This is a genomic window from Micromonospora salmantinae (assembly GCF_022230905.1).
GTDB lineage: Bacteria > Actinomycetota > Actinomycetes > Mycobacteriales > Micromonosporaceae > Micromonospora > Micromonospora salmantinae.
The window spans coordinates 1-57,671 of the sequence record NZ_JAKKFG010000021.1 but is presented as its reverse complement, the minus strand read 5'-3'; the positions used below and the strand labels follow the sequence as shown (position 1 = coordinate 57,671).

The following is a 57,671-nucleotide window of genomic DNA, read 5'->3' as shown; positions in this document are numbered from 1 at the left end:
CCGCCGCCCACAGCGCACCGGTCGCGTCGGTTTCGAGGCCGCCGCCCTGGCCCGCCTTCTGGCCCGGGAACCACCACGCGTTCACCAGGGAGCAGTCGTCGGGGTCGACCTGCAGCAGGCGGGTGGGCCGGTTCGAGGTGAGGTCGGTGTACCAGATGGTGTCGGACGCCTGGTTGTAGGCCAGGCCCATCACCTCGGGCAGCGGCGGGGCGCAGAAGGACAGCAGCGCACCCGGGTTGTCGTGCGACGTGCCGGCGACGGTGCCGATCATGCCGTTCGCCCGGCCGCCGACGTAGAACACGTCAGCGGTCGGGTTGTAGGCGAGACCGGTCAGTGGCAGCGTGGACCAGTCACCCTTGATCTGCCTCGTCTCCTTGCCGGTGTCCCGGTTGAAGCAGTGGATGTAGCTGGCCGGGCTGTCCTCCATCTGGCACATGTCACCGGTCTTGGTGTCCAGGGCCATGTCGAACGCCCGGTACGCGGGGTTCCACGACGCGTCGAAGACCTTCCCGGTCGGCTTGCCCGTCACCGTCCAGGCGGTGTTGGTCCGCTTGTTGTAGTCGTGGACCCAGACGTCGCCGTCGTACCCGATGCCGGTGGGCTCCTTCTCCGCGATCGTGCCCGGGATGGCGATCCGGGTGATCACGTCTCCGCCGGAGGTCGCGCCGACCTTGCCGGCCGCCTGCGCTTCCGCGGCACGCGCCGTCGCCGCCTTGCCGTCGACGTTCGACGGCTTCATGCCGCTCGCACCGGCCTTCCAGGCGGCGAGGTCGATCGTGCTGGCCGTGCCCTTCCCGGTGCGCGCGGTGACGCCGGCGGCGTCGAGGTCGGGGTGGCGCGCGACCTCGCCCAGGTCGTACGTGAGCGGGGCGGAACCGTTGTTGGTCAGCGTCAGCGTGCCCGCGCCGTTCTGGTCGGCACCCAACAGCGCGTCGAGGCCGTCGGCCTTCAGGCCGGCGACACCAGTGGTCAGCCGCGCGTCGATCTTCGCCTTCGCGTAGAGCTTGTCGAGCGAGAAGGGGTACGCCGCGGTCAGGTAGTTCGGCGCGTCGACGGTCATGGTGTAGTCGCCGACCGGAAGCTGGCGATGCACGATGCCCGTCCCGTTGGTCGTGACGGTCTCGACGAGCCCCAACTTGTTCGTGAACGAGACCTTGGCCCCGGCCACCGGCAGCCCGTCGTTCTGGTCGACGACTGTCGCGTCGAGGTACCCGAAGTCAGGCAGGTCGTAGGTGACGACCATCCCGTCGCGCAGCACCGGGGCGTGGTCGGAGAACCTGATGCCGTCGACGCCCGCCCAGCCCTGAATGCCGGTGACGGCGTGCGCGCCGGCGGTCACCGGGTCGTCGGACCCGACGCCGTCGCCGTACCCGAAGATCACCGTGCCGGAGCGGGTGAGCGTGGCCGAGAAGTTGACCGGCTCCGTGTACTCCGTCCGGTCCGGATAGGCCCAGAGCTTGGCGTTGCGGTACTCGACGACGAACGCGTCCTCACCGTTGACCTTGGTCGCTGCCGTGAAGACGCCTCCACCGGGCGCGAACTCGACGGGGGTCTCGACGTAGAACGGGAAGATGCCCGCCCCGCCATAGCCGGGTCCGGTGGCGCCGTCCGGGGCGATCACACCGCGCAGGCCGACGCCGAGGCTGTCGTGGCTGCCGTTGTAGAGCGCGATCGGGAACGGCAGTTGCACCGTCGCCCACACGCCACTGCCGAACGCGACCGGATCGGTGCCGCGCAGGTACTCGCCGTCGGAGAGGGCGCAGCTGTAGCCGCCCTCGTCGACGACGAGCCCCACGGGGATCTCCCGCGACTCGTTCTGCGCGCCGACGGTCAGCGGCACTGTGGTGGGGGAGAAGCAGGCGTTGGGCTTGACGTTCAGCGTGTACCCGCCCTCGGGGACAGCGCCGATCGTGAACGCGCCGTTGGCGTCCGTGCGTACCGGCTTCAGCGGCGTGCCCGTGACGGAGACGTCGGCGTTCGGGACGGGCCGCTTCTTGTCATCGACGACAGTGCCGCTGATGTCGTGCCGCCCGGCGGCCGTGAGTGGCAGCGTGACGGAGGTGTCCTGGCCGAGGGCGATCGTGACGCTGGCGGTCGCGGTCAGGTAGCCGAAAACCTTGGTGCTGAGCTGGTAGTCGCCGACCGGGAGGTTCGTCGTGAACCGGCCGTCCTTGTCGGTACCGATCGACCGGCTGAACGGCCCGCTGATCGTCACCTCGGCAGCGGGGACCGGGGTGCCGTTGGCGGTGACGACACCGGTGAGGGTGCCGCCCTGTCGGGGCGCGAGCTCGAGCAGGCGGACGAGGTCGAGCCGTCCCTCGCCGTACTTGTTGTTGACCGCGGCGGTGCCGCCGCACTCGGTGTCGTCGACGTCGACGGCCGACTCGCCGAGCAGCCGGCGGGTTTCGTCGACCTGCCCGATGAGGGTCGGGTCGTAACTCCACAGCGCCGCGACGGCGCCGGCGACGTGGGGGGCCGCCATCGAGGTGCCGGACATCTCGACGTAGCTGTTGCCCGGGTAGGACGAACGGACGCCGTCGCCTGGAGCGGAGATCTCGGGCTTGATCCGGCCACCCTGACCCTCACCCTTGCGGGAGAACAACGAGAGCGTGCCGTCCGGCCGGTAGGCGCCGACGGAGTAGGCGCTCTCGGCGGAGCCGGGTGAGGAGACGGTGTCGCAGGCCGCGTACGGCGTGGTGTTGCCCGATGACCAGACGCTGAAGATGCCCGCGGCGCTCCAGGCCTCGTCGATGGCCCGGAAGAAGTCGTCGAAGCTGTGCTCGACGGTCTGGCCCCACGAGTTGTTGACGACGTGGGGGCGCTTGGACGGGTCGGGGTTGTTCCCCTGGACGTCGGTCGGGGCGAGCAGCCACCAGCCGGACCGCAGCAGCGACTCGACGCCGCTGCTGTCGCAGCAGCCGTTCGTCGCGATCCACCGCGCGTCCGGGGCGACGCCGACGTGGTTGGTGCCGTCGTCGCCGACCATGGTGCCCATGGTGTGCGTGCCGTGTCCGTTGTCGTCGCACGGTGCGCCAGTGCACGTGCCCCGGGCGCCCATCCAGTTGTAGTTGTGGTCGACGGTGCCGTCGGGCTTCGTGCCGCGGTACTGGTGCACCAGGGCGGGGTGGTCGAACTGGACGCCCGAGTCGAGGTTGGACACTGTGATACCCGCACCGGTGGCGCCCATGGCCCACGCCTGCGGGGCGTGGATGGCGTCCAGACCCCACGAGACGGTGCCCGCCTCGGCGCCGGCCTTCGGGGCGGTCGGGCGGGCAGCCTGGTCAGTGGGGATCTTCTCGTCCACGGGCTCGACCAGCGCGGCCTGCGGCGTCGCGTGGATCTCGGCGACCTGCACCTTGGAGGCCACGTCGAGGGCGAGCTTCTCGGTGCCCCCCTTGACGAGCACGGCGTTGGCGATCGGGTAGGAGGTGTACTTGACGCCCGCCCGGTCGAGGTCGGTGGAGACGGATGCCAGGGAGTCCTTCGTCGCTGCGGTCAGCGCGTCGTAGACGAACTGACCACGAGCGGTCCAGTCGGTGAGCTTCTTCGCCGGACCGAGGTCGGCAGTGGTCTCGAACCTGATCCAGAAGTCGGAAGCCGGAGACGTGCGGAAGCGATCCTTCAGGTTCGGGGCGATCTTGTTGACGGCGGCGGTGGGATCCGGTTCAGCGGCAGACGCCGGTGGAGCCTGGACCATGCTCAGACCGACCGCTGCGGCAAGCGTTGCCGCGAGGGCTTTGAGTCTCATGAGAATCCTTCGACCTACAGGGGTTGGTAGGGGTCGTGGTTCTTGTGGTCGTCGGCACCGTCGCCACCGTCAACGTCACGGGCGTCGGGAGCGCTGACACGCGGCTCGTGGGGCAGCTCGGGTGGTGGCGGGCGCTCGATGGCGGCGTCGTCACCCACGACAGGTCGCTCAGGCATGCATCGCCCAACGGCTATGAATCATCCAGTCATGCTCGGCGGGACGAGTGACCGTCGCTATCCAGCGGATACGTCAATTTTCACGACGCGTCGTGCAAGGAGTCCTCTTCCGCGAAAACTCCGGCCTCGACTGCCTTGACCGCGAGCGCGGTCCGCGAGCTCACTTTCAACTTGCGCATCGCGGCACGCAGCTGCTGATCCACTGTGGCCGGCGACTTGGCCAGGATCCGGCTGATCTCCCGGTTCGTCTTGCCGGCGACAACCAGTTGGACCACGTCGAGCTCGCGGGGTGAGAGCTGGTCGCCGTACCCGCGTCGGCCGCCGCGCCACAGTCGAGGGACGTCGGCGCCCTGTTCGCGAAGCCGCTGTGCGACCCGGTCCGCATCGCCGCGGGCCCCGAGCCTGAACAGCTGCTCGTACTGTGCCGCCAACAGCTCTCGGCCCTGCTCGATCTGGCCCTGTGCGATGAGCGCCTCGGCTTGACGCTCGCGGGCGAGCATGGCGTCGTACGGGCGCGGCAACGCGCTCCAGGCGCGCGCCGCCCGACCGTGTGCCGTCGCCGCGCGGGCGTGGTCTCCGGCCGCGGTGAGCAGCAGGGCACGGCATACGGTGAGCGCGGCGCGAGGCGCAGGCGCCGTACGGCCACGCAGTCCTCTGGCGAACTGGTCGCCCAGACGGGTCGCGGCCTGCAGATCCCCTGCGGCGAGGTGCGCCTCGATCCGGGCGGGAACGAGGTCCGTCGCCCAGACCCAGATGCCTTTCCTCCGGACAGTGTCCATCGGCTCGTTGGTGATCTGCAGCGCCCGGCCGCTGTTTCCGTCCGTCAGCCACAGTCTGGCCAACGCGGCGGCGGCCTCCATCGTGTCGTCGGCTGCGCCGAGACGGGCAGACTCCTCGAGGACCAGCCGGAACTGCTCCTCCGCCGCGCGCCGCCGCCCGGCTGCCGCGGCCAGCCGGGCAGCGAGGCGAATGCTGCCGAGGTAGTGCGCCGGCCGGTCCCGGTCGGCATAGGCGAGTGCCGCGCTTCGCTCCGCGAGACCCTCCCACCGACCGGTCAGCCACGCCAGGTTGGCCTGTTCGAGTCCGACGTTATGGTGCAACCGGGACGCCTGCTCGGCCTGGGCAAGGCGCATGGCCACGTCGAGGTGTTCCTCCGCGTCGGCGTACCGACCCCAGATCAGCGCGCCGGTCCCGACATTTGCGTGGATCCGGGCGACGTCGAGGCGCTCCGCCGTCGTCGCGCCGTCGACGGGCAGGTCGGCGACGACGTCCCAGGCCTCCTCCTCGCCGAGCATGAGCAACGCCGCGGCGCGGTTGCCGGCCAGGTTCAGCCGCTCCGCGGGAGAATCGAAGCCGGCGGTGAGTTCAGCGGCGCGATCCAACCAACGCCGATGGGTCGACGCCGGCCACGGTCCCGCATAGGCCCAGCCAAGGTAGGTCATCGCCCGAGCCGCCTCGACCGGGTCGTGGTCGAGGTTGGCCACCGCCTGCTCCAGCTCGCTGAGTGCGGCCTGCGCCTCACCCCCGGTGATCAGGAGCCGACCCAGGGGGTTGCGGATCTCGGCCTGCTGGCGGGCGGAGAGACCGGGGGTTTCCAGCACCGAGCGCAAGGTACGGATCACGCGGTGGTGGGCCTCGTCGACCGGTTCACGGCGGCCCAGTGCGGCGACTCCGGCGATGCGCGCGACCCGTGCCCGGTCCACCGGCGCCAGCACGGCCCACGTCAACAGATCGACCAGCAGCTCGACCGCCTTGGTGTGGTCACCCGAGGCCATGGCCAGCTCGGCACTCTGCTCGGCGTACCGCGCCCAGGACTGCGTCTCGCCCGCCTCACGGAAGTGGTGGGCGAGGCGTGCCACCGGCGGCGGATGGATGTGCTCCACGGCCCGGCCGGCCAGCAGGTGGAAGTGCCTGCGGTCGGTCAACGGGATCGCTTCGTAGACAGCCGTGGCGGCCAGCACATGCCGGAATCGCCACCGGCCGCGGTCGTCTCCGTCCAGGACACCGGCGCCGGCCGCCTCCGCGACAGCGCCTCGACACGCACCTGGTGACAGACCGGCGGTCATCGCTATCGTTTCCACCGACGACCGCTCAGCCAACGTCGCCGCGGCCCGCAACACCTGCTGCGCCGTCGGCGACAGACGGCCCACCCGCTCCCGGGTGGAGTCGCGCACCGTTGGCGGCACCTGAAGCTCGCGCAACTTCAGCCGGACCCACTGTCCGTCGCGGAACACGAGGTCGGCGCGGTCGCACATGAGGCGAACCGACTCCTCCACGGCCAGCGGAACGCCGCCGGTCCGCTCGTGCATGAACGTCGTGAACTCCTGGGAAATCGGGTTGCCGTCCAGCATCGAGGACACCAGCGCTGCCGTGTCCGCGGGGCGCATGGGCGCCAGGGCGATCCTCAGCTGGGTCACGCCAGCAGGCAACCGGGACGTCAGCCGCAGCAACAGTGATCCGTCGTCCACCTCCTCCGGCCGATAGGAGATCACGAGACTGGGCCCGTTCGACTGCTGCCGGGAGGTGACGAACAGCAGGAACTCCAGGGTCACCTCGTCGGCCCAGTGAGCGTCCTCGAGCACGAGGACGTCGACACCCAGAGCCCGCAGCAGCTCCTCCAGGGCGCGGAACAGGCGATGCCGTGCCGCCTTCGCATCGCCCAACGGCTGCAACGCGGGCGGCAGGTCCGCGGACCACTCAGGGAACAGGGGCCGTAACGCACCCGCAAGCTCGGTGAGCCGCAATCGCGACACCGGACGGTCGATCCCACGGAACGCGTCGACGATCGGCCCCAACGTCAGCGACTCGCGAAGCGGTGGGCACACCGACACCAAGGCAGTGCGCTGATCCGGCGCGGCCAACCACTCTCGCAGCAGTCGGCTCTTCCCGATCCCCGCCTCGCCCTCGACCAGCACGATCGCCGGTGGTCGGGCCAAGGCGCCCCGAAGGGCCGCCACCTCCCGATCACGACCCACGAAATGCGGAGTGGAGACGGTCGGTGAGGTCCCGTCGTCCTCGGGCGAGGGGTCGAGCATGCGTGATGATCTCGCTTTCCGCTGCTCGGACACAAGTACCACCGTGGGCGACCGTCGGGCGACTGACGCAGGTAGTGGTCAGCGGTTGTTCGCCGATGTTGGCCGCCTGCCACTCGACCGGGTGGCACCCTGAGCACGTGGACTGGGCAGTGAGCCGGGGAGAGCTGGCATCGGGACTACGGTGAACGGCCTCTGATGCGTACCGCGTTGATCGTAGTGGCCGCGCTGGCGACGGCGGTGGTCGTGGACCTGATCTCTGGCCTGGTCGTCCGCCGGGTAGCCCGTGGCCGTTACCGGTGGCTGCTGGAGCCGCTGCGGCATGCCTGCCGCCGCCCGGCGGCGGCGCTGCTGCTGGCCGGGGCGCTGTACTACGCGCTGCCGTTGGGCCCGGCCGGGTGGCAGCCTCATCTGCGGCACGTCGCCTGGGTGACGTTGGTGATATCCGGGGCATGGTTGGTGAACAAGGCGTTGCACGTGGCCGAGGCGGTCGCGTTCAGTCGACTGCCTGGTGACGCGGTCGCCAGCCGGCGGGTCCGGCGGGCCCGGACGCAGATTCGCCCCGTGCGGCGGCTCACCGTCGCCGTGATCACGATCGTCGCGATCGGCCTGATCCTGATCACCTTTCGGCCGGTACGCCTCTTCGGCGTCTCCGTGTTGACGTCGGCGGGGGTGGCCGGCGCGTTGATCGGCCTGTCGGCCCGTACCGCGCTCGGCAACGCGTTCGCCGGTGTCCAGGTCGCGTTCGCCGACGGCCTGCACGTCGGCGACGTGCTGGTGGTGGACGGCGAATGGGGCCGAGTTGAGGAGGTGAAGCTGACCAACGTGGTGATCCGGCTCTGGGACGAGCGGATGCTCGTCCTGCCGACCACGTACTTCACCGAGCGGCCGTTTCAGAACTGGACCCGGAACGAGTCCAGAATCGTCGGCAGAATCCAAATCCATGTCGACCACACCGCCGACCTGGACGACCTACGCCGGGAAGCGCGCCGGCTGGTCGAGTCCTCACCGCTGTGGGATCGCGACCAGTGGGTGCTCCAGATGGTCGACTCCACCCCCCAGACGGCGGTCATCCAGGTGCAGGCCTCGGCCGCCGACCCCGCCAGCGCCTGGGACCTGCGCTGCGACCTGCGCGAGGGACTCGTTCGCTACCTTCGCGACCGCCATCCTCAGTGGCTGCCCCGCACCCGCGGCCAGTATCAGCCTTGAGTCGGGCGGGCCCGACGGCCCGATTACCTCCCGCTGTGCGACTGCCCGCTCTTCTCGTCCCGCCAGCCATCGGGGTGGGGATGATAGCCGTAAGCGGCAGCCCGTACCGTTTCCTCGTTTTCCAGCCCGGAGCCGATCGCGCCGCCGACGGTGGCCAGCGAGCCGGTGATCCAGGCGAGCGTCAGATAGTCGGTGAAGTCGACTGGCCGCTGCAAGGTCTGTTCCAGCACGGAGGTGTCGATCAGCAGCGCCGCGACGAGCACCGTTCCCACGAACAACACCACGTAGGACAGCACCGTGGCCAGAGTGAGGGTGAGGATCGTACCCAGGTTGAACAGCCGTGCCAGCTCGGTCGGCGTCTCGCGGCTCGGTTTCTCCCACAGGTCGTGCGCGATGATCAACCAGGCCACCAACGCTGTCAGCCCGAGCAGCATGATCACGGCGAGCCGGAGTCCGCCGAGCGCATCGCCGATCTGCCAGATGGTGTCCGTGGTGAGCGCGAACGCGGCGGTGCCGAACGCGCCGACCAGCAGCTTCGACAGGCCCAGCAGGGCACGCCCCGGACGGTTGGCTCGAACCATGCCGATCAACAGCCGTAACCGGCCGGTGAGCCGTGAGGCGACGTAGCGCCGCTCACCGGCGTCGGCCTCGCCGACCACCCGGTGTACGGCGGGAACCCGGCTTGCCATCTCGGCCGGTGCCCAGCCGCCCGGCGGCACCCGCTGGTCGGTTGCGTCGGCCAGCAGCCGGCTCACCAGATCCGGAACGGCTGCGCGGGCCGCTCGCAGTTGGTGCATTCCCAGCGCGGGCAGGGACACCACAGCGACTCGACGCCGAGCGGAGGTCTGCGCCACCAGCGGCACCCGCTCGGCATGCAGCGGCAGATCGGTCAGGCAGATGGCGAGGTCCCAGTGGTCCTCGGCACGCCGACGGGCAAGATCATCGAGTAGCGCCTCAACGCCGCCGTCGCGGCGGGGCGCCACCTCGCCCCAGCCTTCCCGGACGATCCACCGCACGTCCGCGTTCACCCGCTCGGCCAGCCCGCTGGCCAGTTCGGTGGTGAGCCGCGCGGCCACCCGGGCCGGGTGGTCCGGCGGGGTTGCCACCAGTCCGACGACGATCTCCGGGCGGTCCTGTTCACTCTGCGTCATCGGTGCTCCTCACCGGTAGCCGGGCCCGGCCGCTGACGGCGAACAAACCGGGCCTCAGGCGCCGTCGCGGCAGCTACCCGTGCCGGCTGAGGTAGCGGTACGGCCAGGCCGCCGAGAGGAGCACCCCCGACCAGCCCGTACAGCGCCACCGCGACGCACTCGTCGAACCGGGCGCCCCGCCCACGCAGCCTAAGAGAACACCCTGATCGGTGCAGCGGATTCAGTGGAAGGTGCCCTTGACCCTTCTGCGCCGGGCCGAGGGCACCGGCCAGGTGCGGCCTGACGTGGTCCTGGACGACCTCGGTCAGAGCGCCATCTGCATGAATACGTTGGCGCGGGCGTACGGCGCCAGTGGAATCTGTTCCGGGCTGACGTGCTTGAAGCCGGCGGACTCGTAGAGCCGTACCGCGTTCGGGAGCTTGGTGCTGCTACCCAGGAACAGGGTGGTCGCGCCGAGCGTGCGGGCCCGATCGATCGCCGCCTGAATCAGCTGCCGGCCGATGCCCTTGCCACGGACCGCCGGGGTCACTGCCATCTTCGACAGTTCGAAGACGTCGTCCGAGCTGCGGACCAAGGCGACACAGCCGACGATCTTCGCTTCGTCACGGACGATCAGCACGTCCCCGCCCGGGTCGACGATGGCCGCGAACGGGTCGCTCAGGGTCTTGCGGTCCGATTCCTCGATGGCGAACAAGTGGGAAATCCACTCCTCGTTGAGCGTCCGGAAGGCCTGGGCCTCCTCCCCGGTGGTGATCGACGTGATGGTCAGCGTGCTCGGGTTCATGGGTGGATTGTCAACCGCCGCCATCGCGGCGGCCAAGGCTTCGAGGCCGGTCACCTTCGCGGCGGCCAGCGGTAGGCGGACAATGGGGTGATGAAGCGAGACGTAAGCCTGATGCGGTTGACCGGAACGCGCGCCAACGGCGCTGTGGCGACGGGCGCGGCGGCTACCGGCGCGCGGGCTGCGGGGGCGGTGTCGCTCGGTGCCCTCGCCGTGGGTGCGCTGGCCGTCGGGGCCGTGGCCGTCGGGGCGTTGGTCATCGGGCGGTTGGCGGTCCGCCGGGCGGTCGTGCGGGAGTTGCGCGTCGGCCGGTTGGAGATCGACGAGTTGGTGGTGCACAGCCGACCCACTGCTGAGGGATGACCGGCGCGTCAGGGGTAGCGGCCGCCCGGGACGGGGTGGACAGACGGTCGGTCTGCCCACCCCTGGCGTCGAGTCAGTAGCGACGCAGGACGCGCTTGTCCGCGTCCAGATGGCGGTCGAGTTTGATCACGATGAACTCGTTGTTGTCCGCCTGGCCGGCCGTCCGGCCCGCCGACGACGGGAAGTTGTTGTCGTTCAGGACGGCGAGCGTGCGGTCGTCGAGGATCACCACGTCCTCGATCGTCTGGAACGGGAACGTGAACGGGTCACCGAACCCGCCGACGTGCCGAGGGTTGGCGACTGCCATCAGGTCGGCGACCAGCGTCTTGTCGAGCAGTCCGTCGCGGTTCCGGTCGCGCTTGTCGGCGAGATAGATCTTCTTGACCTTTGCCGTCTCTCCCTGGCCGTTGTCCCGCTCGATGATCAGGAAGCGGTCGCGATCGACCATGATGGCGTCACCGATCGCGTGAGCAGGAGAGTCGAGCGCGTAGGTCCAGCGCCGACCGGTGTAGGTGTTGGTTCTGGTGTCGAACTCGTTGAGCCGGAGGGTGCCGGCCGGATCGCCAGTGGTCGTGCCCTCGAGCAGCGGGTAGAGCGTGCGACCGTCCGGCGACTGGGCCATGCCCTCGAAGCCCTTACTGCTGGCGAGGTTGGCCGGGGTCGCACCGCGGCCCGGGTTCTCGGGGGCGAACACCCCGGGCAGCGGCACCGGCGCCTGTAGCAAGCGGCCCGCCCGGTCGAAGTGCAGCAGGTACGGACCGAACTCGTCACCGAGCCAGTACGTGCCGTCCGGCGTCCGGGTAATCGACTCGACATCGAAGTCGGCTCCGGTGAGCACGCGGTCGGCACGAGTGAGCGGGAATGGCACCTTGCCATACGGGTCGGTCAGGTTGATGCCACCGAGCACGTCCACGGCGCCGCTGCCGAAGTTAGGCGCGACCCGCTGCACACGCAGCACGAAGTCGGCACTGTTGGCCTTGTTGCCGAAGCCGTTGTCGGACAACACGTCGAAGGTGCCGTCGGTGTTGCGTAGGACGCCGCTGAACCCCTGGATCGGTTGGTCGGCGAACGGCGGGGTGATCCCGTTGATGGGGGCGCTGCCGAGTGACGAGCCGGACGGTTCGCTGCCGGGAACGAAGGTTGCTGCTGGCAGCGCGGCGAACTTCAACAACTCGGCCTGGTCCCACGTGTTCCGCTCGGCCGCGGCTGCGGTCGCGCCACCCGGCAGCGTCAGGGTCAGGGCGACCACCGCAGCAGTCAGGCCCACCCGCTTGCTTACTGCCATCAATCCTCATCTCTCCAGGTACGAGCAGGGCGTTCTCGGTCCGCTGGCACCGTAGAGCGACGCGGTGAATTCGAACTGACCACAGGGGAATGCACGCTCAAACCGTGCTGTCACTTCTCGTCCCTGTTCGTCACCCCGTCAGCGGCCCTGCAGGCGCTTCACGTTGTCGCCGAAGGTCCAGCCCTTCGACCCGTCCCAGTTCGCCGACCAGGTCATCAGGCCCTTCAGGCCGGGCACGGAGTTCCAGGCCTGGGTGACCAACGACGTCGACATGTAGCCGCCGCCCGCCCCGGTCTGCGCCGGCAGGCCCGGGACCTGCTTGTCGTACGGCACCCGGATGGTGGTGCCCTGAATGGTGAGCCCGTTGTTCAGGCACTGCGTCTGCACCGTGAAGCCCTGCACGGTGCCCGCCGGGTACGAGTCGCCGGCGCAGCCGTACATGCTGCCGTTGTAGTACTGCATGTTCAGCCACCAGAGCCGGCCGTTGTCCACGTACTTCTTGATGATCGGCAGGTACGAGCCCCAGATCGAGCCGTAAACCACGCTGCCGCCGGTGACGTAGGCGGTCTCCGGTGCCATGGTCAGGCCGAAGTTCGACGGCATCCGGGCCAGCACGCCGTCGATGATCCGGATCAGGTTGGCCTGCGACGTGGACAGAGTGTTGATGTTGCCGCTGCCGGTCAGGCCGGTCTCGATGTCGATGTCGATGCCGTCGAAGTGGTAGGCAGTCAGGATCGGCACTATCGTCGCGATGAACCGGTCGGCGACCGCCGTGGAGCTCAGGTCGATGCCCGCGGCGGCCCCACCGATCGACATCAGGATCGTGGCGCCGGCCGATTTGGCCTGGCACATCTCGGCCGGGGTGGCCACCTTCACGCCGACGTCCATGCCGTTCTCCCAGAGGACCGTGCCGTCCGAGCGGATCACCGGGAACGCCGCGTTGATCACGTTGTAGCCGTGCTGGTTGAGCCGGCTGTCGGTGATCGGGATCCAGCCGAGGCCGGGGTGTACGCCGTTGGAGGCTCCGTCCCAGTTCTCCCAGTAGCCCTGCAGCACCTTGCCGGCGGGCCGCGACTTCACCGCACAGGTCCCACCGGTTGGCGGCGGTGTGGTGGGGGGAGGTGTGGTCGGTGGTGGCGTGGTGGGCGGCGGGGTCGTGGGTGGTGGCGTGGTGGGCGGTGGCGTCGTCCCCGAGCACGCGCCGAGGTCACGCCAGAGCGACGGAGTGGCGGCGGGGTTCCACCCGGCGCCGGGGTGCGCGGTGTGGGTGACCAGCGCCTGGTAGAGCCGGCCGCCGTAGGTGACCTGGGCGCCCGCCTGGTAGGTGGGGCCCTCGGCCCAGGTGGGGGCGGTGCAGGCGACCATCGGGACGGCGTTGGCCGAGGGCACGGCCGCCATGCTGCTGGGGACGAAGGCGACGGCGGCCGTGACGGTCATCGCCGCCCCGGCTACCACTGCGAATATTCGACGGCTTCTCATGGCTCACTCCCCAGGCTTCGACGACCCGCGACCTCCACATATTGACGTTCGTGAGAGTTAATATCAAGGGTTGTTTACAGATACCGGGAAGTCGGTGGGGGAGCGGCCCGCACCCGATCCGCTCACTCCACGTACCGCACTGTTCGCCTGACCGACGAACAGCCGTGACGTCGCAGCCAGATCCAACAACATGTATATAGCTATGACTGGACATCACCCACACCACTGCCATCACGACCACGGATCCGACGACAACGTGCCGTACGGCCAGGTTGACATCCCCGCCGGCCTCGGCCGACGGGCACTGCTGGCCGGTGCCGGCGGAACGCTGATGCTGGCCGCGCTACCGACCGCCGCCCGGGCGGCCAACACGACGATGGCCGGCGCCCCGACCGCGGCGGTCGGTGCCGGCCGGTCGTCCCTCATCACCCAGGGCACGATGCTGGTCCACACCGACATGCACAACCACACGGTCATGTCGGACGGTGACGGCAGCGCCGAGGCCGCGTTCGCCTCGATGCGCGAGGCCGGTCTGGACGTCGCCGCGCTGACCGATCACGCCACCCTCTTCGCCATTGACGGGCTCAGCTCGTCAGAGTGGCGGACCACCGGTGACCTGGCCAACGCGGCCAACGACCCGGGCCAGTTCACAGCGATCCGCGGGTTCGAGTGGTCGCATCCGTTGCAGGGGCACATCAACGTCTGGAACACCTCCGACTTCGCCGACCTGTTGCGGGCCGGCAGCCCCGGCAGCCTGTACAACTGGCTCACCGGCCGGCCCGGGGGTCTGGCGAGCTTCAACCACCCCGGTCGGGAGGCGGGCCGGTTCAACAACTTCTCCTTCAACGCCTCGGCCCGCGATCAGCTCGTGGGGCTGGAGATGTTCAACCGGACCGACGACTTCCTCTTCGAGGGCTGGTCGTCGGGTGCGACATCACCGCTGGTGGCCTGCCTGAACGCCGGTTGGCGCCCGGCTCTGACCGGTGTCACCGACGAGCACGGCACCACGTGGGGCTTCCACGAGGGCAAGGGCCGAAGCGGCCTGTGGGTCGCCGAGAACACCCGCGCGGCGGTGTTCGAGGCGATGGCCGCCCGCCGTTCCTTCGCCACGCGCGTCTCGGGCCTACGGGTGGACGCCACCGCCAACGGCGTACGCATGGGTGGCGTGCTGAACGTGACCTCCGGCGACGTCCGGTTCCTGCTGGACCTGGACCGCGGCTCGGCCTGGGACGGCAAGCCCCTACGGATCCAGGTCCTCCGTCCCGGCACCTCGGCGCCGACCGTCGTCGACGTCATCGACACCGTCAACGGCCAGGTCACCGACTTCACAGTGCCGCTCGACGTCACCGACGGCGACTGGGTGGTGCTCCGGATCTCCGACCCGTCGCTGCCCAACGGCACCCCCGGCCCCGCCGGCCACCCGTGTAACGACTTCGCGGTGGCCTACACCAGCCCCTGGTGGCTCCGGCCCTGACCGTCGAGGTGCCGGTCCCGGCACTGCCGGCCAGCCGCAGCCTGCTGGGTCGGTCGTTCCGGGACCGGCATTCGATTTCGCGAGGTGGTCGCGTCTCGGCGTGGTCAGCGAGGTAGCGGGGGCAGCGTCGGGCTGTCGAGCCAGGCGGCGAACAGATCGCCCAGCGGCTCGCGGGCGAAGCGCTGGGCGTGCAGCCGGAACTGCGCTGTCGTCACCGTCGCGTGCTGGTGCTCGGCGACCCAGGCTCGCAGGAGCGCGAAGAACGAGTCGTCACCGACCCTCTTCCGCAGGGCGTGCACCGCGAGCGCGCCACGCTTGTAGACCAGCGGGTCGAACATCCGGTCGACACCGGGATCCGCGACGACGACCTCCCGCGGACGATCCGCGACCCACGCGTACCACTGTGCGGCCAGGGCGTCCGTGGGCAGGTCGCCGCAGACGCCGGACCACAACCACTCGGCGTACGTGGCGAAGCCCTCGTTGAGCCAGATGTGCCGCCAGTCCGCTACCGTCAGGCTGTTGCCGAACCACTGGTGGGCCAGTTCATGCACCACAAGCCGCTCGTGTGTGCGCCGCCCGTCGACGTGGTTGCGTCCAAAGACGGCCATGCCCTGCGCCTCGACGGGATCGTCGAGGTCGTCGTCGGCGACCACGACGACGTACTCGCGGAACGGGTACGGCCCGAAGAGCCGCTGCAGCGCCGACATGATCTCGCCGTGCCGGCCGAAGTCGTGGGCGGTGTTCCTGCGCAGCACCGGCGGGATCGCCAAGCGCTGCACCACCGCACCGACAGCCAGGTCCACGATCTCGTAGCGTCCGATCTGCACGCTCATCAGGTACGGCGAGGTGGGCTCGCGTCGCTCGTACACCCAGGTCGTGCTGCCCGCGCCCCGGCGTTGGAGCACCGGATCGCCGGTCACCAACACGGTGTACGCAGCGGAGGTCGTGACCGCCACCCGGAAGGTGGCCTTGGCGCCCGGCTGGTCGTCACACGGAAACCAGGACGGCGATCCGTTCGGCTGGCTGGCCACGAGCGCCCCGTCGGTGAGCTCCTCCCATCCGAGCTCGCCCCAGCGGCCGGAGATGGGCACCGGCTTCCCCGCGTACCGGACCTCCACCCGGAAAGTGTCCCCGGCGCCGATCGGCCGCTCGGGTTTGATCTGCAGCTTGTCCGGCCGGTGCAGGTACTTCGCCGGGCGCCCGTCCACCCGGACGTCCTGGACGCGGAGACGCCCGAGGTCGAGAGTGAACCGCGACAACGACTGCACGGCCACCGCGGTGATGTCCGCCCGGCCGCCGAGGCGGTTCGACGAGACCCGGTAGTCGAGGTCGAGGTCGTAGTGCAGCACCCGGTAGCCGCCGTTGCCGTGCTCGGGCAGGTAGGAGTCGCCGGAGCGGCCGGCGCCGGGCGTTGCGCCGCTCGACGGCGACGCCTTCGGGCTCACGCCGACCGTGCCGCTGGGGCCGGCCAGGTGGTGATCGGGTTGCCCAACCACCGGCTGTCGGACGGCACGGCGTCGCCGCGGGTCACCAGCGAACCGGGCCCGACGGTGGTCCGCGCGCCGATGCTCGCGCCCGGCAGGACGATGCCGTGTGGGCCCAGCGCGGCTCCCGCACCCAGTGTCACCTCGTCCATGCTCATCACACGATCATGGAACAGGTGGGTCTGCACCACACAACCGCGGTTCACCGTCGCGCCGTCGCCCAGCCGCACCAGGTCGTACTCGGGCAGCCAGTAGGTCTCCAGCCAGACACCCCGGCCGATCTTCGCACCGAGCGTGCGCAGCCACGCCGCGAGCAGTGGCGTGCCGGTCGCGAAGCGGACCAACCATGGCGCGGCGAGGACCTCGACGAACGTGTCGGCGAGCTCGTTGCGCCACACGAAGGAGGTCCACAGCGCGCGCTCGGCGACCCGGAAACGCCCGACCAGCAGCCACTTCGCGGCCGTCGCGATGGCGGCGGCGACGATCGCCGCACCCAGCAGCACCGGCCCGGCAGCGAGCGCGGCCGCCCACCACCCGGCAGCGCGCCACACGAGCGCGAGGACGGCCAGGACGCCGATCGCCAGGGCGCCGGCGCACATCACCGGAACGATCCGGCACAGCTCGATAGCAGCCCGGGCCAGCTTCAACCGGACCGGCGGATCGAAGGTGCGGCTGGTGTCGGCCGCTTCCACGGTCCGCCGCAGCGGCATCGGCGGTGCGCCGAGCCACGACGAGCCCTTCTTCGCCTTGAACGGCGCCGACGACAACACGCCGACAAGCCCACGCTTGGGCACCGAACGCCCAGGCGCCGCCATTCCTGAATTGCCGAGGAACGCCTGCTTACCGATGCGGGCCGGGGCCACCCGCAGCCACCCGTGGCTCAGCTCGTAGGTAGCGACCATTGTGTCGTCGGCCAGGAAGGCCCCGTCGGCCACCGTGGTCATCGCCGGCAGCGCGAGCACAGTGGATGCCTCCACCCCGCGCCCCACCTTCGCGCCCAGCAGCCGCAACCACACCGGTGTGAAAAGGCTGGCGTAGAGCGGAAACAGCCCGACCCGGGCCATCCCCATCAGCCGCTCGGTCGTCCAGACCTGCCACGCCACCCGCCCCTGCACCCTGTGATACCCGGCGCGCAGGCCGATGCTGAGCATCCGGACGGCCCCGAGCACCAGCAGCGCGTAGCCCACCACGTAGGCGACGGTCGCCACCGCGACGGCGCCCAGCACGGCGCCGACCGCCGGTCGGACGGCGAGCGTCCAGCCGAGCAGGGCGAGCGCCGGCAGGGCGGCCACGACCGGAACCAGCCCCAGCACCTGGGCGGTCATCCCGTACGCGAGCGGCCAGAGGCGTGCCCCCGTTCGCGATCGAGGGGGACGCCGCCCGGGCCACCCGTTCGAATCCTTGCCAGCTGCCGCGGCCGGTGAGCCGGCCCAATGGTGGTTCGCCGGGACGGCGCCGGCCACCGTCGAGCCCGCGGCGACCCGGGCACCCTTGCCGACCCGCGCGCCCGGCATCAGGGTGCTGCGGGACCCGACCCGTGCGTCGGCACCGACGCGAACCCTGCCGATGCGGACGACATCGCCGTCGACCCAGTGGCCGGACAGGTCGACCTCCGGCTCGATCGCCGCGCCCCGGCCGAGCTTCAGCAGGCCGGTCACCGGCGGCGCGGAGTGCAGGTCGACGTCGGCCCCGATCTGCGCGCCGAGAGCCCTGGCGTAAGTGATCATCCAGGATGCTCCGGCGACGCTGGTGGCGCCGCTCAGCTCGGCGAGCCGTTCGGCGGCCCACAGCCGCAGGTGCACACCGCCGCCGCGTGGATAGCTGCCGGGGCGTACCCGACGAAGCAGCAGTCGCGCTCCCGCGGCGGCCAGGGCTATCCGACCCGGCGGACTGAACAGCACAAGCCAGCCCAGCGCCACCCACCACCAGGAAACGGCCGGCGCCCACGGTGCGGGAGCGAACAGGGCGAGGACGTTGCCGAGGGCGGCCAGAACGGTCAGCCAGCGAAGCCCGACCAGCGCGAGCATCGGCACCAGCATCGCTGCCTGGATCAGCCCGGCGCGCCTCGGCACCGGCCGGACCTCCCGGCGCGTCACCGCCGTGGTGTCGAGCGCGTCGAGCACGGCCGCGAGCCGCGACAGTCTCGGGTGGAGGTAGATGTCGGCCACCGAGACGCGCGGATGCCGGTGCCGGATCCACGCCACCAGTTGCGCCGCGTTCAGGCTGCCGCCGCCGTAGGTGAAGAAGTCCGCGTCCGCCTCGGTGGGGCGTACGCCCAGGATCTCCGCCCAACCGCCAGCGAGCCACTCCTCCGTCGCGGTCAGCTCAGCAACCGTGTCGGCGGGGGTGGCCAGCGGCCAGGGCAGCGCGGCCCGGTCCACCTTGCCGGATGTCCGGGTCGGCAGCGCATCCACCACCGCCAGCAGCGGCACGAGCGCGGCCGGCAGCTGCTCACGGATCCGCAGCGCAGCCGCCGCGGCATCGAAGGTGACGCCGTCGTGCGGAACCACGTACCCCACCAGCAGTTGATTGCCCGCTGCGGTGCGCTGCACCGCCGCGGCCGCACCGGCGACGGTGGGCAGCGCCTGCAGTGCGGCGTCGATCTCACCCAGCTCGATCCGACGTCCGCCGAGCTTCACCTGCTCGTCACCGCGACCGATGAACAGGAGCCCTTCGGGCTCCGCCCGGACGATGTCCCCGCTGCGGTACGCCCGCTGCCAGCCGAGCGCGGGCAGCGTCGCGAACTTCTCGGCGTCCTTGCCCACGTCCAGGTAGCGGGCGAGTCCCACCCCGCCGATCACCAGCTCACCGGTCTCACCCATCTCGACCGGAACACCGAAGCCGTCGACCACGGCGAGCTCCCAGCCGGCCAGCGGCAGCCCGATGCGTACCGGGCCCTCGCCGGTCATCCGCGCGGCGCAGGCAACCACAGTCGCCTCGGTCGGTCCGTAGGTGTTCCAGACCTCGCGACCCTCGACGGCCAGGCGCTGCGCCAGCTCCGGTGGGCAGGCCTCCCCACCGAAGATCAGCAGCCGGACCTCCTCCAGCGCCTCGACCGGCCACAGGGCAGCGAGCGTCGGCACCGTCGACACCACCGAGATGCGCTGCTCGGCCAACCACTGACCAAGGTCGACGCCACTGCGGACGAGTGACCGCGCGGCCGGCACCAGACACGCGCCGTACCGCCACGCCAGCCACATCTCCTCGCAGGACGCGTCGAACGCGACCGACAGCCCGGCCAGGACCCGATCCTGCGGGCCGATCGGCTCACTGGCCTCGTCGGCGAGGAACAACTGCGCCTCGGCGTCCACGAAAGCCGCCGCCGCGCCGTGGCTGACCGCCACACCCTTCGGGGTGCCCGTCGAACCGGAGGTGAAGATGATCCAGGCGTCGTGGTCCGGGCCGGGCCGGCCGGTCCGACCCGCGGGGGTACGGCGCAGCGACACCGCCAGCCCGTCACCGAGGACCGCCACGACTCCCGCCTCGGCGAAGACGAGCTCGGCGCGTTCCTCGGGATCGTCCGCGTCGACCGGCACGTAGGCCGCGCCCGCCGCGAGAACGCCGAGGATCGCCAGGTACAGCTCTGCCGTACCGGAGGAGACCCGGACGCCGACCCGATCGCCGACACCGATTCCGTGCCCGGAGAGCGACCTCCGTACGGCCTCGACCTCATCGGCCAGGTCGCGGTACGTCAGCGCCGTAGCACCGTCGTCGAGCGCAAGGGCCTCGGGATGCGCGCGAACGGTGTCGTCGAGAATGTCGACCAGCGTCCGGCGGGCCGGGGCCGTGGAGGATCGGAACACCGCCGGGGTCACCGGTGCGGCAGCTATCGGCGGTAGCGCGACCACCTGGGGATCACTTGTTACGGGCACCGGGCGTTCACCATCTTCAGCTCGCGGATCAGCGTCAACCAGGCGTGCGGCAACGGACCCGCCCCGGGCAGCCCTCAACGCTACGTCGCTCCGGTCGATGATGACGGCGGAGCATCGGCTTCGTGTCCACCACCACACAGTTCATTCCGGGAACGCCGAACGACTGCGCCACGCGGCCCACACTCCTGACACCGGCGGCCGGAGACAGCCGACAGGGGTAACACCGACGCCTTGGAACCGGCAGGGGTGATGGTCGGACAGCGGCGACGAATTCAGGGATGTCTCAGTCCGCCGGGGAAGGCTTCTCGGGCGGCTGGTGGGCCGCGCGGTGGGCGTCGGCGACAGCGACACCGAGCAGCACGAACGCGGCCACGATGGAGGCGGTCAGCGGCGGGGCGTGATGCAGCGGTACGGCAGCCGTCGCCAGTGCGGCAATGGCGACGACCCGGCGGATCGACAGCCGGTTGAACACGATCCGTTCCAGGCGGATGCGGCCGTAGAGGAACAGGGCCGGACCGCCGAGGATCATCGCGAGCCAGACTGGTTCCGGACGGCCCGCGGGGTGTTCGAGGACAATCTCGTAGCCCACGGCGGTGGTGACGATGCCAACGACCATGACGACATGGGCGATGCCGGTGGCGCGGCCGGCAGCCAGCCGGTCCCGGGCGGCGGCGACCGCTTCGGCGAGGACCTGCCCGGAACGGTAGAAGTAGATCCTCCACAGCAACACTGTCGACAGGTACGCCACCACCAGCGTCGCCCAGGTGGACGTGGTGGCAGGTAGGTCGGTGAAGGTGATACCCACGGCCAGGACGGTCTCCCCGAGGGCGATCATCAGCAGTTGCTGGTAGCGCTCGGGCAGGTGGTGACCGCTGTCCATGGCCCAGGCGCTGACCGGTGGTCGGGCCCGGCCGTAGACCGGCCACCGCAGTTGAGCGGCCACGATGTCCACGGTGACGGCGATTGCCCAGAGGGCGGCTCTGGCGTTGCCACTGACCAGCGCGCCGGCCACCCAGATGCCCGCGCCGGCCGCGCACCACGGCACCGATCTCGCGTAGAGATCGCGGAGGGCGTGCCCGTGCAGGCTGGGCAGCAGGATCAGCGGGCGTACGCAGTGCAGGACCACGTACGGGAGGACGAACGACCAGCCCTTGCCGGTGAACGCGTAGGGCAGGGACGAGGCCATGACCAGTAGGCCAAAGGCGCTGGCCAGCACCACCCATTGGATTTTGCGTCGGCGGGGGTCGAACCAGCTGGTGATGTGCGCAGTGGTGATCCACAACCAGATCAACGGCAGGGCGAGCACCAGCAGGTACGCCAGCGACCGCCACTGCACGACGCGGTCGACTGCCGTGGCGTCCCTTGCCACCCGGGTCACCACTCCGGAGAGGGCGAAGACCAGCACCAGGTCGACGAAGAGCTCCAGGAAGTTCGCCTGCCGCACGTCCTCGCGGCGTTCCAGCAGATCCCGTCCGCCACTTCCCGGAAACCCCATGCCGCCCATGCTGGCTCCCGCGACACCGCCTCGACGTCAGGTCGGCCGTCCATCACACGGTCGAAGCTTCCCCCTACCGCCTCGGAAGTCGGTGCGAGTCGGGCTCGCACGGTTTCGTCGGTCGGAGCCCGCCGAGCGGGCGCTGATGGCGACGACAGCGCCCAGAAGCGCGCCTCCCGGTCGAAGCTGGTTGAGAGCGCACACCCCAGGACAGGGTGACGCTGCTCGACGACGCGTTCCCGGACAGCACCCCGCTCCCCGGCGCGGTGGACCGGGGCACCGGACGGTAGCCCACTGCTCGACCTGTCCGCGTCCGTAACGCCCGACAAACCGCCTGGCAAGTGCCGGCTGAGGCCGTTTGCGACCCCAACCGACGGGAAGGCGATGGTCACCCTTCCGAGGAGGCCGCCTGTTCCGCGTGACGTGCTGTCTGTCGAACCTGCCGGTTCGCCTCGTCCGCCGAGCAGCCGGTTGCCCTGAGCAGGTCGCTGGCGGTCACCCGGATCTGCGTGGCGGTGGTGACACCGAAGTTCTGCAAACCGGTGGCCATGGCCCGGCCGGCTTCGTCCGCGGCCCGCAGGGCATGGCGTCGAGTCCGGTCGTGGGGTTTGTCGGCCCGCGTCTCCCGGTCCAACTGGCGAATGGCCTCGGCCAGGGCAGCGACAGCGTCGGGAAGGTGCCCGGCAGCTTTTCCTGATACTGGATCATCGTGGCTGACCGTCGGGCCAGGGCTCTGCTGTCGTCGATGACCCGAACCAGGTAGTTGACACCTCGGTCGTAGTGTTCGACGTGGCGCCGCCAGTGCCAGCGGGCCGGTGCGACAGTCACCACCTCGTCGGCGCCGCTGAGGGCTTCGCGGAGTCGTTCCACGTCCGGTCCCATGGCGCGGAGTCCGTTCAGTGCGTGTCTCGCCCGGTTCCGGTCGTTGGTCCGCATCGCCGTCTCGATGTCGCGCAGGTACGCGGCGAGCGCGTCGAAGACCGGCGCGGCTGCGCGGTGCAGGACGCGCATGGGGTTCAGGGGCAGCAGCAACGCCACCACGACCAGGCCCACCACGCTGCCGGTGACCGCGTCGACGACCCGGGGTAGTTCCAGATTCCGTTGGCTGGAGGAGAGCGTGGCGATCAGCACCGCCGTACCACCCACCTGACTGACCACGGTGCCGCCTCGGCCCACGAGGCCGAGGGCGATGGCGATGGCGAGGGTGACGATGATGCCCGTCTGCCATGCCCCGGTGCCGATGAGCAGGACCAGTCCGTCGCCGATGGCGATGCCGAGCCCCACTCCGACCAGCAGTTCGACGGTGCGCCTTGTCCGCTGGCCGATCGCCGCCGCGATGGTGCCCACCGCCGCTGTCGGTGCGAAGACGGGGTTCGGGTTTCCCAACAGGTCGTGCGCCAGCCACCAGGCGAGCGCCGCCGCGAGCCCGGCCTGCACCGCGATCAGCCCGATGATCTCCATTTGACGCCGCCGCAGCCGGCCCGCTCGACTTCCCCGACGTCGGGTGCCGGCGGCCAGGCTCCGGATGCGGCTACCCACCGCGACGAGCGGTGCCTGATCACCGGGTTCGGATCGGGAAGCGGCCACGTGGCGGACTACCCGTCACGTCGTCTCCCGAACCAGGCCAGAGGCCGTCGGCAGAACCGTCGGCGATCAGGGGGTGGGCATCCCACCGGTGGCGCCGAGCGTCTCCCCGATGACGTAAATGGCCCTCTGGCTGTCGGCTCACGGCCGCACAGTCCCTCCGAGTCGCTGCAGTCTGTCTACGGTCGGCGACAATACGGTCGGTATTCTGCACCCGTCATCCGACAATCGTCCCCTGCGTGTTCGTTCTCGGTGACCGGAGCGCCCAGGGATGCGGCCATTGAGAGGACCCGGCGATGAGCCTGTCGTTCCCGTTGCACCAGAATCCGAGCCCGGCGAGCGCGCAGCGGCGAGCCGAGATCATGGCGAATCCGGGGTTCGGCACGTACTTCACCGACCACATGGCACGGGCGGTGTGGAGGCCGGACGGCGGCTGGCAGGACTCCGAGATCATCCCCTTCGGTCCGATCCTCATGCACCCGGCGGCAGCCGTACTGCACTACGCCCAAGAGATCTTTGAGGGGATGAAGGCGTACCGGCACCGTGACGGCTCGATCTGGTCGTTCCGGCCGCAGGCAAACGGCGAGCGCTTCGCCCGATCAGCCCGGCGGCTGGCACTGCCCGAACTGCCGGTGCCGGATTTCATGGCCTCGGTCGAGGGACTGGTCCGCGCCGATCAGGTGTGGGTGCCGGACGAGGACGAATACAGCGTCTATCTGCGGCCGTTCATGTTCGCCTCCGAGCCGTTCCTGGGGGTTCGCCCGGCGAAGGAGATCACCTACATGGTGATCGCCTGCCCAGTCGGCGCGTACTTCTCCGGCGGCGTCAAGCCGGTCTCCATCTGGCTCTCCACCGAATACACCCGGGCGGCGCGCGGCGGCACGGGCGAGGCGAAGTGCGGCGGCAACTACGCCTCCAGCCTGGCGCCGATGGTCGAGGCCGCTGAGCACGGCTGTGAGCAGGTCTGTTTCCTGGACGCCGCCGAGGGCCGCTACGTGGAGGAGCTCGGCGGCATGAACCTCTACTTCATCACGGCCGACGGCCGGATCATCACCCCGGAACTCGGCACGATCCTCGAGGGCGTCACCCGGGGGTCGATCCTCATCCTTGCCAAGGATCTGGGCCTGGAGGTCGAGGAGCGCCCGGTGGAGATCCGGGAATGGCAGGAGGGCGTGGCCTCCGGCGCGATCACCGAGGTCTTCGCGTGTGGCACCGGCGCGGTGGTCACGCCCGTCGGACGCCTGGTCTGGGAAGGCGGCGAGGTGACGGCCCCGAAGGCTGGCGCCGAGGACTCGGTGACCATGCGGCTGCGCCGCCACCTGCTCGACATCCAGTACGGCCGGGCCGCCGACCCGTACGGCTGGATGGCCCGCCTCGTCTGACGAGGAACACCCGGGACCGTCCCCACTGCCCGCTCAGGCCAGCCGCTGCCGTCCGCGGTGGCACCACTGGCGGGCGGCAGCGTCACGGTGTGCGGTAATGGCCGGTGAGCCGACCGAGCTTCATGGCCAGGTGCAGGCACAACCGTTCGTTGCCGTCCTTGAGGTCGGTCCCGGCGAGCTGTTCCACCCGTTGCAGCCGGTAGTAGAGCGTCGTCCGGTGCAGGCGGAGCTTCTCGGCGGTGGCGTGCGCGTTGCCCGCCAGGTCAAGGTAGGCCTCCAGGGTCTCCAGCAGCACCTGGTGGGCATCGTCGCGGAGCAGCCGCTCCAGCCCGGGATGGACACCCGCGACGTCGAGCTGCTGGCTGTCCAGTTGAGACAGCACCCGGTAGATGCCCAGGCCGGCCCACGAGACCACCCCGCCGAGCGCGGGCAGTTGCATGCCGACCCGGGCTGCCTGCGCGGCCTCCTGGTAGGACTCCACAGCGCTGGACAGCCCGCCGCGAGGCTGGCCGATCCCGGTCACCGTCCGGCCCACCGAGGCCAGGCCCCGGGTCGCGGTGCCCAGCGCCTCGTTGAGGTGCCCGGCGGAGGCTTCCGGCGAGGGGCGGCCGGCGACCCGGTCGCCGCAGACCAGCAGCACGCCGTGGTCGTGCCAGACCAGGTGCAGCGTCTCCCGCACCCCGATCCACCGGCGGGTGGTGACCAGGGCCTGTTCCAGAGCGATCCGGGCCACCTCGTCGGGCTGTCGCCCGGCGGCCGGCACGAGTTGGGCGACGAGCGCGATCGTCGACCCGTCGGCGACCACCACGCCCTCCTCCAGCAGCGCCCGCGCCGCGTGCTCGCGCGCCTGTCGGCCCTCCACCAGCAGGGTGCGGGTGGCCTCTGTCTCCCGCTGTGAGGCGAGCTCACCGAGCAGGTTCGCCCGGTAGAGGGCCAGTGACAGGTCGGTGAAGGGGCCGGTCGCGGTGGCGATGTCGGCGTCGGTCATCGAACCGTCCGCGTCGATGAACCAGACGAACCCGAGCAGCAGGTCGTCGTGCCGGATCGGCACGCAGACCCTGGCCAGCAGGTCCAGCTCGGCGCACGCTGGGGTGCGGACCGGCGCGTGCGCCGTGAGCACGCCCTTGTCCCGGAACCAGGCGATCACCTCCGGCGTCGTCTGCCGGCGCAGGATCGACGTCCGGCGGACGTCGTCCATCGGGCCGTCGTGCTCGCTGTAGGCGACCACCCGCTGTCGGCGGTCCTCGATGAGGGCGGGTCGCCCCACCCGGGCGGCGACGGCGTCGACGATTCGCTGGAGCTCACCGTGCATATGACTCCCATGGTTGCGCTGCGTGACAGGGATCGCGCGACCGCCAGTCTTTACCCTCCGGTGCCGGTGGGTCATCGCGCAAGGTCCACTGTCGAAGTCACGACAAAAAGACGGGCGGCGTCGCGACGGTTCCGGCATCTGTCCGAAGACCGGGGGCGACAGGCGTTCCTAGGGTTCCGGTACGGACCGCACCAGCACCGGCGTGCACGGTGCGGGTGGGATGACGAGCGGGGGATTGCCGAGTGGGAGCTGGTAGGCCCTGGCGGGGCGTGCTGGTCGCCATCACCACGCCGTTTCGCGCCGACCTGTCGGTCGACTTCGACAAACTCCAGGACCATGTCCGTTGGCTCGCCGCCGAGGGGTGCGACGGGGTCGTGCCGTGCGTGTCGATGGGGGAGAACCGAGCCCTCTCCGACGACGAGCGGGCCGCCGTGGTGAGGGCGACGGTGCAGGCCGCGCCGTCCGGCTGCGCGGTGGTGCCGGGCGTCGGTGGCTACGGCAGCAGGCAGGCCCGCCGTTGGGCCGAGCAGGCCGCCGGGGCCGGCGCCCACGGCGTGCTCGCGCTGCCACCCGACGGACCCGCCGCCCGCACCGCCGACGTGGTCGCCCACTACCGGGAGGTGGCGGCGGTCGGCCTGCCGGTGGTCGCCCACAACGACCCGTACGACACCCGGCTGGACCTCACCCCGGACCTGTTGGCGACCGTCGCCGAGATCGACGGGATCGTCGCGGTCAAGGAGGTCACCGGCGACGTACGCAGATTGCACCGCCTGCGGGACCTCTGCCCGCACGTCGACGTGCTGGTCGGCGCCGACGACGTGGTGCTCGAACTGGTGCTGTGTGGCGCCACCGGATGGGTCGCCACCCTGCCCAACGCGCTGCCCCGCCAGGCCGTGCGCCTGTACGAGCTGTGCGTCGCCCGCGACCTGGGCCGGGCGCTGCCGCTCTACGCCGAGCTGCATCCGCTCCTCGGCTGGGCCTCCCGGCCGGAAGCCGTGCAGGCCGTCAAGCTCGCCATGGAGTGCGCCGGACGGTTCGGGGGGCGGTGCCGTCCACCTCGCGGACCGCTGTCCGGGACTGCCGCCGACCGGGTGCGCCGCGACGTCCTGCGGGCCCTCGCGGCAACGGCCGATCCGGCTTCCGGGGTTGGTCCTGGCTGATCCGCGGGTGGGCCCCGGTCATTCAGGTGTCGGAAGTCGCCGGCCCACCTGCCGACATCTGCACAGTGACCGGCACCGGCCCGTACTCCTAGATTCGCTGCGCGGCCTGCTGACAGGTGTTCCGCCACACCCCCATTGGGACGCCGGCGCCGCGTTCCCTCCGACGAGAGGTGGTTCCGTGCACCGTGCTACCCCCCATCGCACCCGGCTGAGGCGGGCCGTGTTGGCCGCGGCCGTGGTGACCACGCTCGTGGCGACCGGCGCGGCGCAGGCCGCCGCGGCCCCGGCCAACCCGGCCGGCGGCACCGCGCCGTTCCAGGTCCTCGATCCGCAGGCCTGGCAGAACCCGGACACGATGACCTGGAACGACTACAAGGCCGTGCCCGGCAAGAACTGGGCCGACCCGAGCGTGTCCGGCTCGGTCCGCAACTTCAAGATCGCCCTGGTGGCGCTCGACTATCCCGACGAGACGTTCGCGGTCTCCCAGCGGGCCCGCTCGACGGTCTTCGGCAACCCCCAGTCCGTCGCGACAAACATTCCCCGGGCGGACGTGCCGAAGTTCTACCAGGACTTCCTGAACACCCCGAACACGCTCAACAAGGGCCACACCCTGCACGAGTACTGGATGCAGGACTCCAACGGCCGCTACGGCGTCGACCTCACCGGGTTCGGGCCGTACCAGATGCCAGCCAAGTCCTACCAGTACGGGCTGGACAACGGCTTCAACCCGGGCGCCTGCCCGAGCGGGGACGTGTGCGGCAAGAACATCCGTACCGACGGCCTGGGTGCCTGGCGGGCGGCCGTCGGCGAGGAGGTCGCCAACCAGTACGAGTTGGTGTTCATCCTCAGCGCCGGTCAGGACGAGTCGTCGACCTGGCAGGAGTTCGGGCAGATGATCTTCCAGAACAAGGAGGACGTGCCGGACGCCTGGGGCCCGCCGGACCCCAACCTGCCGAACTGGGCGAAGACCCGCTACGTGGACTGGACCTCGTGGAAGGCGGCGGCGACACTGTGGCCGAACGCCGGCGGCGGTTCCTCGACGCAGGGTGAGAGTTCCGGCATGGGCGTCTACGCCCACGAGCTGACCCATCTGCTGGGCATCGGCGACAACTACAACAACCCGTACGGCGAGCCGCTGCGCAGGGCGTACACCGGGATCTGGAGCATGATGTCGCGCGGGTCGTTCAACGGCCCGGGCGGTCCGCACACCCGCTGGCAGATCCCGCCGACCAACGGCGGCTCGATGGGCTCGCTGCACACGGTGCGGGACAAGCTCAAGATCGGCCTGCTCGGTGAGGAGCACGTGCTGCGGCTGTCGCGGGAGTCGCTGGCCTCCTCGGGCCTGGTGGTCGCGCAGGTCACGGCCCGGGCGGTCGACGCCGGCCCGAAGGGTCTGAGCGGCGTGAACATCGCGCTGAACAAGGACCTGTCGCCGGCGTGCGGCGTCACCACCGACCCGTTGTGCGACGGTGGCAACTTCAACAACTACACAGTCGAGGTCGTCGACCGGATGGGCGCGGACTCCTTCACGCCGGACAGTGGCGTGCTGGTCAGCAAGACGAAGAACGCCGACAGCGCGCCGTTTCAGTGGGTGGTGGACGCCAACCCGCAGGACATCGACATGATCGACTTCTACCGGCCCGACGGCACCCCGCAGAAGATCACCATGGGTGACTACCGGCAGCTCTCCGACGCGCTGTTCCACGCCGGCGCGGACACCGGCAGCCAGTACGAGTACGTCGACGAGGCCAACCGGCTGCACTTCTACATCATCGACCTCAAGCGGGACTCGGCCGGCTCGCTCTCCTACACGGTGGCGGTGCGTTCGCTCGACGGCACCGGCGGGCCGAGCAGCCACGACGTGCTGCTGGGCAAGGGCGAGGTGAGCGGCGGCGGCAAGCCGACCAACCGCGGGGTGACCTGCTCGTTCGAGCTGACCAACACCGGTTCCTACTCGGCCGGCGGGCAGCAGCACCCGGAGGACGTCAGCGCGTACCTGAAGTCGGACGTCTACCGCCTGTCGGCGGAGGTGGCCGGCAAGGGCTGGCGGACCTGGCTGCCCAACCAGCTCGCCACCGCGCAGTTCGGCAAGGCCACCACGGTCAAGGTGTCGGTGGGTGCCACCGCCGCCGCAGCGAACACCGGTTTCGTGAAGCTCACCGCGACCTCGGAGAGCGACCCGACGAAGACGGTGACCAAGCAGTGCCGGGTCGAGAAGTCCTGACCGGCGTCCGAGGTTGACCTCGTTCCTGCCGGGTCCGCGGCGGTAGGCCGCCACGGACCCGGCAGGCGGACGGAAGGAGGATGACGTGCGGCGAAGCATCGTGCCCCTGCTGCCCCTGCTGCTGGCCGGCGCCACCGGCTGCGGCACCGTCGGCGCCGCCCAGGAGGCGGTCGATCCGACGACCGTCCGGGTCCTGGTTCGCGACATCAACATCCGGGCCGCGGGAGTGGACTGCGCCGGCACCGGTCCGTACCAGCACTTCCACAACCGGGCGCCGTTCCGCGTGCTCGACCCGGACGGAGCGGCGCTGGCCAGCGGGCAGCTGCCGGCGGGAACCGCGGTGGCCGCCTTCGCCGAGGATCTGGGGGTCGAGCGCCTGCCCACCTACTGCGAGTTCGCCGTTGGAGTGCGCGTGCCGCAGCGGACCTCCTATCGGCTGGAGGTGGACGGCCGCCCTGCCCTCGACCTGACGCCGGACAGCAGCGAGGGCCCGGCGCTGGTGGCGGTGGTCCCGTCATGAGGCGGGCACTCCTGCCGCTGGTGCTGGCGGCGGCGCTGCTGGGCGGATGCAGCACGCCCGAGCCCGCGCCCGCGCCGGCGCCCGCCGGAGGGGCGGCGGCGCTGCCCGGGCCGGTCCCCGCCGACCTGGCGTTGCGCCCGGCGCCCGGCACCGCGCCGGCCGCCCCGGCGTTCACCGGCACGCTGACCGACGGCACACCGTTCGTCGCCGCCGAACTGTGGGCGCAGCGTCCCGTGGTGCTCACCTTCTTCAGCTCCTGGTGCACCACCTGCGCCAGCAGCCAGGCCGCCCTCAGCGAGCTGGCCCGCAGCTATCGGGACCGGGTGGTCTTCGTCGGCGTGGCCGGCGCGGACCAGGCCGACGAGGTCCAGGACTACCTCCGCGCCCACCGGGTGGAGTACCCGGTCGTCCTGGACGACCAGCAGACGACCTGGCGTTCGTACGCGGTGCGGGAGCCGCCGACCGTCGTGCTGGTGGCCAAGGGTGGCGCCCTGCTCCGCGGCTGGCCGGGTGGGCTGGACGCCCCGACACTCGACCGGCGGCTGCGGGAGCTGGTGCTGGCCGACCAGCCGTAGTCCCGTCGCGCGGGCACCTCGGGTGCGGCCCACGTCGAAGCACACCCGGCGAAGTTCCTACACGTGCAGGTGGTGGCACCGGCCACCGGCTCGTAGCGTACGCAGCCTCGGACACATCAAGGAGACTGCATGCCTACAGTGGGAACGCGCTGGCGCACAGGAGTGGCCGTACTGTCCGCGACTGTGCTCGCCGCCCTCGGCGCGGCGCCGCAGGCGCAGGCGGCGGACGGCCCGCCGTCGATCGTCGTCCAGGACGGCGTCACCCAGCCGGTGTTCGGCTACGCCGACGCCATCCGGGAACGCCTGTTCATCGACTCCACCTTCGACAGCGACAACGACGGTCTGCGCGACATCATCGCGTTCGACCTGATGCGGCCGGCGGCCACCGCGCAGGGGCTCAAGGCCCCCGTGGTGATGGACGCCAGCCCCTACTACTCGACGGTCTGCCGGGGCAACGAGTCCGAGTGCAAGGCGGACCTCGACGGCGACGGGCTGCTCGACAAGTGGCCGCTGTTCTACGACAACTACTTCGTGCCGCGAGGCTACGCGGTCATCCTGCTGGACATGGTCGGCACCAACAACTCCACCGGCTGCCCGACCACAAACGCCAACCAGGACAACCTGAGCGCCAAGCAGGCCATCAACTGGCTCAACGGCCGGGCCACCGCCCGCAACGCCGCCGGTGAGGTCGTCAAGGCGGACTGGCACAACGGCAGGACGGGGATGATCGGCAAGTCGTACGACGGCTCGCTGGCCATGGCCACGGCGGTGACCGGCGTGAAGGGCCTGACCACTGTCGTGCCCATCAGCGGACCGACCGAGTACTACGACTACGTGCGGAGCAACGGCGTGGTCACCCGGGGCAACAGCTACGTGTCCTCGCTGGCCAACACCGTCACCAACCCGGAGCGCCGGGAGTACTGCAAGCCGGTGCGCGACGCGATAGGCGCCGCCGACGGCGACGAGCACGGCGACTACACGTCCTTCTGGAACGAGCGCAGCTACGTCAAGAAGGTCCCCAACGTCACCGCCAGCGTCCTGCTCTACCACGGGCTCAACGACGACAACGTGCGACCGGACCACTTCAGCAAGTTCTGGTACGCCCTGGCGGAGAACAACGTGCCGCGCAAGCTGTGGCTGTCGCAGGAGGGCCACGTCGACCCGTTCGACTCGCGCCGCGCGGTGTGGGTGTCGACGCTGCACCGGTGGTTCGACTTCTGGCTGCAGAACGTCGCCAACGGCATCATGGACGAGCCGCGGGTGGACCTGGAGCGTTCTGCCGACGCGTGGGAGACCCACGCCGACTGGCCGATTCCCGGCAAGGCAGACACGGAGGTGTTCCTGCAGCCCGGCACCACGGGCGCGGGCGGTCTCGGGCTGGTGCCCACCGCGAAACCGGTGACCGGGGCGTTCCAGGACAGCCGCACGCAGAGCCAGAACACGATGATCCTCAACCCGGACGCGGTGCAGCCCAACCGGCTGGCCTTCCTCTCCGCGCCACTGTCCGCGCCGCTGCACATCTCCGGCACACCCACAGTGCAACTGCGGGCCTCCGCCGACCAGCCCGACACCAACCTCGGGGCGATCCTGGTCGACTACGGCACCGACGAGCGGGTCGCGCACCGGGCCTCCGGCGAGGGAATCATCACCCTGACCACCGAGGACTGCTGGGGCCAGAGCAGCCCCACCGACGACGGCTGCTACAAGCAGACCACGAAGCGGGTGGCCACCGCCGACTACGAGCTGGTCACCAAGGGCATCATGGACGCTCAGAACCGGCAGTCGATCCGCGTCGCCGTGCCGCTCGTGCAGGGGGAGTCGTACAACTTCAGCTTCCCGCTGCTGCCGGAGGACTACGTCTTCAAGCCCGGCCACCGGATCGGCGTCATCATCGTGGCCAGCTACCCGCAGTACTCCAGCCAGGCCGACACCACCGCCGCGAACCTGCAGGTCGCGCTGAAGAGCAGCAACATCGTCCTACCTGTGGTCGGCGGCACCGCCGCCGCGCACGCCGCCGGCCTCTGACCGGCTGACCGGCGGGCCGCCGCGCACGGCTCGCCACCGGGACGGCCCGGCGATCAACCCTCCGCGGAGGGCCGACGATCGCCGGGCCGTCTCGCTGTCGACACCCGACGAACTTCGCCGGGATGCTGCTCGGGTCTGGCGGCGCTGGTCAGGGGCTCGGCGTGTGGGTCATGGGACACCTGGTGGTCGGACGCCGGGTCGCTCTGGCGTGTCTCACCTGCTCCGGCCGTGGCGCAGCGGCCGATCCAAGGCGTTTGCCAGCGCGTTGTCAAGGCGGTGTGCCTCGCGCAACGTGGCGGCGGCGCGGGGGTCGCCCAGATCGCTGTAGATTTCGGCCAGGTCCACCACTGTGCACACGTGGGTGGTCGACCCACTGAGTCTGGTCTTGACGCAGTATTCCCGCAGAGATTCGAGGTAGTCGCGTGCCTCACGCAGATCACCGGCCGCGCGGCATGCCCGGGCGAGGTTCAACGTGATCTGCGTCCAGCCGTAATCGCCGCGTCGCACCAGCTTGTTCGCCTCATCTAGCAGCTCCCGAGCGGCAGCGGTAGGCGCACCGCTGGTAAACAGGTGTCCCGCGTGGTCGTTGAGAGCCTCGACCAGCAGCCCACGAATGTGGTCCGTCGAACATGTCCCGTACAACGTCCGTAGGATTCCGACCGCCTGCTCGTGAGCCCGGCCGGCGTCCGCAGCGCGTCCTGCCACGGCAAGGATGTTGGCATGCACTGTAAGGCTCTCGGCGTACGTCTCGCAGCCGGTGCCGTACGTCGCGGCGACGTGGTCCAGCGACTCCGTCGAGGTACGGACGGCATCTGCTATCCGGTTGGCGGCCCGGTGTGCCAGTGCCAGATTTCCCAAGCTGTCGCCAGTCAACTCGCGATCCTGCACGGCCAGGGCGATCGCGACGGCGCGCTCCGCGAGCACGGTCGCCGCGTCCGGGTCCTCGACACCCTCGCGCACATACACCGATGCACGGTCGAGTAGGTAGGCAACGTCACTCAACTGCACCTGGTGCCGCTCCGCCTCCCGGCATACGGCCAGCACATGGGGGTACCCGAACTCCCACTCCGTCCATGAGTCGCTGTGGTGGGTGTCGGGCCGCAGCGCATGGGTGAGGAAACGCAGCACGGCAGCGGTCCAGTGGGCATCCTGCTGAGGCGTCACCTGTTCTCTCACGTGGACGGCGATATTCGCCGGCACTGATACGCGATCGCCATCTGTGTCCAGCAGGCCCCGGGTCCGCAGCGCTGTGTACGCCTCTCGTAGCGCGGCTGGGGAAGCGCATGCGACCTCGGCGCGGCCGGGTAAACAGTCACCCGCCTCGCGCAGCAGCGAGTTCGGGAACGGGTTGCCCGGAGCCAGCCGGGCCAGCACCTGGAGTAGGTCACGGCCATCCGGTGCCGCGGTAGCGAGGCGCTTCCACTCGTATCCGAAGGTCGTGGCGTCCATTCGGGGTCCGTCGGGTAGATCCGTAGAGAGCGCGGTGCGTAGTTCGGCGGCGAGTTTCAGGACGCCCGGGAGGGAATCCTTGTCCCCCCGTGCGCCGCCAGCCCACATGAGGCTCTGCACGCGTTGACGTTGGGCAGTAGCCCTCTCTGTGGGTACGTCGTTCAGGATGAGGTGGGGATACGCGCCGTACAGCTCAACAGGGGTCAGGCCCTCGTCGATGTATCGGGCCCAACAGCGGATCGCCCGGTCCGCGGCTGCCTCGGCGACGGCGCGTTCGAGGTCGAGGAGGCAACCTCGGATGCGTCCGACGATCCAACTCGCGCGGTTCGGTGAGGACGGGCCGAGCCCCACGAACGCGGCGCTGTCGGCGACCTTGGCCAGCGCCGCGCGCTCGACCGATCGGGTGCAACCGCGGTTGACCTTGCGAATGACGTCTCGGACGGTCACCAGCCCGGTGGCCATGGTCCGCCACGCCGCCTCATCCGGCATCAGTGACTCCAAACGATCTTCATTCGATCGGTGTTGAATTCATTCTTCTGTGCTGGTCGGCTGCCGCCATGACCGAGACACCGCTGACCATCTTGTTCGTTTGCGACGAGTGGTCGCCTGCAAAAGGTGGCATCTCCGTGCTCAACCGAGCCCTGGCCGTCGCGTTCGCCGGGTGCGGCGACGCTGTGCTGTGCCTTGTCGCGCAGGCCACGGATGCCGAGCGCGCGGACGCCGCCCGACATGGCGTTCGGCTGTTCGTCGCCGACCGCACGCCTGCGGGTCCGGATCTCCACCTGCCAGTTGCTGAGGTCGTCGCACGGCAACCCGACGTCGTTGTAGGGCATGACCGCGTGACCGGGCATATCGGCTGGCTCTATGCCCGTAAGTTCGGTGCCGCCGCGATGGTCCACATAGTGCACACCGCCCCTGCTGAGATCGAACCGTACAAGGGTAGCGGTGAGGCGTCTGCCCGGGTGGAGGCGCGCGAGGCATACACCGTTGATCTTGCGGGACAGTCTGACGTCGTCGTCGGCGTGGGGCCCCGTCTGGCCCGGTACGCCACACACCTCCTCGACGACGGCTACGGGGGTCGCCCTGTGCACCGCCTCGACCCAGGTCTCGACTCGGACCCCTTCGACCGGGCACGCCGGATTCCGGTACGCGCGAATGTGATGGTCCTCGGTCGTACCGGAGACATAGAACTCAAGGGCCTCGACATCGCGGCTGGCGCTGTCGCCAGCCTGCCGCACAGGCCCGACCGCCTGGCTCCGCTGCTGTACGTTCGCGGCGCCCCAGCCGAGCAGTGCGAGCAGGTGCGCGCCACGCTCGTCGGCCTTACCAACCTGGCCCGAGGCCGAGTCGACGTACGCCCGTTTTCGGAGGACGGTGTGGCGGTGCGCCGGGACCTTCGGCGTGCAGCGCTGTGCCTGATGCCTTCCCGGGCTGAAGGCTTCGGTTTGGCGGCGTGGGAGGCGCTCGCGGTGGGCACCCCGATCCTCGTCAGCGCGCAGAGCGGGCTGGCGGAGTTGCTGCGGGAACAACTGGGCGCCTCCGCTGACAGTTTGATCGTTGACATCACCGACGACCGTGACCGCGATATTCGGACGTGGTCAAAGGCGGTGCAGCGAGTATTGGACGACCTGCCCACCGCCTTCGCCGAGATCCACCGCCTGCGCGAGCGGCTGCTCCACCGCTTCTCCTGGTCAGCGACGGTCGCGACGCTCGGATCCGCGATCCGGGCGGCCAGGCTTCAGCGGAGATGAACGTGCGCTGTCTCCTCCTGTCGGATGCAACAGGAAACACGTTCCGGAAAGAGGTTCGGACGGTTGACGCTCATGGCAGTCGGCTGGTCCTCCTACCAGCCCAGAGTGCAGAGGAGAGTGCGCGATGTCAGAAACCAGGGTTGCCTTCCGCCGCCGTCTCGGGCGGATGACCGCGATCGTCGGTGCGGCCGGGGCACTCGTGGCGGCGACGAGTGTGCCGGCATCCGCCGCCGGTCCATACATCAGTTCGAACTCCGGAGGTGCCAACATCCGAAGCTGCGCCAACACCGGGTGCTCGTCCAACGGGTACTACGGCAACGGCACGTCCGTCACGATGGTCTGCTGGACCGATACCCAGTGGGTCTACCCGCCGAGTTCCAACTACGCGTCCAACCGCTGGTTCAGGGTGAGTGCCCCGACGGGCGGCTTCATCCACTCCTCGCTGGTCGCGGCCCAGGTGTCGACGCCCGTGTGCTGATCGTGGCGGTGGTCCGGCGGTCACCTCCGGCCGCCGGACCACCGCCGTACGAAGGTTGACCTTGATACAGTTACGATGTGTCCTGCCAAGGCGACGCTGCGCCATGATGGCCGCGCGCGACGAGGAATTCGAACCGCCTAACGACACCGTAGAACGGTTGGGAGAGTGCCTCCGCCGACGCCGTAAGGCCGCCGGGCTGTCTCTTTCCGGGCTCGCTCGAAAAGTCAACTACAGCCGCGGCTATCTCAGCAAGGTGGAGACAGGCCGCGCACCGGGCAACATCCAGTTGGCGGAGCGTTGCGACGAGGCGCTTGGGACCGGCGGCGCGTTGGCCAAGCTTGCGCGGACGCAGCCGCGTGACCCGCACCCGCCCGAACGGACGGAGCCACGCGATCCCGCGCGGGAGGCGCCGCTCGGGTTGCCTCGCCAGCGTCGCCGCGACGTCGCGACATCTCAGTACCGCACCGACGAGCCATTCGCCGAGGCTGAGCTGCCGGTTTCGTCGGGCACTGCCGTCGCGTTCATGCTCGCTCTCGACGAAGCGCACAATGCCCTGCGCGCCGTCGCCCGTGCCGACCTGCCGCCCTCGGCCCGACGTGACCCAGCCAATGACGTGCTCCATGACGCACGGGTGTACGCGCTCCGTGAGCGGCTCCTCGTGCTGGGCACCGTGCCGTTGGTGAGCGCGGCCGAAGCGGCGTTCCTGCGGCTCATCGCGGTTCGGGACGCGATCCGGACCGGGGCGCGTTTAGAGGAGGCGGCCTACCATCAGGTCTACCACCCGTTCGCCGAGGCGCTGTGGACCTTCCGGATGGCTTTGCGGGCCGACCTGGGGCAGTCGCCGTTGACCCCGGATGCGATCGGCCGGCGAGACTGGTCGGACCGTGAACGGTGCCGCGACTGTGAGCAGCAGGGATTTCCCTCCGCGTAAGACCCGGTGGTGACGGCATTGGGCGACGCGCAGAGAGGCCAGTAAGGCGGGTCTCTGTGTCGTCTGGATACACCGGTAATCCGGCCACGATTCCGGCAACACCCTCCGCCGGTGTTTCCTGACCCCAGTCATACCGGAGACAGGAACACATGGTGGGCCGGACATCGTCGGCGGAGACTGAAGACGTGGAATGGATACCATTCGTCGGTGCGATCTGCGGAGCCGCTATTGCCCTCGCCAGTGCGGTGAGCGTCGAGGTACAGCACAACCGTGCCGAACGTCGACGCGGCCGTGAGGGGGAGCGCATCGGCTATTACCTGGACTTTGCCGTGGCGCTCGACACAGCCCACAGCGCGCTCCGGGAGATCGCCCAAAGCGGCGAGGACCCGTCACACGGTCTCCGTTCCGCCAGCCGCGTTGTCCACGAGGCGAACGTGTTTACCGCGCGAGAACGTCTACTCGTCGCCGGTACCAAAGAGATCGTCAAAGCCGGGGAGATGGCCTACCAGGGGTTGATCGGGGTGCGGAACGCGATCCGATCCGGCGTGACGCTCTCGTCGGGGGAGTACCACCGCGCATACCACGAGTTCGCCGAGGCGATCTGGCAGTTCCGGATGGTGGTGCGCACAGAGTTCGACCAGGCCCGGTTGGAGCCGGCCGACCTGAAGCGACGAAGCTGGTCCGAACGGGAAGATTGTCGTGGGTGTCTTGAGTTGGCAGGACGATGATCTGGCGGCCACGAATTGACTGTGGCCTCGGCATCGCGACGCTTCGATGAACAAACCAGGCGGGCTGCGCAAGGCACCGGGTTCTAGACACTCGGGTCCGCCGGATCCCGAAGACTCAGCGGACTTACCACGAGTGCTGGCCCTTGACCGCGCCGGCAGCAGCGGAGACCGCCACCACCGGCGCGGCCCGACGTCAGAGCCGGGAGGTGAAGGTGGCCAGGAAGCGGTGCGGGGTGACGACGCCGGCGTTGTCGAAGCAGATGACGTCGACGTCGGCGTTTGTGGTGTACGGCCAGGGTTGGGTGAGGTGGCAGTAGTTGCTACCGGTGCCCTGCGCCACCACCTGGGCGTGCGTCTCCTTGAGGCCGACCTGCGGGAAGGTCGCCAGGTAGCGGCCGGCGGGCGCCAGCGGTGCCACAGTGTTCGCGCCGACGCCGAGCACCGAGTTGTCGTTGGTCGGCCCGCCGACGGCGGTACCCAGGTAGCCGAAGTACGAGGGCGGGCCGAGGGAGCCGATCACCGGCCGCCGACGGTGGTACGAGAGGACGAAGTCGGTGTTGATGAACGCGCCTGCCTGGTCGTAGCAGAAGACGTACACCTGCACGCCGGTGCCGACCGCACTCCAGGAGTAGACCTTGCAGCGGCGAGGGCCGGCGTTCGGCTGCACGGCGGTGACCTGCACGTTGCCGGCGAGCAGACCGGCCAACCCCACCCCGGGCAGCCGCACCAGGTACTGCCCGACGCCCAGCGGCCCGACAGTGTTCACGACGCCGGTGGAGTTGTACGACTGCGCCACCAGCCCGCTGCTCCACTGCACGTACGCGTGGGCAGTAGCGGCGGGCAGCACACCCGAGCTGGTCGTCCAGAGCACTGTGAACGGGGTGTCGTCGCGCGTACCGCCCGGCTTGTGGCACTGCACGTCGACGATCTCGTCGGCGCCGGACTGGAACCAGCGGACCACCTCGCAGTAGTGACCGGTCCGGTTCACCGGGGTCACGTGCGGCACACCCCGTGAGCTGGCACCGATCTGCGGGAAGCGGACCTGGAAACGGCCGGGCGCGAGCTTGATGCCGTCGGCCCAGGCGGCCGGGAACGCGGTCTTCCAGCTACCCCACTGCCGGCTGGTGTCCAGCACCGTCCAGGCCGGCACGGTCGGGTCCTTGACGTACGCGAAGCCCCAGCGGTCGGCGGTGGCTGCCGCTGCCGGCGCCGGCGGCGCGAGTGCGCCGGCGGCCAGGACGGCGGCCAGTGCCGTGGTGACTAACGATCGGAGACGCATCTGTTCCTCCAGTCGACGGGAACATGTCGGAGAGGAGTGTGCGCGTAGTGATCTGATGGTCACAGTCGGCTACATCGCGCTCTGGTGTCGGCTGTCCGCTACTCGTAACCGAACTTCTGAGCAGTGCGAGTCCATGGGGGGCCTCGGGCCTGCTGCCGTCGAAAGGTGTGCGGTCCACCGGCATTCTTCGGGTATCGACTCGACGACCCGCGCGGCGTGGTACCAATACCCGGATAGGCGAAGCCGGCAGGAATGGGCGGCCCATGTCGACAAGGGCAGCAGCGCTGCTTCGAAAACCCGGGCAACCGCAGCGGCCGAGCCTTCTGGAACTCTTCTTCGACCTGGTCTTCATCTTTGCCCTCAATCGGGTCTCACAGCGGCTGGTCGAGGAGCTTACCGAGCAGCGCGTCGTCCTCATCGACGTCGGCGAGACGCTGCTGTTGCTGCTGGCCTTCATGGTGCTGTGGTTCGTCACGGCGTGGGTCACCGACCTCTACGATCCGCAGCGGCCGCAACTTCAGGTGCTGGTCTACACGGCCATGCTCGGCGCGCTGGTGATGGCGGTCGCGGTGCCGCACGCGTTCGGTGACAGAAGTCTGGCCTTCGCTGGCGCGTACGTCGCCGTCCACATCATCCGTGGGCTGATCATCGTCCCGATGTTGCGCGGCCACGAGGCTCAGCGCCGAGCGGCCGGGGTGTTCTTCTGGTTCACGCTGTCGGCAGTGCCGTGGATCGCCGGCGCGATCGTGACGGACCTGGCCCGCAGCCTGTTGTGGACGCTCGCGATCGCCATCGACGGCGCGGCACTGCTGCTGTTCTATCCCGCGCCGTGGTCCCGCCCCACCCAACGGCAGTGGCCCGTCCTGGCCGAATACCTGTCCGAGCGCTACCGACAATTCTTCATCATCGCTCTCGGTGAACTGATTTTGACGACCGGCTCGGCCTACAGCGACACGTCGTTCCGGCACGGCGGAGCCGCAGCAGCCTTCGCGGTTTCATTCATCACCACTGTGCTGCTGTTTCGCGTCTACGTCTTCAGGTCGGGTCAGTTGTTGCCCGAAGCCATCAGAGCCGCCGCGCGGCCCGCGCACCTCATTCGGGAGGCTTTTCTCGCGCACGTACTCATGGTGGCCGGGATCGTCGCCGTTGCCGTCGGATACGAGATCGTGATCGAACATCCGTTCGGGCACACCAACGCGGCGTGGATCCTCGTTGTCCTCGGCGGACCGATGCTCTTCCTGATCGGGCGAGCCTTGTTGGAACATGCCGTGTTCGCCCGGGTGTCCCGCTCTCGGATCGTCGGCGCTCTGACGCTTGCCGGCGCGTCGCCGCTCATGATCTTTTTGCCGCCGCTGGCCGTGGCCGTCACCGCCGTCATCGTCCTCGCCGGCATCGCCGCTTCCGACGCCGTCCACGCCAAGGGGAAACCGCCCGAACGACCGCACCCGGCCAACTCCAGGCAGTGAGCGTAGAAACTTCCACCGACCCGCACACGTCCGGCGGTCGTACGGAGGCCGCCGGCACCGCTGAGCGCGAACCCGAACACCGCGTCGCCCACCGCGATGCCGGTGACGCCGGCGCCGACCGCGAGCACGTCACCGGCGGCCTCCAATCCCATCACCTACGGGAGGGGCAGATTGCCGTTGAGCGCCCGGACGAGTCCGGACCGGAGCATGTGGTCGATGCGCGCCACCCCGGCGGCCCGAACCTGGATGTCAGAGGCAAGGGTGTGTAGCCCGGCTGACAATGACTGGACCGGTCTGGTCTCGCGCGCCCTAGCTTCGAGGAAGCACTGTGATGGCCGCGATGGCGCTGTTGACGACGGTGGCAGTCACGGTGCGGGTCACGGCTGCCGACGCGGCGTCGGCACCCCAGTTGCCTCGCTCGAGTTCCTTGGCCCGGCTGATCACCGATGACGTCCACGGGATCTCGCGGTCGAACTGCGGGAGCGTTCCGCTCGCCGAGAGCAGCGCCGCGAGCGCGGCGACACGGGCCTGCGGCTCCGCGCCGTCCACGAGAACCTGCCGAACGTCGGCGAGTAGGCGGGACCGTCGTTCGGTCCTGCCCTCCCGCAGGGCCGTCGTCCGGAACAGGCCGAGCACCTTACGGGGCTCCTGGTCGATGTCGCCTCGTGCGATGAGCCGCTCCAGCACCGGCTGACGCAGGGCGGGACCGATAGCGGCCAGGGCCGTCTGCACCCCCCTCGGTTTCTCGGCGAGGTAGTCCCACGCCGGGCGTAGGAGGCCATCCGACGGTGGGTGACCCGCCACGCTCCTGAGCCGCCCCCGGTCCGCCGCGGTCAGATGGTCGCCGAGGGCGAGGTCCGCGAGAACGGCTCCGCCGAGGACGTAGAAAAGGGTGTTCTCTCCCGCGATGGTCCCGGACCTGGGTTGGAACAGGAGCAGCAGGAGGTCTTCCACCAGGGTCGGCGCGTCCGACAGGGGTTCGGTGGTCATCGGCGGGGCTCCCAGCGGAAGAGTCGGGTGGCCAGAGCGACGGCGACGACGACCCAGCCGAGCGTGGGCGCGAGCAGGAGCAGGGAGTCGGTCACGGCGACGCCGCCGTTCCAGGCGTTCATTGTCAGTTCGGTGGCGGCGCCGCCGGGCAGCAGCCGCTTGAGCCAGGCGAGGTTCTCGGTGCCGGTGATGCCCACCCAGCTGGCCATGGCGATCACCCCGAGAGTAACGGGCAGGGTGGTGACCTGGGCGTGTTCGGGGGAGTTCGTCAGCCCGGCCGTGGCCAGCGCCAGGCCGATCATCATGGCCACTGTCGCGAGGACCGCCACCACCAGCAGGGCGATGTTCGCCGGTCCGCCGGCGACCACGGCCAGGGCGGTCAGGATCGCGCTCACCTGCACCCCGGCGAGGACGACCACGGGCAGCAGCAGGCCGGCGAGGATGCCGGCGTCGCCTTCGGCGGTGGAGCGCAGCCGCTTGAGGAAGAGATTCTGTCGCCGCGACGCCAGGGTGGTGACGGCGGTGGCGTAGAGCCCGAACGCAGCCACTGTGAACGTGACGATCGCGGCGATGTAGCCGAGGCTCCCGATGGCGGCGTAGGTCTCGTGCTGACGGACGAAGAACACACAGACCGCGACCGGGATGATGAGGCTGGTGATCAGCACCAGCCGGTTGCGGAAGATCTGGATCAGCTCGCTGGACGCGATGGACAACACGGTGAGGCTCCTCGCGGAAGATCGAATCAACTGTTGATGGCGCGGAAGACGTCGTCGAGCCGGGTCGGCCCTGCCGCCAGGTCCTGCAGCTCCACGGCGTGGTCCTGCGCCCAGCCGAGCAGGAGGTGCAGGTCCTTCTGCAGCTCGAAGGTCTCGACCACGACCTTCCCGTCCGCGTCGACGGCGGCCCGCACCGGCAGCGCCGGCGCCGGCACCGGAAGGGAGAAGCGGATGACCGCGGGCAGGGTGCGGGTCAGCTCGGAGACGGTGCCTTCCCGGTGGAAGGCGCCCTCGTGCATCAGCCCGATCCGGTCCGCGCGCTGTTGTGCCTCCTCCAGGTAGTGCGTGGTGAGCACGATGGTCGCCCCGTTCTCCCGGAGCCGGTCAACAGTCGCCCAGACGGCGTCGCGGGACTGGATGTCGAGGCCGGTGGTCGGCTCGTCCAGGAAGATCAGCTCCGGGGTGCCGTAGACCGCGGTGGCGAAGTCCAGGCGCCGTTTCTCTCCGCCGGACAGCTGCGACACCTTGCGGCCGGATCGGCCGGTGAGGTCGACCAGGTCGAGCACCCGGTCGACGTCGTCGGTGCGTCGGGTGAGCCGACCGACCAGACCGACGGACTCACGAACGGTGAGGTCCGGGGAGAATCCGCTCTCCTGGAGCATGACACCCATTCGGGGACGTACCGCTCGCCGGTCGTCGGGGCTGCGCCCGAAGACGCGAACGGTGCCCGAGGTTGGCCTCCGGTGTCCCTCGACAACCTCCAGGGTCGAGGTCTTGCCGGCTCCGTTGGTGCCCAGCAGGGCGTAGAGCTCTCCGGGTCGTACCTCGAAGGAGAGGTCCTTGACGGCGTGGAAGTCGCCGTAGGTGAGGTTCAGCCGGTCGACTTCGATGACGGGTGTGGTGGACATGCACCAATGACAGCGCGGACCCGGCCGACCCGTCAGTGGCACCACGTCATCACCGCATGTGACGTGGTGTCACTGGTCGTGGCCCCTGGCTGCCGGATACTGAGGTGGTGACCGGGAGATCGCCGCGCTTCACCGAGTCGACGCAGGGAAGGCTGCGCCGGCTCAACCTGGCCACGTCACTGCCGCCGGTGGTGTTCGCCGCGGTGGTCCTGCTCTGGACCGACGCGCGTACCTGGTGGCACATCGTCGTCCTGGCGCCGGGGGCCGTGGCGGCAGTGGTGGCCTTCGAACGGTGGACGGCGAACGACCTCGCCCGGGTCGCGCTGCCCTGCCTGGTCGTGGCGGCAGCGGTCTGGCCCCTCGGGGTCCTGGTGACCGGCAGCCCCAACGCCTACTGGGGTGTCTGCGCCGTAGGTTCGCTTGCCCTGCGCGAGGTGCGACGGCATCGGGCTCTGACGATGGCCGGGCTGTTCACCTACGTCGCCGCCGTCGGCGCGGCGCGGCTGCTGGTGCAGCGGGACGACATCGGTGGAGTGCTGGTCACCTACGTTCTCATCCCGACCGTTCTCACCGTCGTCGTGACGGTCTTCACGGTGGTGGGCGAGCGGTTCTACGACCTCATCCGGGAGCTCGAACAGACTCGGGAACGCGAGGCGGAGCTGGCGGTGGTCCGGGAGCGCGTACGGTTCGCCAGCGACCTGCACGACATCCAGGGCCACACCCTGCACGTGGTCAAGCTGAAGATCGCCCTGGCCCAGCGACTGCTGCTCCGCGACACCGCTCGGGCGGAGAAGGAGCTGCGGGAGACGTACACGTTGGTCAGCGACACCATCGCGCAGACCAAGGAACTGGCCTACGCGCAACGGCGGCTCAACCTCACCGCCGAGATCGAAAACGCGAAGAACCTGTTCGAGGCCGCCGGCATCCGGGTCCGGGTCACCCGGGAGGCCGAGGTCGATGCCCGCGCCAGCGAACTGCTCGGGCAGGTGCTGCGGGAGACGACCACCAACATCCTGCGGCACGCGCAGGCCACCCAGGTGCAGATCACGCTCGCCGCGTCGGGAATCACCATCGTCAACGACGGCGTGACCGCCAGCACGACGCCCGAGCTCAGGGGGCTGGCGACACTGAGGCAACGGGTGGCGGGCGACGGGGGTGAGCTGACCGTCGAACAGAAGGACGGGCGGTTCCTGACCGCCGCTGTCTTCCCACCCGCTCGGGCCGACGTGGCCCCGACGGTCACCGGGAAGGACGACTGATGACCACCATCGTGCTCGCCGACGACGAGGCGCTGCTGCGCACGGCCCTGGCCGCGCTGCTGCCGATGGAGGGCGACATCATCGTTCTCGCCGAGGCGCAGGACGGTCGGTCGGCGATCGATGCCACCCTGCGGCACCGGCCCGACGTGCTGGTCATCGACCTGGAGATGCCGGGCGTGGACGGCCTGGGCGCGGTCGCCGAGATCCGCCGTGAGCGGCCGGAGCAGGTGATCCTCATGCTGACCCGGCACGCCCGCCCCGGAGTGCTGCGCAAGGCGCTGAAGCTCGGCGTCCAGGGCTTCGTCAGCAAGTCCGCCGAGCCAGCCCACATCACCTCGGTCATCGCCACCCTGCACTCGGGGAAACGCTGGATCGATCCGGACGTGTCAGTGCTCGCCGTCACCGAGGACTCCCCCCTCACCGACCGTGAAGCCGACGTCCTGCGGGTCACCGGCGAGGGCTACTCGGTCGCCGACATCGCCGCTCGGCTCCACCTCGCTCCGGGCACCGTCCGCAACTACCTCTCCAACGCGATGCGCAAGACCCAGACCCGGACCCGCCACGAAGCGGCCCGCTACGCCCGCGAACACGACTGGCTGTAGACGGCCAAAGCGGCGATCGCGGCACCGGTTGCCTTCCACGTCGCCATGGTGGTGCTGGTCTGGCTGCACGAGCGGCGAGCCCGGTTGTCAAACGCGGGACGTCGTGTGCGGCATCGGCCATCTACGGTGGACGTACGCCCCCAGCGGGGAATGCCGAACGTTCGCTGCGGGACGAACGTGCGGACCGCGGGAGAGCCGTCTCCCAAAGACGGTCCTGACGTCACAACGGCATGCAGTACCAGAGCCTCCGATGTCCACAGCAAACATGGGTGAATATCACTGGATCAGTCGTATGACTCCGTCGCCGTCTGGCGGACCGCCGGCGAGCGCCATGCACTCGATGGCCGCCACCGGCGAACGGAGAATCATGCCGAGAGTGGCACCCCGGTAGCAGCATGTATCGCTCCCGCACCTCGCTCTCCTGAGGGAGTGAAACCGGCCCAGGGAGGGAGGCGCCAGGGTGTTGGCTTGGCGAGAGTGCTGGTATGCCCGCTTTCAGAAGTCGTCGCTGGGCGTACGGCGCCTTGGCTTGGTTGATCTTCTTTGTGGTGTCCCACGTGATCCTGGTGTTCTTCCCCGGGCCTGATCCAACCGGTGATGGACCGTGGGGCATGAGGGCCTACGTGATCTTCAACGTGGTGCTCATCTCGATGTCGACCATCGGAGCAGCCGTCGTTCTGGCCACAGTCCGCCCGCCGGCTCGACGTCGTCCCCGGTGGCTACTTCTGACGCCACTGTTGTTCGGCAGCATCCTGCTCGTCATCCGGGGTGCTCCAGGAATGGCCGAAAATCTTCTGATGGTCAGCGGTATCCGTCGCGGAGGTTTCGTGGGGGTGGCGGACATCTCCACGGGCGAGTTCTGGACCGGCATCGGAATCAACACCTACTTCTTCGCAGGAGCAGTGCTGCTGGTTGGGACGACCGTTTCCTACGGCCGACGATCAGGGAACCCGTCTCGGTGAGGCGTAGCCACGTCCGAGCGTTGGGGGAGCGGATGGCCGGCGGCGTCGACGGTTTCACCGCCGCTTGTGGACCGCGGCGGCGATCTCCTGCCGCAGCAGAGTCGCCTCGTCGTCGCGGTCACAGAGCAGCAGCACAGCGAACTCTGGCTGGCCGAACGGGCTTGCCCAGTGATGAACGGTCTGCGCCAGGATCTGGAACAGCGTGTGCCGATCCGCGGCACTACTCGAGAGCACCCGAGTCGGGTTCTCGACGAGGATGAGATACCCGTCCGCAGGCAACCAGTGCAGATCACGGAGACAATCGGACAACGCGTCCCAGTTCCAACCGAAGTAGCCGGGAAAGAGCAGCGCGTCGGAGAACTCGTAGAAGGTGTGGTCCGCGTCCGTCATCCTCTCTCCGTCGAGCCGGGCGACGACGAACCGGCCCGCTGCTGGTAACACCGCCGCCAACTCGACCTGCGCACTACGCGAACAGACCACGATCTGATCGGTGGCGCCGTTCCACCAGCTGCCCATCACACGATGACCAGGTTGGCCATGTCGACGACCGGCCGGTAGCCGAGGGCGGCGTAGATCTTGTTCGACGTCGGGTTGGCCTGGTCGGTGAACAGGCAGACCCGCGCGCCCTCGGCCCGGATTTGGCGGGAAATCTCGGCTACCGCGTTGCTGGCCCAACCGCGCCCCCGCTGGGCCGGCGGTGTGTACACCGGGCCCAACCGGGCCACCCCGAACGACTGTGGGTTGGCGCCGGTGAGGTGCACCGGCTCCCCGGCCTCGTCGACCCAGAACCACAGCCGTCCGGCTCCGATCCGACGCAGCACCTCCGCGTGGTCGGGCGCTTCGTGCGCACTCGTACCGCGCGGGCGGCCCGCCTGTTCGTCGGCGTCGCCCATGAACGCGGCTAGCCACTGCGTGACAAGTCCCGCGTCGTCCTCGGTCGCGGTCACCAAGCGGCCCGGCACCGGAGGCGGCCACGTCAGCTCGCCGAGCTCGTGCAGCCGTGTGTGCTGGTTGACCCGGACTTCACCCCCGCCGAGCCGGGCCAGCGCGGAGGCGCACAGCTCAGCGGCAGGCAGCGCCCCGTTGACCGCGAGGACCTCCTCTCCGCGCTCGTGCAGGGCGTGGGCCAGCGCAACGGCCGCCTCATCGGGCATGGGCAGCAGGAACGGCGGATAGGGGGCATACGGCGCCGAGCGCATCCCGGCACCGACCACGGTGCCGGAGTCGTCGCTGACCACCAACCACCAGTTGTGGTCGGGCTGCGGGATCCCCTCGGCCCGCTGCGACAACAGCCGGTGCGCGATGGTGGTCACGACAGTGCTGACGACCGGATCGGCACCCAGGTAGTCACCCGCAGCGGCCAGGAACTCGCCCGGATCGGTGTGAAACCGCAGCCGCAGTCCGGTCCTCGGGACAGTGCTCATCCGCGTACGCTAGCCACCGCCTACCAGATCGACACCGGAATTTTGTACGCCCGAGGACCTGCAAGCGCTGAGCCAACCGTGCGGCGGGCCCACGCTTGGTCTCGGCCGGGTGGGGTACACCGCCGCGAGTGGCGCGGGGGCTGGGTTAACCCGGTTTGGCCACCGAAGGTGCTTCGGAGGGGCCGATGTCGGGTGCATCAGCGCGGTCAGGTGGGCCCGGGATGTCCGATGAGGTGGTGGAGCTGCGGGTCCACGGGGCCGCCAGCGCAAGCGCCGCCCAGGTGTTGAACGTGGCGCAGGTCGAGCAGGTCGCGGGCGACCGCAGTGGGGGCTTCTACCGACCCCACCGCCCGTGTTCCTGCGGCAGCGGCGAACGGGTGACGGAGGCGTACCGCTGGGGTGACCTGCCCGCCGGAAGCGTGGTCCGAACGCTGACGCTGGTGTTCCTCCTGCCGTTCATGCTGGCCAACCTGGCGATCTGGATGCGGCCGGCGAGCCCCGGCTCCGACGCGACGGTCAGATCCCTGTGCCGGTTGCTGGCGCTCACTCTCACCGCGCTGTATGTGCTTGCCTTCGTCGGCGTCACGTTGGACCTGATCGGGTGGAAGTGCATGGGCTCGTCAGACTGCCTGGCCGGGCGCACCTGGTTGTCCTGGTTGGGTGGGCAACCGGTGGGCCTGCGCCTCGCGGTACTCGCTGTGGTCCCGGCCGGCGCCATCGGCCTGCTCTGGCGGGCCAGCACCCGGCCGGGAAAGATGTTCGACGCGTTCCGCGCTCCGGCGGACGAGGTCGCCGAACATCGACTCAGCGGGATCGGTCAGTGGGACGCGGGGCCGCTGGTGGGTCGGCTGCGCTCGATTCACGTCGCGGCGGCGTTCGCGACACTGGACGTCGCTCTAATCGCCGCCCGAGCCGCGAACGGCGCCTCGGCCAGCACGATCGCGTTGGCTGTGGCCACCGGGACGGTGCTGGCCAGCTGCGTGGTCCTGCTCTGCCTGCCCCCGCTGCTCGACCGGGCCGCCTCGGACCGGCGACTGGACCGAATCACCCGCACGGTGCGGACGGTGGCCGTGGTCCTGACCATCGTGGTGACGGTAAACGTCCTCGCCAGCCCGGCACCGTGGCATGAGGGGGAAGGCCTACCCGGCTACGGCGCAATTCTCACCTCGCTGTTCGTTGCCCAGACGACCCTGTTGACCGCCCTCGGCGGTGTGCTGCTCTGGCGCCGGGTTCGGCGGCGGGACGCCAGCCCGCTGCTCGGGCTGGGCGCGCTGGTGATGGCGGCCAGCGCGGTCAGTCTGGCGGTGGCAGTGTCCGCCGAGTTCGTCTACCGGGTGGCGGATTTCCTGGATCGCGACGCGCCGACCGGGGAGGGCCTGGCCTCCGGTCTGCCGCCGGCGTTCACCTGGGCGATCTTCGGCTTTCTCCGGACAGTGCTGTTCACGCTGGTGGTAGCGGTTCCGGTCATCCTCATCTCTCGACGCCGTCGACTTCGTGCCGCGGCGGCGATCGTCGCCTGCGACTACCCGGACCGCCCGCCCGCAGCCGCGACCCGACTGCGGCAGGTGCAGAAGGCGATAGCCAGGGCCCGCTTCACGGAAAGACTGATTCCGTTGGCGGTGGTCTACGCCTGCCTGGCCGGGATCGGCACGGCCACCACCACGCTCGGTCTGCTGGAGTTGCTGCCGAGCGAGTCTGTGCAGCGGTACGCACGGGTGCCCGCCGACCTGATCACCTTCTCCATCGCGTTCGGGAGCTGGGGGATCGCCGCGATCATCCTCGGCCTGACCATCGGCGGCATCTTCGCCTACCGGACGGCCGAATTCAGGCGCCACGTCGGTGTCCTGTGGGACCTGGGCACCTTCTGGCCACGGGCCGCCCACCCGTTCGCGCCACCCTGCTACGCCGAACGAGCGGTGCCGGAGTTGACCAGACGAATCACGTATCTGGTCGGACGCGGCAACCTCGTCCTGCTCACCGCACACAGCCACGGTGCGGTCCTGGCCGCCGCGACAGTGCTCCAGTTGCCGCCCCAGGTCAGCAGTCGAGTCGCTCTGCTCACCCACGGGTCGCCACTGAGCCGACTCTACGCGCGACTGTTTCCCGCCTTCGTCGACGACGAGGTGCTGCACGAGATCGGCGCTCGCGTCGACTGGCGGTGGGTGAACCTGTGGCGCGACACCGACTCGATCGGCGGCTGGATATTCGCCGCCCACCGGACAGCCGTTCCGGCAACCGTCGGCCAGACGGCGGCAACGGTGGACCGCCGGCTACGGGATCCCGCCGACGTGGTGCCGTTACCCGGCGACAGCGTCCCGCCGCCAATCCAGGGACACCGGCCCCGCGGATCGGAGCAGCGGTACGCCGAGGCGGCCCGCGAGTTGATTGAGCGCCTTCGCCAGCCGATGGACTCAGTGCCGCTTCCGGGCGACCCGCCGACCGGGCACTGACGGATCCGCGGCGGTGACGCGGGCGCGCCCGAAGTACATGAGCTCCCAGATCGCGTCCTCGGCGAACGCCTCGACCACCTGCCCGCCCTTGTGGTGCTCGATCGTGAGCAGGCCGGCGAAGCGGAGGTAGGCGCCGTCGAACCGGATCAACCGGGCCGCTGCCCGCTTGAGCCAGGGCAGGTCCTTGGTGAGGGGATTGCGGACCAGGTCGCGCTCGCGGTCGAAGGTCACCACGTACGTGTCGTCATCGTCCACGTAGGTGTAGCGGACGATGTCCGCCACCGGCTTGCCGGTCTTCGCGTCGGTGTAGACCCCGTCCCGCTCGAACGTCATCTTCGCTGGATCGTCGCCGATGATCCGGCCGTCGCGGGCCAGCATGAAGATGGGGATCTCGGCGGAGCCGTACTTCTCGGCGCCGGTGATGAACGACGCGATGACCGTGTACGGTCCGGCCTGCCCCCGTCCCCAGTACCAGTCATTGATGATTTTCGGCAGCCCGACGTTGCCCCAGTTGTGGTCGTGGTAGCCGACGCCGGTCGTCTCATGCCGCACCCCGTCGATCGTGTACGAGCCCCGCACGGCTCCTTGGGGCACCGAGGGCAGCCAATTGAACTCGAGGTCGCGCTCCGGGCCGAACAGCATGTGCCCGGTGGCCGGACGCCAGGCCGGGACCTCGGACGTCAGTGTGAAGTCGACCCTCAGCCTCCCGGCGGTCGCCTGGATCCGGTACTCGCGCAGGCTCTCGCCCTGAAAGCGGTTGCCCGGCCCCATCCGGACGTCAGTACGCCCGCTCGCCGCCGACCAGTCCGCTGCGGGGATCGCGATCGTGTTGTTCGACGTCGTCCCGTCAGGCAGTTCCAGGTTGACCCGAAGCTGCGGTGACAGCGGGCTACCCGCCGCGCCGAGGTCCTTGTTCATGAACACCACGACAACCTTCGCGCCGTCGTCCAGGTGGGCGTCGAAGTACCACCACTCGTACGACCCGGCGCGATTGTCGGTGCGGGCGCCGTCCTCCCATTCGCGTACGGCATCGCGCTCTAGGCCGAAGCGGGCATAGTCGTCACTGAGCGCGGCCAGTTCGGGGTGATCGGACATGACTCTTCGTCTCCGTTGCTTCTGCAAGATCAAGATGTGCGGACGGCTCACAGGGTGACGAATCCCTGCCGCCAGGACGGATATGCCGGGCTCCAGCCAAGGTGCGTGCGGGCGTGGTGGTTGCTCGCTCCCCGCGCCCAGCCATGCCGCTCGCCCCCGGTCACCGCTGGTGCTGGCACATTGGCCGCCGCGCAGAAAGCGGGCACCCACTGCGAGGCGGCGGCTGGCTCGTCGTCGCAGACGTTGACGACGCCGACGGGCCACTCCAGAGCCGCTACCGCGGCGGCCACGGCGTCGTCGATGTGCAGCAGGCTACTCACGTCCGCGTCGGCGGGGACCTTGCCGGCGGCGGCGAACTGGGCCATCAGACCGTCGCGGGCGTACCAGGTGCCCGGGCCGTAGAGGGTGCCGTACCTCAGCACGACCCACTCGGGCGCTTCCTGGACGGCGGATTCGAGCGCGGCGGCACCAGCCACACTGGTCTGGCGTGGCTCTGGGGCGCCGAGGTCGAGCGGGGTCTCCTCGGTCGCGGGCTCGGCGCCCGGCTCGTACGCCCAGGCGATGCTCTGTGCCACGATCCGGCGTACCCCGGCGGCGAGCGCCGCGTCGACCAGGTTGCGGGTCCCGGTCCGGCGCAGCCGCGAATTGGCGGCGAAGTCGCCAGTGCTCAGGCTGGTGAGCTGGTGCATCACCACGTCGGGCCGGGCGTCGCGGACGGCGGCCGCGACCGCGTCCCGGTCGAGCACGTCGACGGCGACCGGGCCGTTGCGGGCCAACCCGATGACCTCATGCCCCTGGGCGGTCAGGATCGGCTCGAGCCGGCGGCCGATGACGCCGGTCGAACCGGCGAGAACGATACGCATGACGTGCCTCTCTCAGTTCGGCCGGGGTGAGCGGCGGTCCTTACGCTGTTCGAGCTCGTCGGGGCTCACCAGCACCAGCATTTCCTGGCCGGGCGCGCACACCATCACGACCAGGAATTTGGTCACCCGATCGGACAGGTTGTTGGCCGACCGGTAGTGGATGACATCGCCGCCTGGCTCCCAGAACGCCTCACCGGCCTTGATCACCCGTTCGGGCTCGCCCTCCAGCTCGAAGAGCATTTCGCCCTCGAGCAGGTAGCCGAAGACCGGGCCGGAGTGCCGGTGTGGCGGCGTGCCCGGGTCGCCCGGTGGCAGTTCGATCGTCGCTGTCATCACGTGGGAGCCGTCCGGCAACTCCGGTGGCATGGCCGTGCCCAGCAGCACGATCTCGTTGTTTCCGATCTTCATGGTCTGCATGAGTCGAACGTATCCCCGACCGGACCAGCAGGATGGACCAGTTGGTGACCGGTCTGATGGACCAGTTGGCAGAGCCCGGACAGTGCCTCCTGCCAGGCGTGAGCCGGCGGCGCCGCGTATCCGAGGACCAGGGCTGCTGCCTGCCGCTCATCCACGGGATCGTGCCAGTAGCCGTTGCTGTGCAGGCCGATCAGGTGCAGCCCCTCGCGGCGTCCGGCCTGGATCAGCCAGCGCTCCTGCGCCACTGAGGCCAGCGGTAGCAGCGCGTGGACGCCGGCGGCGATGCCCTCCAGCGCAGTGGTGGTCACCTCGGCCAGGCGGCCGGCCAGCTCCGTCCGGCGACGCCGGTAGGTCAGGCGCATGCGGCGGATGTGTCGGTCGTAGTCGCCGTGCGTGAGCAGGTCGGCCATGGTGAGCTGGTCGATCGCGGAGACTGCGGCGCCGGCCTCCATGATCGTCGTCGTCAGGTCACGACGCAGTCGTTCGGGGACGACGAACCAACCCAGGCGGACGCCCGGCGCCAGCGACTTGCTCGTGCTGCCGGCGTACACGATCCGCTCTGGTGCCAGCGCCTGCATGGCGCCCACCGGCCGCTGGTCGTAGCGGAACTCGCCGTCGTAGTCGTCCTCGATCAGGAACGCGTCGTGCTTCCGTGCCCACGCGATGAGCCGGTAGCGGTGCCGTGGGGCGAGCACCACCCCGGTCGGATGCTGGTGCGCCGGGGTGAGTAGCGCGGCCTGACCCGCCGCGTCATCCGGGTCGGCCCCGCCGGGACCGACGGTGAGCGGGGTGACTGTCAGACCCGCGGCACGCAGCACCATGCGGTGATGGGCCAGACCGGGGTTCTCGGTGGCGATGGCACGGACGCCGCGCCGGTGCAGCGTCCGCGCGAGAAGGGAGAGGCCCTGGGTGAAGCCCGCCGTGATCACCACCGCATCCGGCTCGCAGAGCACTCCACGAGTGCGCGCGAGATAGCCGGCCACCGCCGCCCGGAGTGCGGGTAGCCCGGTCGGTTCGGAGTAGTCCAGCGTGCCGCGTGAAGCCGTCGTCAGCGCCCGGCGGACGCTGTCCGCCCAGGCCGTTCGGGGGAAGGACGCGAGGTCGGGAATCCCCGGCCGCAACTCGATCAATGGCCCGGCCGGGGGCGACGGCCGCGGTCGCCCGCGCGAGCCGGGCGGATCATGAGCTACGTCCGCGACCCGGGTGCCCGAGCCGGGTGCCGCCAGCAGCCACCCTTCCGCCACCAACTGCGCGTACGCCTGCACCACGGTGCCCCGGGCCAAGCCCAGGTCGGCGGCCAGGCTCCGGCTCCCGGGTAGGCGCGACCCGGCCCGCAGCCGGCCGGTCCGAATGCTCTCCCGTAACGCGCTCTCCAGCGAGCGACCCGGGAAACCCGCACTCCGATCGAACTCCAGATGCAGGTCAAGCGACTTCGTCACTCAGCAACGATCCCATTCGTGAGAGCACCGCCGGCAGGTTAGGCGACGACTCAGGCGCCAGAGCATCGACCCCGACGTACGTGCCGTCGACGAACCACGCGTCGCCAGGCGTCGGTGCCGACGGTCACCGCTGGAACTGGGCTAGTTTCTGCGGGTTGAGGATGATCAACACTCGTTCGATCCCGGCGGGTGAGGCGTCGATGGTGACCAGAGCGACAGTTGTCCCGGGCCGCGAGACGAGGATCGCGGCCTGGCCGTTGGATTCGACGATCTCCGGTGAGAGGTCGCGGCCGAACTTCCGGATCAGTCCCAGGAGGTAACGCGCGACGTTGTCACGTCCGACGACGGGTAGCTGGGCGGCCCGGACGGTGCCGCCGCCGTCGGCGTAGGAGATGGCTGTTTCGGCGAGCAGTTCCTCGAGCTGGGTCAGCTCACCGGAGCGGGCTGCGGCGAGAAAGGCATGCAGCAGGCGGTCGCGGTCGGCGTGGCCGACCGGTTCGCGCCGCTGCCGGGCCAGGTGCGTGCGGGCGCGGTGGCCGAGCTGTCGTGCGTATGCCTCAGTGACGTCGAGTACCTCGCCGATCCGCCGGAATGGGTAGTCGAACGCCTCCCGCAGCACGTACACCGCTCGCTCGGCCGGGGTGAGCCGTTCCAACAGGAGTAGCACGGCGAGTTCGAGCGACTCGTTGCGTTCGGCCCGGAGTGTCGGGTCGGCGGAGGTGTCGACGGGCTCGGGTAGCCACGGTCCGGGATACAACTCGCGGCGGGCGCGAGCCGACGTCGCGGCGTTCAGAGCGAGCCGAGAAGTCGTCGTGACCAGGAACCCGATCGGGTCCCGTACCTGGCTGCGTTCGGTCTGGTGCCACCGGAGCCAGGATTCCTGCACGATGTCCTCCGCCTCGGCGACGCTGCCGAGCATCCGGTAGGCGATGCCGAAGAGCCGCGGACGGACCGCGTCGAACACCGCTAACGCGTCGACCATTGCCCCGTCTTTTCCTCGCCCTACCATGGCCGCCGCCTCGTCGCTTCTATCCCTGAATGTGCAGGCGAATTTGAACTGCCGCCGACATCGCTGCTGTCTGTTGAGCACCAACCACACAGGTACCCCTGTCGGGCCGTACTACAGCACCCGAGCGGCGTTATGGCCAGCGGCTTGGGTCGGCGGCGATTCGAGCAGACCGATACAGATCTGCACGAGCGTGCCGACGAGCCAGGTAAAGGGACTGTTGATGCCATCCTGTTTGTCGTCCGGCATGGTGTACCAGATGGTGTACGTCGCTTGTACCGCGTGTTCAGCGACGTCAACTGAACCGAGCAGGTGGTACGCGAGGTTCTTGAGGAGGCGTCGTTCGGCGACGACGACGCAGAACGCGCTGGGTAGCGCGTTCAGCCGAGGTGGCCGGAGGGGTTCGGGAACCATCGGTTCTCCCAGTGGTTGACGCAGCAGGTTCAGTGGGCGGCCCGAGCCGAGGCGAGACCGCGCCGAGCCGCCGAACGGTCGCGTAGCGCCGTCAGCAAGATGATCACCAGGCCGATGAGCGCCACGGTCGCGTTTGCGGTGGTGAGGAGGATCGCCTCACCCACGGTCGCCCCCTGCATGTTCGTGAGGTGATAGAAGAAATGGGGTAGCGCGAAGACCGAATAGGCAGCCGCGGCAGGGATGACGAAGTGGGCGGTGGGTTTGACCGCCGCGATGCCCAGCAGCAGGGCGATCGCTAGTGATGCCGTACCGAAGTCCCGCGCGTAGTGCTCGCTGAACGGCGGCGTGAGATCCACGGTCGGGAAGTTCGCGTAGAAGCTGGCCGGCCAGATCGCGTTCCAGGCTCCGACCACGAAATTGTCGAGAAACAAGATCGCCAGTGCGATGCGGATGATGGCGGTCATGATCGTCGCTCCTTGCGCTGTGCCGGTGGTGGGTGAGTGTCACCAGGTACGGACCGAGCAGGTCTCCGATTCGTGACACACCGCCCCGGCCGTGACCTCTGCTGTCACGAATCGGAGGGCCGCTCGGTCCTGTTCGCAGACGCCGCGGTCGTTCGCGGCGGAGGGGAGAACGCCATGAAGAGAAGCGTTGCGGCGCGCGTGACCGACAGGTCGGACACCGGTCGGGCGCCTCGCATTCGTCGTAGCGTCAGATTGATCGTCACGGTCGCGCTTGCTACCGGGTTCCCGCTGGCGGTCACACCCGCGCCCGCGTTCGCGCACGGCGCGACGCATTCGATCACGCCGACCGCCGGTGCCGCGCTCGCGAAGGCCCCGCAACGGGTCGAGGTGGTGTTCGCCGCCGAGATCACGTCCGACAGCAGTGTCACAGTGACGGACCACACGGGGACGGATTGGGCAGTCGGCCGGTCGGCTGTCCACGCAGCGACGCTGCGCCATCAGGTGAGAGCGGATATGCCTGACGGCTGGTACGAGATCAGTTGGCGGGCGACCTTCACCGACGGACACCCGGTAGCCGGCACGGCGGAGTTCACTGTGGGAGCGGAAGCCGCGGCGGCCGCCGCAGCGAATCCGTTTCGGGCCCGCCTCACGCGCGGCGGAGTCGTCGCGTTGTACGCCGCCTCGGGTGGAGCAGTACTGGCCCTCCTACTCGCGATCATGACGCTCTCACGCGGTGTCTACGCCGCCAGCAAGCGCACCGATACAGGCGAGGGTTCCACCCTTTAGGGCTATTTGCGCAGTCTGTGTCCTGGACGAGAAGTCTCGGAGAGGTAGAACCAACAGTGACATCACAGCGACTTATCTCCCTTTCACCCCGGCCCCCGGTCCGGGCTACGCGCCACAGCGGCGTTACGGCGAACGCAGATCGGGAGGTAGCTCAGTGCGTATCGCGGTAGCTGGCGGGACCGGCGGCGTCGGACGTCTCGTCGTCCACGCCGTGCGGGCTGCCGGACACGAGCCGGTCATCCTCGCCCGCTCCACGGGCGTCGACCTGATCCGCGGTTCCGGGCTGGTCGAGGCGCTGACCGGCGTGCCGGTCGTGATCGACGTCAGCAACGTGTCGACGATCAACCGGAAGAAGTCGGAGCGCTTCTTCGGCACGGCGACAACGAACCTGCTCGCCGCAGGCCAGCGCGTCGGGGTGCGGCACCACGTCGCGCTGTCGGTCGTCGGCGCCGACCGGGTGAATTGGGGTTACTACGCGGGCAAACGACGCCAGGAGAGGCTGGTCCTGGACGGTGCGGTACCGGCGACGTTGCTCCGCTCGACGCAGTTCTACGAGTTGGCCGCGCAGATGCTCGCCACCATTCCCGGCCCGATCGCAGTGGTGCCCCAGATGCTCATGCAGCCGATCGCGTCCCATGAAGTCGCCAACTGTCTCGTCGACCTCGCACTGGCAGACCCGGCCGGACGGGCGCCCGACATCGCCGGCCCGCAACAGTTGCGCATGTCTGACATGGCCCGCCGCCTGCTGCGTACCCGCGGGAGTCACCGCCTTGTCCTGCCCGTCCGCCTTCCGGGAGCGACCGGGCGAGCCATGGCCGAAAACGGCCTGCTGCCCACCGGCCCCGGTCCGAGGGGCAAACAGACCTTCGACCAGTGGCTGGCCAGCCCGGCAGCGCAGCACGACGCCGGGCGGACCCGATGAACGAAGGCCGGTCACCCACCCCCGCCGCACCGCCGGCAACGTCAACAGACGGGCGCGACACCGCGCTGACCGCGTTGATCCGGATCGCCCTGGCCGTCCTCTTCCTCGACGAACTCGTTGTCGGGTTCTGGAACCAGGTCTTCCCCGAAAGCTTCTACAACAACTTCCCGACCGTCAGCCTCACCCCGCCGTTCAGCGAGCACTACGCGCGAGATTTCGGCGGAGCTACCCTCGGCCTCGCTGTCGTCCTCGGCATAGCGCTCGTCGCACCTCGGGCGGTCTTCACCATCCCCGCCGCGGCGGCATTCTCCACCTTCGCCATACCCCACTTCTTCTTCCACCTGACCCATCTGCACCACGCCACCCTTGGCGAGAAGGTGTTCCTCACAACCGCCAATGCCGTCGTCGCCCTGCTCGGCCTTCTCGTCATCGCCCTGACGCTCGTCCGAGACGCCAGGCGTCGCCGCACTCCGGCCACGTGATGCGGGCGGACCCGGCGCGACGCCGGGTCCGCCCGTTTCAGGTGTGCTGATCTCGCCCT

General features: G+C 69.6%; 47 protein-coding genes (1 of these 47 running past the window's edge). 21 read left to right on the top strand and 26 right to left on the bottom strand.

What is annotated here, in order from left to right; all coding sequences use genetic code 11:
• The 3 genes from PSH03_RS17700 to PSH03_RS17690 all read right to left on the bottom strand — a co-directional run.
• Positions 1–3,748: the 5' portion of a S8 family serine peptidase gene (locus tag PSH03_RS17700; protein ID WP_238689795.1), read on the bottom strand. It extends 2,441 nt beyond the left edge of the window; 3,748 of the gene's 6,189 nt are visible here — the first part of the coding sequence; its start codon is at positions 3,746–3,748; its stop codon lies beyond the left edge, outside the window.
• A 14-nt stretch (positions 3,749–3,762) separates the two neighbouring features.
• The gene (locus PSH03_RS17695) at positions 3,763–3,924 is read right to left on the bottom strand and encodes a hypothetical protein (RefSeq protein WP_238689794.1); all 162 of its coding nucleotides are present in this window, start codon (positions 3,922–3,924) and stop codon (positions 3,763–3,765) included.
• A gap of 80 nt (positions 3,925–4,004) precedes the next feature.
• Positions 4,005–6,959 carry an ATP-binding protein gene (locus PSH03_RS17690; RefSeq protein ID WP_238689793.1) on the bottom strand — a complete coding sequence of 985 codons (2,955 nt, stop codon included), beginning with the start codon at positions 6,957–6,959 and terminating at the stop codon, positions 4,005–4,007.
• Between the two features lie 195 nt (positions 6,960–7,154).
• Between PSH03_RS17690 and PSH03_RS17685 the strand changes: the two genes are divergently transcribed.
• Positions 7,155–8,165 (top strand): mechanosensitive ion channel family protein, encoded by a 1,011-nt coding sequence (locus PSH03_RS17685; protein ID WP_238689792.1) that lies wholly within the window; start codon positions 7,155–7,157, stop codon positions 8,163–8,165.
• Between the two features lie 23 nt (positions 8,166–8,188).
• On the opposite strand, the gene PSH03_RS17680 is transcribed toward PSH03_RS17685, so the two are convergent.
• Positions 8,189–9,316 carry a hypothetical protein gene (locus PSH03_RS17680; RefSeq protein WP_210780493.1) on the bottom strand — a complete coding sequence of 376 codons (1,128 nt, stop codon included), beginning with the start codon at positions 9,314–9,316 and terminating at the stop codon, positions 8,189–8,191.
• Positions 9,317–9,620: 304 nt separating this feature from the next.
• Positions 9,621–10,154, bottom strand: coding sequence for a GNAT family N-acetyltransferase (locus tag PSH03_RS17675; RefSeq protein ID WP_238689791.1), 534 nt, complete (start codon positions 10,152–10,154; stop codon positions 9,621–9,623).
• A gap of 36 nt (positions 10,155–10,190) precedes the next feature.
• Between PSH03_RS17675 and PSH03_RS17670 the strand changes: the two genes are divergently transcribed.
• Entirely contained in the window at positions 10,191–10,460 is a 270-nt protein-coding gene (locus PSH03_RS17670) for a hypothetical protein (protein WP_210780492.1), read from the top strand.
• A 73-nt stretch (positions 10,461–10,533) separates the two neighbouring features.
• Here PSH03_RS17670 and PSH03_RS17665 read toward each other — a convergent pair whose 3' ends face one another.
• Together PSH03_RS17665 and PSH03_RS17660 are read right to left on the bottom strand one after the other, a co-directional pair.
• Positions 10,534–11,745, bottom strand: a complete 1,212-nt coding sequence (locus PSH03_RS17665; RefSeq protein WP_210780491.1) for an esterase-like activity of phytase family protein — start codon at positions 11,743–11,745, stop codon at positions 10,534–10,536.
• Positions 11,746–11,883: 138 nt separating this feature from the next.
• The gene (locus PSH03_RS17660) at positions 11,884–13,224 is read right to left on the bottom strand and encodes a carbohydrate-binding protein (protein WP_210780490.1); all 1,341 of its coding nucleotides are present in this window, start codon (positions 13,222–13,224) and stop codon (positions 11,884–11,886) included.
• A gap of 202 nt (positions 13,225–13,426) precedes the next feature.
• Here PSH03_RS17660 and PSH03_RS17655 point away from each other — a divergent pair, with 202 nt between their 5' ends.
• Complete coding sequence (locus PSH03_RS17655) at positions 13,427–14,698, top strand: CehA/McbA family metallohydrolase (RefSeq protein WP_238689790.1); 1,272 nt, start codon at positions 13,427–13,429, stop codon at positions 14,696–14,698.
• A gap of 104 nt (positions 14,699–14,802) precedes the next feature.
• On the opposite strand, the gene PSH03_RS17650 is transcribed toward PSH03_RS17655, so the two are convergent.
• From PSH03_RS17650 to PSH03_RS17635, 4 genes are all read right to left on the bottom strand, one after another.
• The gene (locus PSH03_RS17650) at positions 14,803–16,143 is read right to left on the bottom strand and encodes a M1 family metallopeptidase (RefSeq protein WP_210780489.1); all 1,341 of its coding nucleotides are present in this window, start codon (positions 16,141–16,143) and stop codon (positions 14,803–14,805) included.
• Positions 16,140–20,054, bottom strand: coding sequence for a Pls/PosA family non-ribosomal peptide synthetase (locus tag PSH03_RS17645; RefSeq protein WP_238689789.1), 3,915 nt, complete (start codon positions 20,052–20,054; stop codon positions 16,140–16,142). Before PSH03_RS17645 ends, PSH03_RS17650 begins: the two co-directional genes overlap by 4 nt.
• A 283-nt stretch (positions 20,055–20,337) precedes the next feature.
• Positions 20,338–21,549 (bottom strand): low temperature requirement protein A, encoded by a 1,212-nt coding sequence (locus PSH03_RS17640; protein ID WP_210780487.1) that lies wholly within the window; start codon positions 21,547–21,549, stop codon positions 20,338–20,340.
• Positions 21,550–22,044: 495 nt separating this feature from the next.
• A complete protein-coding gene (locus PSH03_RS17635) occupies positions 22,045–23,010 on the bottom strand; it encodes an FUSC family protein (protein WP_210780486.1) in 966 nt (321 codons plus the stop codon).
• A gap of 419 nt (positions 23,011–23,429) precedes the next feature.
• On the opposite strand from PSH03_RS17635, the gene PSH03_RS17630 reads away from it, so the two are divergent.
• Positions 23,430–24,515 carry a branched-chain amino acid aminotransferase gene (locus PSH03_RS17630; protein WP_210780485.1) on the top strand — a complete coding sequence of 362 codons (1,086 nt, stop codon included), beginning with the start codon at positions 23,430–23,432 and terminating at the stop codon, positions 24,513–24,515.
• 82 nt (positions 24,516–24,597) lie between these two features.
• Here PSH03_RS17630 and PSH03_RS17625 read toward each other — a convergent pair whose 3' ends face one another.
• Complete coding sequence (locus tag PSH03_RS17625) at positions 24,598–25,827, bottom strand: PucR family transcriptional regulator (RefSeq protein ID WP_210780484.1); 1,230 nt, start codon at positions 25,825–25,827, stop codon at positions 24,598–24,600.
• Positions 25,828–26,069: 242 nt separating this feature from the next.
• On the opposite strand from PSH03_RS17625, the gene PSH03_RS17620 reads away from it, so the two are divergent.
• The 5 genes from PSH03_RS17620 (at position 26,070) to PSH03_RS17600 (ending at position 32,331) form a co-directional block, all read left to right on the top strand.
• A complete protein-coding gene (locus PSH03_RS17620; protein ID WP_210780483.1) occupies positions 26,070–26,987 on the top strand; it encodes a dihydrodipicolinate synthase family protein in 918 nt (305 codons plus the stop codon).
• A 178-nt stretch (positions 26,988–27,165) separates the two neighbouring features.
• Positions 27,166–29,211 (top strand): M6 family metalloprotease domain-containing protein, encoded by a 2,046-nt coding sequence (locus PSH03_RS17615; protein WP_238689788.1) that lies wholly within the window; start codon positions 27,166–27,168, stop codon positions 29,209–29,211.
• 85 nt (positions 29,212–29,296) lie between these two features.
• Positions 29,297–29,731 (top strand): hypothetical protein, encoded by a 435-nt coding sequence (locus PSH03_RS17610; protein WP_210780482.1) that lies wholly within the window; start codon positions 29,297–29,299, stop codon positions 29,729–29,731.
• Complete coding sequence (locus PSH03_RS17605) at positions 29,728–30,306, top strand: TlpA family protein disulfide reductase (protein WP_238689787.1); 579 nt, start codon at positions 29,728–29,730, stop codon at positions 30,304–30,306. The genes PSH03_RS17610 and PSH03_RS17605 overlap by 4 nt, the downstream gene beginning before the upstream one ends.
• A 129-nt stretch (positions 30,307–30,435) precedes the next feature.
• Positions 30,436–32,331 carry a CocE/NonD family hydrolase gene (locus PSH03_RS17600; protein WP_210780480.1) on the top strand — a complete coding sequence of 632 codons (1,896 nt, stop codon included), beginning with the start codon at positions 30,436–30,438 and terminating at the stop codon, positions 32,329–32,331.
• A 213-nt stretch (positions 32,332–32,544) separates the two neighbouring features.
• Here PSH03_RS17600 and PSH03_RS17595 read toward each other — a convergent pair whose 3' ends face one another.
• Positions 32,545–34,269, bottom strand: coding sequence for a tetratricopeptide repeat-containing protein (locus PSH03_RS17595; RefSeq protein WP_238689786.1), 1,725 nt, complete (start codon positions 34,267–34,269; stop codon positions 32,545–32,547).
• A gap of 68 nt (positions 34,270–34,337) precedes the next feature.
• Here PSH03_RS17595 and PSH03_RS17590 point away from each other — a divergent pair, with 68 nt between their 5' ends.
• The 4 genes from PSH03_RS17590 to PSH03_RS17575 all read left to right on the top strand — a co-directional run bounded on the left by PSH03_RS17590 (position 34,338) and on the right by PSH03_RS17575 (position 37,668).
• Positions 34,338–35,531: a glycosyltransferase family 4 protein gene (locus tag PSH03_RS17590; protein ID WP_238689785.1), complete on the top strand. Its 1,194-nt coding sequence runs from the start codon at positions 34,338–34,340 to the stop codon at positions 35,529–35,531.
• A gap of 124 nt (positions 35,532–35,655) precedes the next feature.
• Positions 35,656–36,009, top strand: coding sequence for a hypothetical protein (locus tag PSH03_RS17585; protein WP_210780477.1), 354 nt, complete (start codon positions 35,656–35,658; stop codon positions 36,007–36,009).
• Between the two features lie 106 nt (positions 36,010–36,115).
• Positions 36,116–36,940, top strand: a complete 825-nt coding sequence (locus PSH03_RS17580; RefSeq protein WP_238689784.1) for a helix-turn-helix domain-containing protein — start codon at positions 36,116–36,118, stop codon at positions 36,938–36,940.
• Positions 36,941–37,125: 185 nt separating this feature from the next.
• Positions 37,126–37,668, top strand: a complete 543-nt coding sequence (locus PSH03_RS17575) for a hypothetical protein (protein WP_238689783.1) — start codon at positions 37,126–37,128, stop codon at positions 37,666–37,668.
• 193 nt (positions 37,669–37,861) lie between these two features.
• Here PSH03_RS17575 and PSH03_RS17570 read toward each other — a convergent pair whose 3' ends face one another.
• Complete coding sequence (locus PSH03_RS17570; RefSeq protein WP_238689782.1) at positions 37,862–38,947, bottom strand: hypothetical protein; 1,086 nt, start codon at positions 38,945–38,947, stop codon at positions 37,862–37,864.
• Between the two features lie 263 nt (positions 38,948–39,210).
• Between PSH03_RS17570 and PSH03_RS17565 the strand changes: the two genes are divergently transcribed.
• Positions 39,211–40,413: a low temperature requirement protein A gene (locus PSH03_RS17565; protein ID WP_210780473.1), complete on the top strand. Its 1,203-nt coding sequence runs from the start codon at positions 39,211–39,213 to the stop codon at positions 40,411–40,413.
• Between the two features lie 309 nt (positions 40,414–40,722).
• Here PSH03_RS17565 and PSH03_RS17560 read toward each other — a convergent pair whose 3' ends face one another.
• The 3 genes from PSH03_RS17560 to PSH03_RS17550 are packed head-to-tail and all read right to left on the bottom strand — an operon-like array spanning position 40,723 to position 43,027.
• Positions 40,723–41,403, bottom strand: coding sequence for a GOLPH3/VPS74 family protein (locus PSH03_RS17560; protein WP_210780472.1), 681 nt, complete (start codon positions 41,401–41,403; stop codon positions 40,723–40,725).
• A complete protein-coding gene (locus tag PSH03_RS17555; RefSeq protein ID WP_210780471.1) occupies positions 41,400–42,119 on the bottom strand; it encodes an ABC transporter permease in 720 nt (239 codons plus the stop codon). Before PSH03_RS17555 ends, PSH03_RS17560 begins: the two co-directional genes overlap by 4 nt.
• Before the next feature lie 26 nt (positions 42,120–42,145).
• Complete coding sequence (locus PSH03_RS17550) at positions 42,146–43,027, bottom strand: ABC transporter ATP-binding protein (protein ID WP_210780470.1); 882 nt, start codon at positions 43,025–43,027, stop codon at positions 42,146–42,148.
• 107 nt (positions 43,028–43,134) lie between these two features.
• On the opposite strand from PSH03_RS17550, the gene PSH03_RS17545 reads away from it, so the two are divergent.
• From PSH03_RS17545 to PSH03_RS17535, 3 genes are all read left to right on the top strand, one after another.
• Positions 43,135–44,286, top strand: coding sequence for a sensor histidine kinase (locus PSH03_RS17545; RefSeq protein WP_210780469.1), 1,152 nt, complete (start codon positions 43,135–43,137; stop codon positions 44,284–44,286).
• Positions 44,286–44,888 (top strand): response regulator transcription factor, encoded by a 603-nt coding sequence (locus tag PSH03_RS17540; protein WP_210780468.1) that lies wholly within the window; start codon positions 44,286–44,288, stop codon positions 44,886–44,888. Before PSH03_RS17545 ends, PSH03_RS17540 begins: the two co-directional genes overlap by 1 nt.
• A 557-nt stretch (positions 44,889–45,445) precedes the next feature.
• Complete coding sequence (locus PSH03_RS17535) at positions 45,446–45,850, top strand: hypothetical protein (protein ID WP_238689781.1); 405 nt, start codon at positions 45,446–45,448, stop codon at positions 45,848–45,850.
• Between the two features lie 54 nt (positions 45,851–45,904).
• Here PSH03_RS17535 and PSH03_RS17530 read toward each other — a convergent pair whose 3' ends face one another.
• Together PSH03_RS17530 and PSH03_RS17525 are read right to left on the bottom strand one after the other, a co-directional pair.
• Positions 45,905–46,366, bottom strand: a complete 462-nt coding sequence (locus PSH03_RS17530; RefSeq protein WP_255750777.1) for a barstar family protein — start codon at positions 46,364–46,366, stop codon at positions 45,905–45,907.
• Positions 46,366–47,274 (bottom strand): GNAT family N-acetyltransferase, encoded by a 909-nt coding sequence (locus PSH03_RS17525; protein ID WP_238689779.1) that lies wholly within the window; start codon positions 47,272–47,274, stop codon positions 46,366–46,368. The genes PSH03_RS17530 and PSH03_RS17525 overlap by 1 nt, the downstream gene beginning before the upstream one ends.
• A gap of 221 nt (positions 47,275–47,495) precedes the next feature.
• Between PSH03_RS17525 and PSH03_RS17520 the strand changes: the two genes are divergently transcribed.
• Complete coding sequence (locus PSH03_RS17520; RefSeq protein ID WP_210780464.1) at positions 47,496–49,724, top strand: hypothetical protein; 2,229 nt, start codon at positions 47,496–47,498, stop codon at positions 49,722–49,724.
• Here the strand turns inward: PSH03_RS17520 and PSH03_RS17515 are convergent.
• The 7 genes from PSH03_RS17515 to PSH03_RS17485 form a co-directional block, all read right to left on the bottom strand.
• Positions 49,686–50,819, bottom strand: coding sequence for a hypothetical protein (locus tag PSH03_RS17515; protein ID WP_238689778.1), 1,134 nt, complete (start codon positions 50,817–50,819; stop codon positions 49,686–49,688). The two genes, PSH03_RS17520 and PSH03_RS17515, sit on opposite strands and share 39 nt — an antisense overlap.
• 47 nt (positions 50,820–50,866) lie before the next feature.
• Positions 50,867–51,682 (bottom strand): NAD-dependent epimerase/dehydratase family protein, encoded by an 816-nt coding sequence (locus tag PSH03_RS17510; protein ID WP_238689777.1) that lies wholly within the window; start codon positions 51,680–51,682, stop codon positions 50,867–50,869.
• Positions 51,683–51,694: 12 nt separating this feature from the next.
• On the bottom strand, positions 51,695–52,099 hold the full coding sequence (locus PSH03_RS17505) for a cupin domain-containing protein (protein ID WP_210780461.1): 405 nt from the start codon (positions 52,097–52,099) through the stop codon (positions 51,695–51,697).
• Positions 52,087–53,538: a MocR-like pyridoxine biosynthesis transcription factor PdxR gene (gene pdxR, locus PSH03_RS17500; RefSeq protein ID WP_238689776.1), complete on the bottom strand. Its 1,452-nt coding sequence runs from the start codon at positions 53,536–53,538 to the stop codon at positions 52,087–52,089. Before pdxR ends, PSH03_RS17505 begins: the two co-directional genes overlap by 13 nt.
• A gap of 124 nt (positions 53,539–53,662) precedes the next feature.
• Positions 53,663–54,520 carry an RNA polymerase sigma factor SigJ gene (sigJ, locus tag PSH03_RS17495; RefSeq protein WP_238689775.1) on the bottom strand — a complete coding sequence of 286 codons (858 nt, stop codon included), beginning with the start codon at positions 54,518–54,520 and terminating at the stop codon, positions 53,663–53,665.
• 138 nt (positions 54,521–54,658) lie between these two features.
• The gene (locus tag PSH03_RS17490) at positions 54,659–54,958 is read right to left on the bottom strand and encodes a sigma factor (RefSeq protein ID WP_210780458.1); all 300 of its coding nucleotides are present in this window, start codon (positions 54,956–54,958) and stop codon (positions 54,659–54,661) included.
• 29 nt (positions 54,959–54,987) lie between these two features.
• Positions 54,988–55,422, bottom strand: a complete 435-nt coding sequence (locus PSH03_RS17485; protein ID WP_210780457.1) for a hypothetical protein — start codon at positions 55,420–55,422, stop codon at positions 54,988–54,990.
• A 174-nt stretch (positions 55,423–55,596) separates the two neighbouring features.
• Here PSH03_RS17485 and PSH03_RS17480 point away from each other — a divergent pair, with 174 nt between their 5' ends.
• The 3 genes from PSH03_RS17480 to PSH03_RS17470 all read left to right on the top strand — a co-directional run bounded on the left by PSH03_RS17480 (position 55,597) and on the right by PSH03_RS17470 (position 57,612).
• Entirely contained in the window at positions 55,597–56,208 is a 612-nt protein-coding gene (locus PSH03_RS17480; protein ID WP_210780456.1) for a copper resistance CopC family protein, read from the top strand.
• A gap of 154 nt (positions 56,209–56,362) precedes the next feature.
• Positions 56,363–57,130, top strand: a complete 768-nt coding sequence (locus PSH03_RS17475; protein ID WP_210780455.1) for an SDR family oxidoreductase — start codon at positions 56,363–56,365, stop codon at positions 57,128–57,130.
• Positions 57,127–57,612: a hypothetical protein gene (locus PSH03_RS17470; RefSeq protein WP_210780454.1), complete on the top strand. Its 486-nt coding sequence runs from the start codon at positions 57,127–57,129 to the stop codon at positions 57,610–57,612. Before PSH03_RS17475 ends, PSH03_RS17470 begins: the two co-directional genes overlap by 4 nt.
• The last annotated feature ends 59 nt before the right edge of the window (positions 57,613–57,671 follow it).

Bases quoted from the DNA above. Each gene is read 5' to 3' on its own strand.
- PSH03_RS17695 (WP_238689794.1), bottom strand. From the start codon at position 3,924: ATGCCTGAGCGACCTGTCGTGGGTGACGACGCCGCCATCGAGCGCCCG.
- PSH03_RS17690 (WP_238689793.1), bottom strand. From the start codon at position 6,959: ATGCTCGACCCCTCGCCCGAGGACGACGGGACCTCACCGACCGTCTCC.
- PSH03_RS17685 (WP_238689792.1), top strand. From the start codon at position 7,155: ATGCGTACCGCGTTGATCGTAGTGGCCGCGCTGGCGACGGCGGTGGTC.
- PSH03_RS17680 (WP_210780493.1), bottom strand. From the start codon at position 9,316: ATGACGCAGAGTGAACAGGACCGCCCGGAGATCGTCGTCGGACTGGTG.
- PSH03_RS17670 (WP_210780492.1), top strand. From the start codon at position 10,191: ATGAAGCGAGACGTAAGCCTGATGCGGTTGACCGGAACGCGCGCCAAC.
- PSH03_RS17665 (WP_210780491.1), bottom strand. From the start codon at position 11,745: ATGGCAGTAAGCAAGCGGGTGGGCCTGACTGCTGCGGTGGTCGCCCTG.
- PSH03_RS17660 (WP_210780490.1), bottom strand. From the start codon at position 13,224: ATGAGAAGCCGTCGAATATTCGCAGTGGTAGCCGGGGCGGCGATGACC.
- PSH03_RS17655 (WP_238689790.1), top strand. From the start codon at position 13,427: ATGACTGGACATCACCCACACCACTGCCATCACGACCACGGATCCGAC.
- PSH03_RS17640 (WP_210780487.1), bottom strand. From the start codon at position 21,549: ATGGGGTTTCCGGGAAGTGGCGGACGGGATCTGCTGGAACGCCGCGAG.
- PSH03_RS17635 (WP_210780486.1), bottom strand. From the start codon at position 23,010: ATGGAGATCATCGGGCTGATCGCGGTGCAGGCCGGGCTCGCGGCGGCG.
- PSH03_RS17630 (WP_210780485.1), top strand. From the start codon at position 23,430: ATGAGCCTGTCGTTCCCGTTGCACCAGAATCCGAGCCCGGCGAGCGCG.
- PSH03_RS17625 (WP_210780484.1), bottom strand. From the start codon at position 25,827: ATGCACGGTGAGCTCCAGCGAATCGTCGACGCCGTCGCCGCCCGGGTG.
- PSH03_RS17605 (WP_238689787.1), top strand. From the start codon at position 29,728: ATGAGGCGGGCACTCCTGCCGCTGGTGCTGGCGGCGGCGCTGCTGGGC.
- PSH03_RS17600 (WP_210780480.1), top strand. From the start codon at position 30,436: ATGCCTACAGTGGGAACGCGCTGGCGCACAGGAGTGGCCGTACTGTCC.
- PSH03_RS17595 (WP_238689786.1), bottom strand. From the start codon at position 34,269: ATGCCGGATGAGGCGGCGTGGCGGACCATGGCCACCGGGCTGGTGACC.
- PSH03_RS17590 (WP_238689785.1), top strand. From the start codon at position 34,338: ATGACCGAGACACCGCTGACCATCTTGTTCGTTTGCGACGAGTGGTCG.
- PSH03_RS17585 (WP_210780477.1), top strand. From the start codon at position 35,656: ATGTCAGAAACCAGGGTTGCCTTCCGCCGCCGTCTCGGGCGGATGACC.
- PSH03_RS17580 (WP_238689784.1), top strand. From the start codon at position 36,116: ATGGCCGCGCGCGACGAGGAATTCGAACCGCCTAACGACACCGTAGAA.
- PSH03_RS17570 (WP_238689782.1), bottom strand. From the start codon at position 38,947: ATGCGTCTCCGATCGTTAGTCACCACGGCACTGGCCGCCGTCCTGGCC.
- PSH03_RS17565 (WP_210780473.1), top strand. From the start codon at position 39,211: ATGTCGACAAGGGCAGCAGCGCTGCTTCGAAAACCCGGGCAACCGCAG.
- PSH03_RS17560 (WP_210780472.1), bottom strand. From the start codon at position 41,403: ATGACCACCGAACCCCTGTCGGACGCGCCGACCCTGGTGGAAGACCTC.
- PSH03_RS17550 (WP_210780470.1), bottom strand. From the start codon at position 43,027: ATGTCCACCACACCCGTCATCGAAGTCGACCGGCTGAACCTCACCTAC.
- PSH03_RS17540 (WP_210780468.1), top strand. From the start codon at position 44,286: ATGACCACCATCGTGCTCGCCGACGACGAGGCGCTGCTGCGCACGGCC.
- PSH03_RS17530 (WP_255750777.1), bottom strand. From the start codon at position 46,366: ATGGGCAGCTGGTGGAACGGCGCCACCGATCAGATCGTGGTCTGTTCG.
- PSH03_RS17525 (WP_238689779.1), bottom strand. From the start codon at position 47,274: ATGAGCACTGTCCCGAGGACCGGACTGCGGCTGCGGTTTCACACCGAT.
- PSH03_RS17520 (WP_210780464.1), top strand. From the start codon at position 47,496: ATGTCCGATGAGGTGGTGGAGCTGCGGGTCCACGGGGCCGCCAGCGCA.
- PSH03_RS17515 (WP_238689778.1), bottom strand. From the start codon at position 50,819: ATGTCCGATCACCCCGAACTGGCCGCGCTCAGTGACGACTATGCCCGC.
- PSH03_RS17510 (WP_238689777.1), bottom strand. From the start codon at position 51,682: ATGCGTATCGTTCTCGCCGGTTCGACCGGCGTCATCGGCCGCCGGCTC.
- PSH03_RS17505 (WP_210780461.1), bottom strand. From the start codon at position 52,099: ATGCAGACCATGAAGATCGGAAACAACGAGATCGTGCTGCTGGGCACG.
- sigJ (WP_238689775.1), bottom strand. From the start codon at position 54,520: ATGGTCGACGCGTTAGCGGTGTTCGACGCGGTCCGTCCGCGGCTCTTC.
- PSH03_RS17490 (WP_210780458.1), bottom strand. From the start codon at position 54,958: ATGGTTCCCGAACCCCTCCGGCCACCTCGGCTGAACGCGCTACCCAGC.
- PSH03_RS17485 (WP_210780457.1), bottom strand. From the start codon at position 55,422: ATGACCGCCATCATCCGCATCGCACTGGCGATCTTGTTTCTCGACAAT.
- PSH03_RS17480 (WP_210780456.1), top strand. From the start codon at position 55,597: ATGAAGAGAAGCGTTGCGGCGCGCGTGACCGACAGGTCGGACACCGGT.
- PSH03_RS17470 (WP_210780454.1), top strand. From the start codon at position 57,127: ATGAACGAAGGCCGGTCACCCACCCCCGCCGCACCGCCGGCAACGTCA.